The 57,671-nt window shown below is 70.5% G+C and carries 47 protein-coding genes (1 of these 47 running past the window's edge); 24 read left to right on the top strand and 23 right to left on the bottom strand.

Annotation, left to right across the window (positions count from 1 at the left end):
• The 8 genes from ABZ953_RS25865 to ABZ953_RS25830 form a co-directional block, all read right to left on the bottom strand.
• On the bottom strand, positions 1 to 146 hold the start of the coding sequence (locus tag ABZ953_RS25865; RefSeq protein ID WP_361727857.1) for a hypothetical protein. Its footprint begins 280 nt before the window's first position; the window shows 146 of its 426 coding nt (coding positions 1-146); the start codon lies at positions 144 to 146; the stop codon falls past the left edge of the window.
• Between the two features lie 79 nt (positions 147 to 225).
• Entirely contained in the window at positions 226 to 1,167 is a 942-nt protein-coding gene (locus tag ABZ953_RS25860) for a 2OG-Fe(II) oxygenase family protein (protein ID WP_361727854.1), read from the bottom strand.
• Positions 1,164 to 2,120 carry a 2OG-Fe(II) oxygenase family protein gene (locus ABZ953_RS25855; RefSeq protein ID WP_361727851.1) on the bottom strand — a complete coding sequence of 319 codons (957 nt, stop codon included), beginning with the start codon at positions 2,118 to 2,120 and terminating at the stop codon, positions 1,164 to 1,166. The genes ABZ953_RS25860 and ABZ953_RS25855 overlap by 4 nt, the downstream gene beginning before the upstream one ends.
• Before the next feature lie 52 nt (positions 2,121 to 2,172).
• Positions 2,173 to 3,141 carry a 2OG-Fe(II) oxygenase family protein gene (locus ABZ953_RS25850; RefSeq protein WP_361727848.1) on the bottom strand — a complete coding sequence of 323 codons (969 nt, stop codon included), beginning with the start codon at positions 3,139 to 3,141 and terminating at the stop codon, positions 2,173 to 2,175.
• Complete coding sequence (locus tag ABZ953_RS25845; RefSeq protein ID WP_361727845.1) at positions 3,138 to 4,739, bottom strand: cytochrome P450; 1,602 nt, start codon at positions 4,737 to 4,739, stop codon at positions 3,138 to 3,140. Before ABZ953_RS25845 ends, ABZ953_RS25850 begins: the two co-directional genes overlap by 4 nt.
• Complete coding sequence (locus tag ABZ953_RS25840; protein WP_361727842.1) at positions 4,736 to 5,665, bottom strand: 2OG-Fe(II) oxygenase family protein; 930 nt, start codon at positions 5,663 to 5,665, stop codon at positions 4,736 to 4,738. The genes ABZ953_RS25845 and ABZ953_RS25840 overlap by 4 nt, the downstream gene beginning before the upstream one ends.
• The gene (locus ABZ953_RS25835) at positions 5,662 to 6,681 is read right to left on the bottom strand and encodes a 2OG-Fe(II) oxygenase family protein (RefSeq protein WP_361727840.1); all 1,020 of its coding nucleotides are present in this window, start codon (positions 6,679 to 6,681) and stop codon (positions 5,662 to 5,664) included. The genes ABZ953_RS25840 and ABZ953_RS25835 overlap by 4 nt, the downstream gene beginning before the upstream one ends.
• Before the next feature lie 2 nt (positions 6,682 to 6,683).
• On the bottom strand, positions 6,684 to 7,448 hold the full coding sequence (locus ABZ953_RS25830) for a tRNA-dependent cyclodipeptide synthase (RefSeq protein WP_361727838.1): 765 nt from the start codon (positions 7,446 to 7,448) through the stop codon (positions 6,684 to 6,686).
• 805 nt (positions 7,449 to 8,253) lie between these two features.
• Here ABZ953_RS25830 and ABZ953_RS25825 point away from each other — a divergent pair.
• Positions 8,254 to 9,663, top strand: coding sequence for an MFS transporter (locus ABZ953_RS25825; RefSeq protein ID WP_361727836.1), 1,410 nt, complete (start codon positions 8,254 to 8,256; stop codon positions 9,661 to 9,663).
• An 11-nt stretch (positions 9,664 to 9,674) separates the two neighbouring features.
• Here ABZ953_RS25825 and ABZ953_RS25820 read toward each other — a convergent pair whose 3' ends face one another.
• Positions 9,675 to 10,547, bottom strand: a complete 873-nt coding sequence (locus tag ABZ953_RS25820) for a helix-turn-helix transcriptional regulator (RefSeq protein ID WP_361727834.1) — start codon at positions 10,545 to 10,547, stop codon at positions 9,675 to 9,677.
• A 4-nt stretch (positions 10,548 to 10,551) separates the two neighbouring features.
• Positions 10,552 to 10,743, bottom strand: a complete 192-nt coding sequence (locus tag ABZ953_RS25815; RefSeq protein ID WP_361727832.1) for a hypothetical protein — start codon at positions 10,741 to 10,743, stop codon at positions 10,552 to 10,554.
• Positions 10,744 to 10,788: 45 nt separating this feature from the next.
• Here ABZ953_RS25815 and ABZ953_RS25810 point away from each other — a divergent pair, with 45 nt between their 5' ends.
• From ABZ953_RS25810 to ABZ953_RS25775, 8 genes are all read left to right on the top strand, one after another.
• Positions 10,789 to 11,547 carry a glucose 1-dehydrogenase gene (locus ABZ953_RS25810; RefSeq protein ID WP_361727830.1) on the top strand — a complete coding sequence of 253 codons (759 nt, stop codon included), beginning with the start codon at positions 10,789 to 10,791 and terminating at the stop codon, positions 11,545 to 11,547.
• Between the two features lie 143 nt (positions 11,548 to 11,690).
• A complete protein-coding gene (locus ABZ953_RS25805) occupies positions 11,691 to 12,467 on the top strand; it encodes an SDR family oxidoreductase (RefSeq protein WP_361727828.1) in 777 nt (258 codons plus the stop codon).
• A 25-nt stretch (positions 12,468 to 12,492) separates the two neighbouring features.
• Positions 12,493 to 12,609 (top strand): winged helix-turn-helix transcriptional regulator, encoded by a 117-nt coding sequence (locus ABZ953_RS25800; RefSeq protein WP_361727826.1) that lies wholly within the window; start codon positions 12,493 to 12,495, stop codon positions 12,607 to 12,609.
• A gap of 553 nt (positions 12,610 to 13,162) precedes the next feature.
• Positions 13,163 to 13,702 carry a hypothetical protein gene (locus ABZ953_RS25795; protein WP_361727824.1) on the top strand — a complete coding sequence of 180 codons (540 nt, stop codon included), beginning with the start codon at positions 13,163 to 13,165 and terminating at the stop codon, positions 13,700 to 13,702.
• A 261-nt stretch (positions 13,703 to 13,963) separates the two neighbouring features.
• Positions 13,964 to 14,395, top strand: coding sequence for an aspartate 1-decarboxylase (gene panD, locus ABZ953_RS25790; protein WP_361727822.1), 432 nt, complete (start codon positions 13,964 to 13,966; stop codon positions 14,393 to 14,395).
• A 28-nt stretch (positions 14,396 to 14,423) separates the two neighbouring features.
• On the top strand, positions 14,424 to 15,098 hold the full coding sequence (locus ABZ953_RS25785) for an aspartate/glutamate racemase family protein (protein WP_361727820.1): 675 nt from the start codon (positions 14,424 to 14,426) through the stop codon (positions 15,096 to 15,098).
• Between the two features lie 517 nt (positions 15,099 to 15,615).
• The gene (locus ABZ953_RS25780; protein WP_361727818.1) at positions 15,616 to 16,614 is read left to right on the top strand and encodes an acetylxylan esterase; all 999 of its coding nucleotides are present in this window, start codon (positions 15,616 to 15,618) and stop codon (positions 16,612 to 16,614) included.
• Positions 16,615 to 16,735: 121 nt separating this feature from the next.
• Entirely contained in the window at positions 16,736 to 18,028 is a 1,293-nt protein-coding gene (locus tag ABZ953_RS25775; protein ID WP_361727816.1) for a transglycosylase family protein, read from the top strand.
• Positions 18,029 to 18,092: 64 nt separating this feature from the next.
• Here ABZ953_RS25775 and ABZ953_RS25770 read toward each other — a convergent pair whose 3' ends face one another.
• Positions 18,093 to 19,145, bottom strand: a complete 1,053-nt coding sequence (locus ABZ953_RS25770; protein ID WP_361727814.1) for a DMT family transporter — start codon at positions 19,143 to 19,145, stop codon at positions 18,093 to 18,095.
• Between the two features lie 247 nt (positions 19,146 to 19,392).
• On the opposite strand from ABZ953_RS25770, the gene ABZ953_RS25765 reads away from it, so the two are divergent.
• From ABZ953_RS25765 to glgC, 3 genes are read left to right on the top strand one after another with little or no spacing between them, the layout of a single operon-like run.
• The gene (locus ABZ953_RS25765) at positions 19,393 to 20,145 is read left to right on the top strand and encodes a (2Fe-2S)-binding protein (protein ID WP_361727812.1); all 753 of its coding nucleotides are present in this window, start codon (positions 19,393 to 19,395) and stop codon (positions 20,143 to 20,145) included.
• A 51-nt stretch (positions 20,146 to 20,196) separates the two neighbouring features.
• Complete coding sequence (gene glgA, locus ABZ953_RS25760) at positions 20,197 to 21,363, top strand: glycogen synthase (protein WP_361727810.1); 1,167 nt, start codon at positions 20,197 to 20,199, stop codon at positions 21,361 to 21,363.
• Positions 21,364 to 21,384: 21 nt separating this feature from the next.
• Complete coding sequence (gene glgC / locus ABZ953_RS25755) at positions 21,385 to 22,605, top strand: glucose-1-phosphate adenylyltransferase (protein ID WP_361727808.1); 1,221 nt, start codon at positions 21,385 to 21,387, stop codon at positions 22,603 to 22,605.
• 65 nt (positions 22,606 to 22,670) lie between these two features.
• Here glgC and ABZ953_RS25750 read toward each other — a convergent pair whose 3' ends face one another.
• The 5 genes from ABZ953_RS25750 to ABZ953_RS25730 form a co-directional block, all read right to left on the bottom strand.
• Entirely contained in the window at positions 22,671 to 23,666 is a 996-nt protein-coding gene (locus ABZ953_RS25750) for an ABC transporter permease (RefSeq protein WP_361728306.1), read from the bottom strand.
• Between the two features lie 29 nt (positions 23,667 to 23,695).
• Positions 23,696 to 24,574, bottom strand: a complete 879-nt coding sequence (locus tag ABZ953_RS25745) for an ABC transporter permease (protein ID WP_361728303.1) — start codon at positions 24,572 to 24,574, stop codon at positions 23,696 to 23,698.
• Between the two features lie 115 nt (positions 24,575 to 24,689).
• Positions 24,690 to 26,213, bottom strand: a complete 1,524-nt coding sequence (locus ABZ953_RS25740) for a sugar ABC transporter ATP-binding protein (RefSeq protein ID WP_361727806.1) — start codon at positions 26,211 to 26,213, stop codon at positions 24,690 to 24,692.
• Position 26,214: 1 nt separating this feature from the next.
• Positions 26,215 to 27,318, bottom strand: a complete 1,104-nt coding sequence (locus ABZ953_RS25735) for an ABC transporter substrate-binding protein (protein ID WP_361727805.1) — start codon at positions 27,316 to 27,318, stop codon at positions 26,215 to 26,217.
• Positions 27,319 to 27,486: 168 nt separating this feature from the next.
• The gene (locus tag ABZ953_RS25730) at positions 27,487 to 28,500 is read right to left on the bottom strand and encodes a LacI family DNA-binding transcriptional regulator (protein WP_361727803.1); all 1,014 of its coding nucleotides are present in this window, start codon (positions 28,498 to 28,500) and stop codon (positions 27,487 to 27,489) included.
• Positions 28,501 to 28,672: 172 nt separating this feature from the next.
• On the opposite strand from ABZ953_RS25730, the gene ABZ953_RS25725 reads away from it, so the two are divergent.
• On the top strand, positions 28,673 to 31,303 hold the full coding sequence (locus ABZ953_RS25725) for a PA14 domain-containing protein (RefSeq protein WP_361727801.1): 2,631 nt from the start codon (positions 28,673 to 28,675) through the stop codon (positions 31,301 to 31,303).
• 13 nt (positions 31,304 to 31,316) lie between these two features.
• On the opposite strand, the gene ABZ953_RS25720 is transcribed toward ABZ953_RS25725, so the two are convergent.
• The 4 genes from ABZ953_RS25720 to ABZ953_RS25705 form a co-directional block, all read right to left on the bottom strand.
• Complete coding sequence (locus ABZ953_RS25720; protein ID WP_361727799.1) at positions 31,317 to 34,175, bottom strand: NHLP bacteriocin export ABC transporter permease/ATPase subunit; 2,859 nt, start codon at positions 34,173 to 34,175, stop codon at positions 31,317 to 31,319.
• 1 nt (position 34,176) lies between these two features.
• On the bottom strand, positions 34,177 to 36,423 hold the full coding sequence (locus tag ABZ953_RS25715) for an NHLP family bacteriocin export ABC transporter peptidase/permease/ATPase subunit (protein WP_361728300.1): 2,247 nt from the start codon (positions 36,421 to 36,423) through the stop codon (positions 34,177 to 34,179).
• A 35-nt stretch (positions 36,424 to 36,458) separates the two neighbouring features.
• Positions 36,459 to 37,265, bottom strand: a complete 807-nt coding sequence (locus ABZ953_RS25710; protein WP_361727798.1) for an HlyD family efflux transporter periplasmic adaptor subunit — start codon at positions 37,263 to 37,265, stop codon at positions 36,459 to 36,461.
• A gap of 157 nt (positions 37,266 to 37,422) precedes the next feature.
• Complete coding sequence (locus ABZ953_RS25705) at positions 37,423 to 37,650, bottom strand: type A2 lantipeptide (protein ID WP_361728297.1); 228 nt, start codon at positions 37,648 to 37,650, stop codon at positions 37,423 to 37,425.
• Positions 37,651 to 38,177: 527 nt separating this feature from the next.
• Here ABZ953_RS25705 and ABZ953_RS25700 point away from each other — a divergent pair.
• Positions 38,178 to 39,548: a wax ester/triacylglycerol synthase family O-acyltransferase gene (locus ABZ953_RS25700; protein WP_361727796.1), complete on the top strand. Its 1,371-nt coding sequence runs from the start codon at positions 38,178 to 38,180 to the stop codon at positions 39,546 to 39,548.
• A 70-nt stretch (positions 39,549 to 39,618) separates the two neighbouring features.
• Positions 39,619 to 41,115: an SDR family NAD(P)-dependent oxidoreductase gene (locus ABZ953_RS25695; RefSeq protein WP_361727794.1), complete on the top strand. Its 1,497-nt coding sequence runs from the start codon at positions 39,619 to 39,621 to the stop codon at positions 41,113 to 41,115.
• Between the two features lie 55 nt (positions 41,116 to 41,170).
• On the opposite strand, the gene ABZ953_RS25690 is transcribed toward ABZ953_RS25695, so the two are convergent.
• Positions 41,171 to 41,968, bottom strand: coding sequence for an SDR family oxidoreductase (locus ABZ953_RS25690; protein WP_361727792.1), 798 nt, complete (start codon positions 41,966 to 41,968; stop codon positions 41,171 to 41,173).
• A 252-nt stretch (positions 41,969 to 42,220) separates the two neighbouring features.
• Between ABZ953_RS25690 and ABZ953_RS25685 the strand changes: the two genes are divergently transcribed.
• Positions 42,221 to 42,394: a hypothetical protein gene (locus ABZ953_RS25685; RefSeq protein WP_361727790.1), complete on the top strand. Its 174-nt coding sequence runs from the start codon at positions 42,221 to 42,223 to the stop codon at positions 42,392 to 42,394.
• Positions 42,395 to 42,521: 127 nt separating this feature from the next.
• Here ABZ953_RS25685 and ABZ953_RS25680 read toward each other — a convergent pair whose 3' ends face one another.
• On the bottom strand, positions 42,522 to 44,252 hold the full coding sequence (locus ABZ953_RS25680; RefSeq protein WP_361727788.1) for a pentapeptide repeat-containing protein: 1,731 nt from the start codon (positions 44,250 to 44,252) through the stop codon (positions 42,522 to 42,524).
• 179 nt (positions 44,253 to 44,431) lie between these two features.
• Here ABZ953_RS25680 and ABZ953_RS25675 point away from each other — a divergent pair, with 179 nt between their 5' ends.
• The 3 genes from ABZ953_RS25675 to ABZ953_RS25665 all read left to right on the top strand — a co-directional run bounded on the left by ABZ953_RS25675 (position 44,432) and on the right by ABZ953_RS25665 (position 48,271).
• Entirely contained in the window at positions 44,432 to 46,327 is a 1,896-nt protein-coding gene (locus ABZ953_RS25675; protein ID WP_361727786.1) for a family 20 glycosylhydrolase, read from the top strand.
• A gap of 53 nt (positions 46,328 to 46,380) precedes the next feature.
• Positions 46,381 to 47,943, top strand: a complete 1,563-nt coding sequence (locus tag ABZ953_RS25670) for an alpha-L-fucosidase (RefSeq protein WP_361727784.1) — start codon at positions 46,381 to 46,383, stop codon at positions 47,941 to 47,943.
• Between the two features lie 91 nt (positions 47,944 to 48,034).
• Positions 48,035 to 48,271, top strand: a complete 237-nt coding sequence (locus ABZ953_RS25665) for a hypothetical protein (RefSeq protein WP_361727782.1) — start codon at positions 48,035 to 48,037, stop codon at positions 48,269 to 48,271.
• Positions 48,272 to 48,369: 98 nt separating this feature from the next.
• Here the strand turns inward: ABZ953_RS25665 and ABZ953_RS25660 are convergent, their stop codons facing one another.
• Complete coding sequence (locus ABZ953_RS25660; protein ID WP_361727780.1) at positions 48,370 to 49,383, bottom strand: LacI family DNA-binding transcriptional regulator; 1,014 nt, start codon at positions 49,381 to 49,383, stop codon at positions 48,370 to 48,372.
• A gap of 303 nt (positions 49,384 to 49,686) precedes the next feature.
• On the opposite strand from ABZ953_RS25660, the gene ABZ953_RS25655 reads away from it, so the two are divergent.
• From ABZ953_RS25655 to ABZ953_RS25635, 5 genes are all read left to right on the top strand, one after another.
• Positions 49,687 to 50,985, top strand: a complete 1,299-nt coding sequence (locus tag ABZ953_RS25655; RefSeq protein ID WP_361727778.1) for a sugar ABC transporter substrate-binding protein — start codon at positions 49,687 to 49,689, stop codon at positions 50,983 to 50,985.
• Positions 50,986 to 51,194: 209 nt separating this feature from the next.
• Positions 51,195 to 52,172: a sugar ABC transporter permease gene (locus ABZ953_RS25650; RefSeq protein WP_361727776.1), complete on the top strand. Its 978-nt coding sequence runs from the start codon at positions 51,195 to 51,197 to the stop codon at positions 52,170 to 52,172.
• Positions 52,169 to 53,095: a carbohydrate ABC transporter permease gene (locus ABZ953_RS25645; protein ID WP_361727775.1), complete on the top strand. Its 927-nt coding sequence runs from the start codon at positions 52,169 to 52,171 to the stop codon at positions 53,093 to 53,095. Before ABZ953_RS25650 ends, ABZ953_RS25645 begins: the two co-directional genes overlap by 4 nt.
• A gap of 38 nt (positions 53,096 to 53,133) precedes the next feature.
• Positions 53,134 to 54,459 carry a glycosyl hydrolase gene (locus ABZ953_RS25640; protein WP_361727773.1) on the top strand — a complete coding sequence of 442 codons (1,326 nt, stop codon included), beginning with the start codon at positions 53,134 to 53,136 and terminating at the stop codon, positions 54,457 to 54,459.
• Between the two features lie 81 nt (positions 54,460 to 54,540).
• Positions 54,541 to 57,573 (top strand): glycoside hydrolase family 38 C-terminal domain-containing protein, encoded by a 3,033-nt coding sequence (locus ABZ953_RS25635; protein ID WP_361727771.1) that lies wholly within the window; start codon positions 54,541 to 54,543, stop codon positions 57,571 to 57,573.
• The last annotated feature ends 98 nt before the right edge of the window (positions 57,574 to 57,671 follow it).

Raw genomic sequence — 57,671 nt, 5'->3', positions numbered from 1 at the left:
GTCGTCCCCTGGACGCCGAACAGGGGTACGAGGAAGAGGAAGACGAGGGTGAGCAGCGTCGTTCGGGCCGTGCCGCCCCGGGGCCGCATCAGCCGTGTCTTCGTGCTCCGGCCGCTGCGGGGACGGTGCGGGCCGCTCTGGCTCATGCCGGGCACCCTACCCGTCTTGAACTTTCAAGTAAATCTCTGCGGTCCCGAGGGCGCTGAGGGTGTCCTGGCTCAGACCTCAGTACAGACCGCTCGTGTCCTCCCGGTAGGTGTGGTCGAGGATGTCGTCGAGGAAGGTCCCGAACCCCGACTGGAGGTGCAGACCGCTGCCCGGCTCGTAGGCGAACAGGCCGGGGGAGACGCTCTCGTCGAGACTGCTGTCGACGAAGAGCGCGTACGAGAAGCGGTCGGGCTTGGCCCCGTCGCTCGGCGGCTGGCGCACCACTCGGTGGGCCACCGCGGCCACCGGTGTGGCGGTCCGCCGGGTCAGGATTTCCATCGCGCAGCCGAAGTTCACGATGAAGGTGCCGGGGACCGGGTCGATGGGGTGCCATCCGCCGTCCCGGTCCACCTCAAGTCCGCGCTCGGTGGAGCGCAGAACCGTCACCCAGCCGGAGTCCTTGTGGATGTTCAGGCCGCGCGCGGCCACCTCCGGGCGGAAGTGGTTGAAGGTCAGGGTGTGTGTGCCGTGCGGAGTCAGGCTGTGTCCGGTGGCTCTGTCCCACAGTGCGCGCGGCAGGTCGAGGCGGGCGAGCACCGCGCGTTGGACGTCGAGCGCGAAGTCCCGCATGCGCTGGGCCTGCCGGGCGAGCGCGGCCGGATAGACATGGTCCCACCAGGCGCTCTCGAGGAAGAACTGTTCGGTCTGGTCGGCATCCCGGCAGAAGTAGCCCTGGTGGCGGCCGAGTTGCTCAGCCGTCCAGCGGTGAAAGCCCCGGTACGGGTCCTGAGGCTCCGCGGCGCTGCTTACCGGGTCCTCCGCCGGGAGGTAGAAGGAACGGGCGAAGCAGTCCCCCGCCGACAGGTCCGTGCCGGCGGGCTGCTGCACGTAGAAGAAGCCGTCCTTCAGAGCGCGCCGGAGCCCGTCCTCGGCGGTGAAGTGCAGCTCACCGGCGCGCAGTTCGGCCAACTGCCAGCCCTGCTGCGCGATGGTACGCGGGTGTCCGGCCGCCGTACTCATACGCGGGAGTGGAAGTCGTAGCCGAGCTTGCCTGCCTTCTCCACCGAGAAGTCGCGGAAGCTCTGGTATTCACGCAGTATCCCCTCGGTGTCGTACTGGTAGAGCGGCATGTCGTAGCGGGGCCCCATGTAGACCGTGAACGAGGAGCGGTCCCCGTCGCCCACGTCAGCCGGGCGCAGCTCCGGCACCCGGTGGTAGACAGCGGTCACGGGCCTGGGCAGCTTCCGGGTCAGGACCCGGAAGGCGTCACCGAGGTTGACGGTGAAGTGGCCGGGGCGCTCGCGCACCGGCAGCCAGCGGCCTTCGTGGAGGATCTCGTAGCCGGGCTGGTCGGTGCAGATCGTGGTGATGAAACCGCTGTCGGAGTGCTCGACGATCCCGGCGCGGTCGCTCAGGCCCGCACGGTAGTGGTTGACCGTCGTGTAGCACAGGCCCGTGTCCTGCGGGGCGCCGCCGGTGATGAGGTCGCGGTCGGCCTCGGGCACCCCTGCCGCGTCGAACACGCCGTAGAGGATGTCCAGGGTCAGCTGCCGCATGCGGCGCAGCACCGCGGTGACCTCGTCCGGCAGGTACTCCTGCCACAGGAAGCTCTCCAGCTGGAGCTGCTCGACCTGGTCGGGCCGGTCCTCGTAGCCGAGTCGGGAGGCTGGGTGGCCATGTTCGCGGTGGCCTCGGTGACGGTCGGCCGGATCACCGGTCCCCGCCTTGTAGAAGGTGCGGCAGAAGTCGAGTCCGGCGCGCACGTCGAGGTCCTCGGGGACAGCCACGTTGAACGCGCCGATGCGGAGAGCCCGTTCGGTGTCGTCCGCGGTGGCGAACCGCAGGGTGCCCGCGTCGGCCTCGGCCGCGGGGAGGGTGAGGTGGGCCTCTTCCCGCCCTTCCTGCTGTGACTGCTGTTTCTGCTGTGCCTGCTGTGTCTGCCGTGTCTGCTGTGCCTGTGCAGTGTCCGTCATGGTGCGACTCCCGTCCTGGTCGGTCTCCGCCGGTGCCGTGCCCGTGCCCCGGCTACAGCGCGGCGTCGTTGTCATAGGTCCGGCTCACTTCCTGGGCGGCGAAGTCCGCGACCGACTGCACGGGGTGCGCCGTGCCGTTGTCCATGCGGTAGACGGTGCCGTCCAGGGCGGAGTCCAGGAACGTCACGTACGAGATGCGATCGGCCCGGCCCGCCGAGCGCTCGGTGGAGACCACGCCGTGCACGTTCGCGCGCACGGGCCGCGGCAGTGCGGAGGTGAGCACTTCGAGTGAGCTGCCAAAGTTCACGATGAAGTGGCCGGGCTCGGGGTTGACGGCGCCCAGCTCTCCGTCGATGAGTGCGAGGAGCCCCGGCTCGAAGGAGCGGAGCACGGTCACCCACCCGGAGTCACGGTGAAACTTGCAGCCGCGGGTCTCCTTCCGCGATCGGAAGTGGTTGAAGGCGAGCATCTGGTGACCACCGTTGTCGCAGAGGCCACCGGACACCTCGCTCCACAGGTCCTTCGGTACGTCGACGTGCCGCAGCACCGCGCGCAGGACGGCGACACCGAGGCTGGTCATCCGATGGCCGAGGCCGGCGACCTCGGGCGGCAGCAGTGCCCAGTTCGCCCTCTCGATGTAGAAGTTCTCCCACTGGTCGTGCTCGCGGTCGAAGTAACCCTGGTAGGTGCCGGGGACGTCGGCATGGCGGTAGCCCCGGTAGGGATCCAGACCGTCAGCGGCCGGGGCCTCGTGGAAGTGCGCGGCGAACCGGTCCCCGGCGCCGGTGTCGAGCCCGTCGGGTATGCGCAGAAGGAAGAAGCCCTTGGTCAGGGCGCGGTCGAAGCCTCCTTCGCGCTCGAAGAGCAGTTCGTCCCCGTCGAACCAGGAGCGCTCGAGGTCCACCGGCGGGTAGTCGGCCCGAGCCTGCCGCTCGCTGGGCATCGGCGGCAGGCTGACCGGGTCCCGCACCGTGGTGGAGTGGAAACGGGCCCGCGCGGTGCGGGAGTTCGCGGTGGTCATGGGGTCGGCTCCCTCGGGGTTACGGCGTCGGGCGGTGTGCCGGGTTCGGGCCGGATCGTGATGCTTCCCGGCCGTGCCGGGCGCGGCATGGACGCATGGTGCTTCAGCTGGAGGTCGGTGCCCCGCGTGGCGACCGAGTAGCGGCCGTACATCTCGGCGAGGACCACGGACTGCATCCGTACCGAGAAGAGCCGGCCGGGGCACTTGCGGGGGTTCCGGCCGGCGTTGACCATGCTGAACGAGTTGATCTCGTAGCGGCCGCGGGAGAGCAGCGAGGAGACCGTCTCCCGGTCTGAGCGGACGATGGCCTCGATGTTGGCCGGGGTGAAGCGGCGCGGCTCGGGGAAGACGGCGGGATCGCGGTTGGCCTGCCGCCGGTCCAGCCACATCATGGTGCCCGGCGGAACGGTCACCGGAGCGCCCCGATGCCGCAGGGTGAAGGGCTCGGTCGTACGGCGCCACAGGGCACTGGGATTGCTGCCGCCGAGTCGTACGGCCTCCAGGACCGCGAGGTCGATCACGGACGGGGCGGCGCCCGCGTGAGCCGTCTGGCCCGTGTGCGCCGTCGGGCCCGTGTGCGCCGTCGGGTGTGCGGCCGGGCACCCCGTCCCGGCCGTCGCCGTCCCTACGGTGCGCCTCGCCTCCGCCACAACGGCGTCCTTGACCTGGGGCGTGGCCTCCACGTAGCCGATCGCCCACATCAGGCTGAGCGCCGTCGTGTCGTACGTGGCGACGATGACCGTGCCCAGTTCCTTGATCCGCGCCGTGTCGAGCGCGGCCACGGAGCGCAGGGTGAAGGGCAGCCCCCACAGGGCGAAGTGACGCCGGATCATGTTGGACCCGGGCGCGTCCGCCAAAGCGTCGAAGTTGTCCGTCAGGAGGTCGCGCACGAACGGCACGATGACGTCGAACTCGCGCATGGCCGCCGGGTTGTCGTTGCTGATGACGTCGGAGGCGAGGTCGAAGAAGCCGCGCACCACACGGCCGTACCCGGCGGAGTCCAGGTACTCGGGCAGCGGCCGCTGGGTGAAATCGAGGACACCGGGGATCATGCTGTCCACGTACGCCGTCAGGGACAGCGTGAAGTCGTCGAGCGGGGTGGGCCGGCCGGCCGCGCGGCCGAGGTGGTCGGCTGTGTACCGCCGGACGGCGGGCTCCAGGCGCTCGACGAACTTGGCGTTGCCGAGGGAGCGTTCGACCACGGCCCGCTTCCCCGGTCGGTCCGGGTGGTCGTGGGGCAAGGAGCCCATGAAGTCGCCGAACAGCTCGCGGTTGGCGTCGGTGGAGGGCGCGAGGACGTCCTCGCCCGCGAGCGGCTCGTTGGTGATCTGGTAGACCGCGAGTTTCCGGCCCATCCAGAACGTGCAGAGACCGCCGTTCTCCTCGGCGTGGGCGCTGATGCCGGAGGCGCGGAAGTAGTGCGAGGCGGGCTCCCCGCGCACCACGGTCGCCTCATGGAATGCCGGGGCGTGGCCGTGCAGCCGGCTGGGTCCGTCGTGGTGGGCGACGATGCCGGGGAATGGCGCGCCGGGGGCCTGCGGCAGGGCAACGGTCCTGCCCTGCCGCGGGGCGCCGAGGCGGTCGGCCGAGACGCTCATGACGTGCCGCCTCCCCGCGCGCCGACGACATCGGCGATGCCTGCGTCATCTTGGGCGATGCCGAAGTCTGCGTGCCGATCGGACCAGGTCTGCTCGTTGAACTCGCGCAGGAACTCCTCGGAGCTGCGCACGGGCGCGGCCGAGCCGTCCTCGTGCACCTGGTAGAGGTCGCCTGTGGCGGGCGGGTTGGCGAAGGCCGCGAAGGAGAAGCGGTCCGCGGCGCCCGGGGTCGGGGCGCACTGCCGCACCTGGTGCAAAATGGCCCGCACCGGGCGGTCGAGGGCCGCGGTGAGCAGTTCGAAGGCGCCGCCGAAGTTCACCACGAAGTGGCCGGGCACGGGGTCGACGGGCACCCAGGCGCCGTCGACGGACGCTTCGAGGCCGGGCTCCTCGTTGTAGAGCACGGTCACGAATCCGGTGTCCTTGTGCGGGGCGCAGCCCAGCTTGGCGCGCTCCGGCCGGTAGTGGTTCGCCGCGAACCAGTGGGTGCCGAGGCCGTCGACGGCGCCACCGGTGATCTCGCTCCACACCGCGGGCGCGATGCCAAGGTCGGTCATCGCGGCCCGCAGCACAAGGAGCGTTAGAGCACTCATCTGCTGAGCCATGGCACGGAGTTCACGCGGGAAGTGCCGGGCCCGCCCGGGGCCGTCGATGAGCACGTGCTCGGTCTGGAAGTGCTCCCGGTCGAAGTAGACGCCCGGCACGTCCCTGAAGCCGCGGTACGCCCGGGTGGCCGCAGGCCCTTCGTCGGGCGACCGGTGGAACTCGCGGCACAGAGTGATGCCCGGGCCCGGATCGAACCCGGCGGGCACGGCGAGCAGGAAGCAGCCGTCCCGAAGAGCCCGGGACAGGCCACCGGCGGCGTCGAAGCGCAGCCCGGGGCCTGTTACAGCGGCGCGCTGGAGGGGCATGGTGTCGAGGGTCATCGGCGTACGCCCTTCGTGGCGGGGCGGTCATCGCGGTCTCGGGTGACGGTGGCGTCCGGCCGGGTCGGCGCGTCCGTACCGGAGTAGATCTCGTAGTCGTTCTCGTCGATGAGTTCGCGCGAGCCGCAGACGCGCTCAAGGCCGCTGCCGTGTACGTAGCGGTAGATGCCCTCGTCCTCGCCGGGCAGGCAGCCGCTGGAGCTGAAGTGCCCGAAGCTGGACCGGTCGTCCCGTTGGCGGGCGACCCGGTGCATGATGGCGGCCACGGGCAGGCGGCTGCCCGCCGTCAGGATCTCCATTGACAGGCCGAAGTTGACGATGAAGCAACCGGGGTCGGCCGGGACGGTCTCCCAGTGGTCCTCGCGGCTGACTTCGAGGCCCGGGGCGGTCGTCCGCAGGATGGTGAGGAACCCGTCGTCCTTGTGGGAGCTCAGCCCGATGTCCTCGTGTGCGGGCCGGTAGTGATTGAACGTCAGGTGATATGAGCCCGCGTAGCATGTGCAGCCGCCGGTCGCCCGCCGCCAGTCCCGCTCCGGTATGCCCACCGCGGAGAGGACGGAACACAGGACGTGCCGGGAGAGCCGGGTGAGCGACTCGCCCAAGGCGGCGATCTCCGGCGGATAGGCGGTGGCCCAGAACCGGCGTTCGAGGAGGAACTGCTCGATCTGGTTGATCCGCTGGTGGAATCCGAGCAGTGGATCCCCGAAGCGGTCGCTGGTGATGTCGCGGAACCGGCCGTACGGCGCCGTGGCTGGGCCCTCGTGGAACTGGCGCGCGAACGCGTCACCCGCCGAGACGTCGAGATCGCCCGGAATCTCCAGGAGGAAAACGCCGTCCCGGAATGCCCGGTGGCGCGCCGCGGAACCACCGAAGTCCAGCGTCCCGCCTACTGCGCGGGCCTTTTCGAGGTGTGCTTCGCCGAATGCGGGGCGGTCGGGCGCACGCTTCTCGTAAACGTCTTGGTATATCTTTCCCCGCCGTATTTCGGGGACCAGGTCACGAGCCTCGGCTGCCATGCTCACCGGCCTTTCAGATGGAGGGAGACCACGATCAGGTCGCGTAGCTCTTCCGGGGCTCCTGGATGGTCACCCTTGGCTATCTCGGACAGGGTGCTGAACGATCCGGGATACACCATGACAGGCAGCCCCTGCTCTTTGAGGCAGGCGAAGATGGCGAACTCTTCGAGAAAGTAGTCGTTGGACATCTGAATGCGTTTTTCCCACTCGGTCTTGCTGATGCCGTAAGACCGCTTCCGGTGGTAGGCATGACCGAACGCTTCGACCGAGGAGCGGAACGCCTCGTCCTCGTCGAAAAATGCCCGCAACTTGCTGTGGAACTCGGCGTACCTCTCACCGGACTGCACTTCGCTGCAGTTCAGGACGGTGAAGTCGGTGCGGTCGTGGTACTCGTCGAACACCTTCTCCTCGGCCTCGACAAAGTGCCGGCCGAGCTCCAGCGCCCGTTCCCGGGCACGGGCGGGGGGAAGCGCCTGAGTCGACTCCAGAGTGAGCCGGTGAATGCTGTCGCCGATGAGTACAGTGCATCGCCCGAACCTTCGGGAGACCCACTTCACCATGCTCGCGAGTTTGGGGGTGGTGAAGTTGCTGTTCTCCAGGCTGACACCGAGAAAACATGTTTCGTACTGCTCGAAGGTGTTCCTGCTCGTATCCGGAGAAACGGAGGCAATCTCTGCCTTGTAGCGCGTCCTGCGGGTGGGTGCTGTCCGGCGTATCGGAGCAGCGGTCCCCTGCGTATCTAACGACATCACATCCGCCTGATCCATGGGGGGAGAGGTGCAGGAATGGCATTCGTCGGCCGCCCAAAATTACTAACAGGAGGTTGAACCGAAAGCCAAGGCCCCGGGGTGGAGATCAGGCCGCCGCGCCGAGTGGCCGCGTTTTCGGAGCGTTTTACGGCAACTGACCAGGCCCTTGGTCGGTGTAGGCGGCATGAACCTGGCCGGGTGGTACGGATGGTGACTGTGTGGTCGCAGCACGTGTGGCAGACAGGCTCCTGGCGCGGGACCTCGCCCTTCGCGAAATGGTCAACGCGCAGGGCTCGGCGGGGAATTCGCGGCACAGACGGGGAGCGTGAGGTGGCGCCACCGGAGACGGGGAGTGCCCCAGCATGACCAGAGGGTCACAGCCCGCAGTGCCGCCCGAGATGGCTGGATGTTTTCTTCACGCCTGACGGAACGCCAGATACTGGCAGTTCAGCGCGGATTACGCCCATACGCCGACTCATCCTGTTCTCCGGGGCAACGTCCGGGTCCGCACGGGGACGGGTTGGCAAGCGCCCCGGGGTCGGTTACCTTGATCTGGTCCCGACCGCCCGCCAAGGCACGGACCTGCGTCATCCACGCAGCGGACCCGTCGGCGTGGCACATCGGACTTCCCGTGGGCAGCCCCACCATCCCGGCCCCCACTTCTTCAGCCCTCCTCCTCTTCCGCAGCGGCGCACTGCGTCCAGGAGCGCTCTTCGGCTGCGACATCCCCCCTCGCCACCAGTGTCTCGTCGCGCCGCCCGGCCGTGCGGCGTCAGCAGGAACCACCCCCAGAGGGGCCGACCGTGAGGAGAAGTGGGCAATCGTGAGCAAGGGCGCGACCTTGAAAGACGGTGTGGGCGGCGCGACGACGCCGCCCTTCACCACCCGGCGATGGGCACTCCTCGCCATGTCCGTGGGTGTGTTCTGCATCCAGCTCGACTCGTTCGGCCTGAACCTCGCACTGCCGCAGATCGGCCGCGACCTGCACGCGGGCGGAGACGGTCTCCAGTGGGTGATCAGTGCGTACCTGCTGTCCACCGGCACGCTGATGCTGGGGGCGGGACGGCTCGGCGACCTGTTCGGCCGACGGCGGCTCCTGGTCGCGGGGCTTGCCGTGTTCGGCGCGTCTTCGCTGGTCTGCGCGCTCGCCCCGACCCTGCCCGTCCTTGTGGGCGCCCGGGTGGCCCAGGGCGCCGGGGCCGCGATGATCATGCCGGTGGGGCTGTCCCTGCTGACCAACGTCTACCCGGCCGAACTCCGGGGCCGTGCCACCGGCTGGGCCCTTGGCATCGGTGGGATCGCCACCGCTTGCGGTCCGTTCATCGGTGGCGCCCTGACCGAGTCGGTGTCCTGGCGTGCCGTGTTCTGGCTCAACGTCCCGCTCGCCGTACTCGGCGCGGTCTGCGCGTCACGTACCGCCGAGAGCTACGACACCAGTGCGCCCCGCAGCGTCGACTGGAGCGGCCTGGCCGGTGCCACGGCCGCGCTGGCCGCGCTCTGCGTCGTCATCGACCGCGGACCGCGCTGGCCATGGCCCGCAGTGCTGGTGGGCGTGGCCGTCGCCGTAACCCTGGCGATCCTGTTCGTACGGCGGGAACGGTCCGCGGCCCATCCGCTGGTGGAGCTCAGCCTGTTCCGCAATGGGCCGTACATGGCGCTCACGCTGGCCGGTGCCGCGGCCAACACCACCACCGTGATGTTCCTGTTCGTCGTACCGCTGACGCTCCAGGGCCAGTGGGACCTCTCGGTCGTCCTTGCGGGCACCGCGTTCCTGGCCCCCGCGCTGGCCATGGCGCTCGCCGGGCCGCTCGCCGGGCGGGTGCCGCCACGGGCCGCGGTACGACTGATGGCGGGCTGCCTGTGCGGGGGAGCGCTGGTTCTGGCGTGCCTCGCCCGGACCTCCTCCCTCACCTTGTACGTAGCCGTGGCCACCGTGGGCGGCGCGGTGCTCGGAGTGGCCAACTCACTGACACTCATCGCCACTCAGGCGGTGATCCGGCCGGAGCGGGCCGGGGAGGCATCGGGAGTCACCAAGACGGTCATCACCGTGGCCGCCGGCCTCGGCGTCGGACTGGCCGGGGCCGTGACCGACCAGGACCGGGGCGTGGGTTCGGAAGCAGCAGCCGACACGGCACTGCTGAGCACCGCGGCGGGCTGTCTGGCGGCGTGTGCGGTCCTCGCCGTGTGGATCAAGCTGCGGGAGGGCGTGGTGCGACGCGGGTCGGGGGGATGACGCAGTCCGACCTATCCCCATGTTCCGTCGGCTGATCGGAGGTGGGGCCGGAGGTCGGGGCGGCGCCGGGTGGCGTTGATGGAACCGAGCAGGTTGAGGGACTGGGCGCTGGGACTGCCTGGTTCGGCGTGGTAGATGACGAGCTGCTGGCCGGGGGCGTCGCGTACGTCGAAAGCCTGGTAGGTGAGGGTGAGGGGGCCGACGTCCGGATGGAGGAAGTGTTTGGCGTCCTGGGTCTTGCCGCGCACGGTGTGGGTGTTCCAGAGGCGGGTGAAGTCCGCGCTGTGCTCGGTGAGGGTGCGGACGAGTTCGCGTAGCCGTGGGTTGTCCGGGTCGAATCCGGTTGCCTCGCGAAGGTTGGCGACGGTGGCCTGTGCTGCCCGGTCCCAGTCCGTGTAGAAGTTCCGGCCCGCGGGGTCGAGGAAGGTCATGCGGGCCAAGTTGTCCGCCGGCTCGAACGGGGCGTAGAGGGCATCGGCCAGGGCGTTTCGGGCGAGGAAGTCCAGGGTCCGGCTCATGACGAACGCTGGAGTGTTCGGGTAGCCGTCCATGAGCTGTCGCAGCGAAGGGCTGACCTGCTCGGCGGCACGTACGCAGGGCTGGTCGTTCGGCCTGGCTCCGGCCAGGCGGTACAGGTGCGCGCGTGCGTCCGCGTCGAGGCGCAGTGCGCGGCTGAGCGCGTCGACCACCTGGGGTGAGGGGTTGCGCTCGCGGCCTTGTTCCAGGCGGGTGTAGTAGTCGGCGTTCACTCCGGCCAGGACGGCGACCTCCTCGCGGCGCAGTCCGGCGACTCGGCGGGCCCCATGGCTCGCCATGCCGACGTCCTGCGGCCGCAGTCCGTCGCGGCGTGTGCGCAGGAAGTCTCCCAGGTGGTTGTCGTCCATGTGTTCAGGCTAGGCGGCGGCCCGGTGCGCTGCCTGGGTGTGCCACACCCAGGCAGTACGCGTCCTGGTTGATGGCCGCTGACCTGCCCAGACTCGGTGGTGCGGGAAGGACCACACCATTCGAGGAGAGGAGTCCGCCATGGCCGGGACCGTTGAGGGCGACCACGTCGAGGTGGTCGGGATGCCAGTCAGTCACCAGCAACGAGAATCTCACCAGCAACGAGAATCAAGGACCATATCCATGACAGGACAACGACTTGACGGCAAGATCGCGCTGATCACAGGCGCGACCGGCGGCCTCGGCACAGCGACCGCCGAACTCTTCGCCCGTGAAGGCGCCAGGCTAGTGATCACCGATATCGCCGAAGGCCCCCTGCGGGACCTGTCCCACCGGATCGGGGCACGCGGCGCGGAGGTCGTCACTGCTCGCCTCGATGTCTCCTCCGCGCGGGAGTGGGACGAAGTGATCTCCGTCGTACGCGACCGGTTCGGAACGCTGGACGTGCTCGTGAACCTCGCCGGCATCGTGGACTGGCCAGGTATCGAGGACACGCGGGAAGAGGCGTGGGACCGCGTCATCGACGTGAACCAGAAAGGCACATGGCTCGGCATGAAGGCGGCGATGCCGCTCCTGCGTGCGAGCGGCAACGCGTCGGTGATCAATACGTCGTCAGTACTCGGCTTGGTGGGAAGCGGTGCGGCGGCGGCCTACCAGGCGTCCAAGGGGGCCGTGCGCTTGTTGAGCAAGACCGCCGCGGTCGAGTACGCCCGGCAGGGAGTACGGATCAACTCGGTGCATCCCGGGGTGATCGCCACGCCGATGATCCAGGAACTCCTGGACGACCAGGGCGACCAGCAGCCGGACATCCGACGCACCCCCATGCGCCGAGCCGGCCGCGCCGACGAGATCGCACCAGCGATCCTCTTCCTGGCCTGCGACGACTCCTCGTTCGTCACCGGCACGGAGCTGGTGGTCGACGGCGGGCTCACCGCGCACTGAACAACCCAGCCGGACGACGTCCACGTGGGCCTGACGTAAATGCGTCGATGGCGCGGCCCACCCGGTCCGCGCACCGCACCACCGCACAGCACTGCAGGTGCCCCGCACCGGCGCCCGCACCCACCTCCTCCAGGGACCGCCCCATGACACCTGCAACCACATCCGCCGCACCATCCGAATCCACGGAGTTCGCCGGGAGGACCGCCCTCGTCACTGGAGCCGCACGAGGGGTGGGCCGTGAGGCCGTGGCCCTCCTCCACGCCCGCGGCGCCCGGATCGTCGCCCTCGACCTCCGCCCCGACGTCACGAACCTGGCGGAGGAGTTTCCCGGCGTCGTCGCGACAAACGGTGACATCACCCAGGAGGAGACCGCCCACCGCGCGGTGGCAACGGCCCTGGACGTCTTCGGCGGACTGGACATCCTCGTGAACCACGCCGGGCGCACCCAGAACAAACCCGTCACCGAAACCACGGCCGAGGACTGGGACACCGTGATGACGGTCAACGCCCGCGGCTCCTTCTTCATGGCCCGCGAGGCATTCCGGGCCATGAAGAGCCGCGGCGGCGGCGCCATCGTCAGCACCGGCTCGTACGCCTCCACCGTCGCCCTGCCCGAAGGCGCCGCCTACAGCGCGTCGAAGGGCGCTCTGGCCCAGCTGACCAAGGTGCTCGCCGTCGAGGGCGGCCCGCTGGGCATCCGCGCCAACCTCGTGGCCGCGGGCGTCATCGAGACGGACTTCCTCGACACGATCCGCCCCGACAGCCGCGCCTATCTGGCGTCCTTCGCCACCGCGCAGCCACTGGGACGTGTGGCGCAGCCCGAGGAGATCGCCGAGGTTCTGTGCTTCCTCGTCTCGCCCCGCTCCAGTTTCGTCACGGGAGCCGTGGTCGCCGCTGACGGCGGTTTCACCGCGATCTAGCGACGCATCAGACAGCACGTATCTGGTGACCACGGCCCGCGGGCCCTGGTCGTCGGCACTTCCGCCGGTCGGGGACAAGTGGTCGCTCCTGGTCGTGTGCCGCCTCGACCAGGGCCCGCGCCGTTTCACCGAACTCACCTGACCTCGGCCGCCCCCAGCTGGGAACAGCCTGCGGCGTGCGGTGCCTTGCAGCTGCGGCAGCTCCCACCGCGTACAGGGGGTTTGCGCGGCGCGCGCGTTGCCGGGCGATTGTCGTTCCCGCCCGGCTTGGTTCGCGCATGCCGAGGACACCGGGTGTACACGCGATCCCGGCGCGTCGTTGTATGACGCAGCGCCCATCACCCTGGGCCGTCCGCTGTGGCGGGCAGTGGAGTCCGTGGACAGCGCACCCGGCAGCCTGGACCGGGGCTGGCCGAGGCAGCAGCCCTGTTGGAGGAGGCCGGGGTGGGGGCCGATGAGGTGGGCCCGTACGGGCAGTGCGGACAGCCGAACTCCTCACCCACCACAGCAGTGCGGACTGGACTCCGAGATGGGCGCAGGCCGGGGCCGGACACGCAGAATGAGCCGGATTGTGGCGGATTACAGGTGTATCCGACTAGATCGACACGAGGTTGCCAATCATGAAATAGACCTGCCCGTTCCACATGATCGGATGCTTGATGTCTCGTATGCGCTTAGCGTCGGTGCTCGCGGCCGTGACCGCTACCGCTTTCCTCGCCCCCGCCGCGCACGCCGCCCCGGCCGCCGCGCCCTCGTCGTACAACGTCTGCGACAAGGCCGACAACAGCACCACCCAGTACCTGTCGAAGAACGGCTACTCCAAGATCAACGCCGCGTTCTGCGCGAAGGTCGTCACGGACGGGTCGTCCGTCACCATCCAGCCCTACGCCAACGCTGACGCCTTCTACTGGTGGGGAGCCTGGCCCGCCGCCACCTGGTTCACCGACACCGGTGTGCGCTTCGGCTACCCGGACTACAGCCCCCACTTGAACGCCAAGAACGTCTCGGTGAGCGACTCCTCGGGCACCGTGGTCTCGGACCAGGGCCGCAAGACCGGTTCCAGCAGCAGCGGGCATCCCTCCATCGCGGGGCACCCGGTCACGGTGAAGCACGGCGAGACGTACACGGTCACCTTCACCGACGTGTACAAGACCGGTGGCTACTACACGGTCACGGACTCCGACAGCGAGGTCGTGGAGACCGGGAACCACACGGTGACCGTCACCGCGCCCTAGCGCGATGCGGTGAGATCGGCGGGCCCGGCGCCATATGCGCCGGGCCCGCGGGCTGTTGATCGCTCTCATGGATCTTTGGCGGCGATCCGGGCGACACCTTCCCCCACACCTGGCAAGGCATCAGAAAAGTCAGCAAGTGGTCAGCATGAGCCCTGAAAAACCTGAGGAAAGCCGCCTGGACACGCCACTCGATGTAGGGTGTCGAAACAGCCCTTGACCTGCAATAACGCAGGCAGGGAGCCTAGGACCAGGAGTAGCTTCATGCTGCGAACCATGTTCAAGTCCAAGATTCATCGCGCCACGGTGACCCAGGCCGACCTGCACTACGTGGGGTCCGTCACCATCGACGCGGACCTTCTCGACGCCGCCGATCTGTTGCCCGGCGAGCTCGTCCACATCGTCGACGTCACCAATGGCGCCCGCCTGGAGACGTACACCATCGAGGGGGAGCGGGGCAGCGGGGTCATCGGGATCAATGGCGCTGCCGCACACCTCGTCCACCCCGGCGACAAGGTGATCATCATCAGCTACGCCCAGGTCGAGGACGCCGAGGCGCGGGCGCTGCGGCCGCGGGTCGTCCATGTCGACGAGGGCAATCGCGTCGTGGCCCTCGGGGACGATCCCGCGGAGGCCGTGCCGGGCGACCCGGACATGGTGCGCAACCCGTCGAGCCGTCGCCGGGTCACCGCCTGATCCGTATCCGAGGAGAGTGAGAAGAGCGATGAGCGGTAGCGGCACGGTGACGCTCGGGCTTCTGCATACGTCCCCCGTCCACGCGCCCGTCTTCGACGGCTTGCGGGACGCGGCACACCCAGGGGTCGAACTCCGGCACCACGTGGCGGAGGAGCTGCTGGCGCGAGCCCGTCGGGAGGGGCCGGACGCGGTCGCCCCGGAGGTCCGGGACGCCCTGGTGGGAGTCGTGGGCGACGGGGTCGGGGCCGTGCTGTGTACCTGTTCCACCATCGGTGGTGTCGCCGAGGCGGTCGGGGTGGACCTCGGCGTTCCCGTGGTCCGGGTCGACCGGCCGATGGCGGCCGCGGCCGTGGCCTCCGGGCCGCGCATCGTCGTGCTCGCGGCGGTCGCGTCCACGTTGGGGCCCACCTCGGCGCTGGTCGAGGAGGAGGCCCGGCGGGCCGGGCGGGCGGTGTCGGTGCGGGCCGAGCTCGTCGACGGGGTGTGGGAGAGGTTCGAGGCGGGGGACTCCGCGGGGTACGTCGAAGGGGTGGCCCGGGCGGTGCGTGCGGTGCGGGACGCCGACGCCATCGTGCTCGCGCAGGCCTCCATGGCGGGTGCGGAAGCGCTCGTTCCGGAGGTTCGGGTGCCGGTCCTTTCCAGTCCTCGGGCGGGCCTCGCGGCGACGGTCGCACTGGTCGCGAGGCCGGGCGAGGACTGCTGAACCGTGGAAGGCTTGGGCGCGGGGCTGTCGGGTACGCGGGGAGGAGCCGCTGGCGTACCACTTGCTGGAGGAGTGCAATGACCCACCCGTACCCTGATCCCGCACCGGCCCCGGGGCCGGTCAGGCCGTTCCCGGACCCCGAGCCCGCGCCGCCGGGGCCGGGGAGGCCGTTCCCCGGCCCCGACCCCGTGCCGAACCCGGAGCCCCGGCCGAGCCCGGACCCGCCGCCCTCCCCGATCCCTCAGCCGCCGGACCCGACCCCCGAGCCCCAGCCGGACCCGATGCGATAGGTCGGTAGGTCGGCAGGCCGGTAAGTCGGCTGTGTGGTGAGTCGGTCGGTGCGGTGACGCGGCCGGTGATCTGAGATGGCCTACGTGCTGGTGGCGGGCGTGGACCTGCGGGTCCACGCCCGCCGTCGGCTGTCCGGGTTCCCTCCAGGCCGGTAAGACTTCCTGTCGGGCGTCCATCCGCTGGCATAGCGTGACCTCCCCACGCCTTTGCCAAGGAGGAGCCGCCTGTGCCCCAGTTCGACCTGCCCCTCGATGACCTGCGCCGCTACCGTCCCGACCTGCCGGAGCCGAAGGACTTCGACGCGTTCTGGGAAAAGACGCTGCGGGAGGCGCGGCAGTACGGTCTGGACGCACGGTTCGATGCGGTGGAGCTGCCCCTGACGGGCGTACGGGTCTTCGACGTCACGTACGCCGGATTCGGCGGGCATCCCGTCAAGGGGTGGCTGATTCTGCCCGCCGGGTCCGGGTCCGGGACCGCGGCCGGGACCGAGGAGCCGCTGCCCGCCGTCGTCGAATTCATCGGCTACGGCGGCGGACGCGGGCTGCCCCACATGCATCTGCTGTGGGCCGCGGCCGGATACGCGCACTTCGTGATGGACACCCGGGGGCAGGGCAGTGGCGGATGGGCCCAGGGCGACACCCCGGACCCCGTGGGGAGCGGCCCCGCGTACCCGGGGTTCATGACCCGCGGTATCGAGGACCCGCACGACTACTACTACCGGCGCCTGTACGTCGACGCGGTACGGGCCGTCGAGGCCGTCCGCGCCCATCCGCTCGTGGACGCCACACGGGTGGCCGCGCTCGGGATCAGCCAGGGCGGCGGCGTCGCCCTCGCGGTCGGCGGACTCGTGCCGGACCTGGCCGCCGTCGCGGTCGACGTGCCGTTCCTCTGTGACTTCCCGCGGGCGACGACGCTCACGGACCGGCCGCCGTACAGCGAGGTCGCGCTCTATCTGAAGGCGCGCAGAGACGGCCAGGAGCGTGTCTTCGCGACCCTCTCGTACGTCGACGGCGTGCACTTCGCCGCCCGGGGGCGGGCGCCCGCGCTCTTCTCCGCGGCCCTGCGGGATCAGACCTGCCCGCCGTCGACGGTGTTCGCCGCGTTCAACGCCTATGCGGGCAGCGAGCGTTCGATGGAGGTATACGAATTCAACGATCACGAGGGTGGCGGACCCTACCAGCAAGGCGTCCAACTGCGGTGGCTGAAGGGGTACTTGAGACGCTGAGTCGATCAACGCGGCCTATGCGTCCGGCTCTTGCCCGGATCGGTGGGAGCGACTAGCTTGCGGGCTTGTCGTGTGTCCGCTGCGTGCAATCCGTGATGACGTGTGTCCGAGGGGGCTCCCAATGGCCGTACGGGGCCGGCACCGCCGGTATCAGCCGAACCGCATCAACCGCGCGTCGCTGACCGTCACGGCGGGCGGCGCCGGCATGGCGCTCCCGCTGACCGTCGCGGGCACCGCGGGCGCGGCCGACGTCGACACCTGGAACAAGGTCGCGGCCTGCGAGTCCGGCAACAACTGGAGCATCAACACCGGCAACGGCTACTACGGCGGCCTCCAGTTCAAGCAGTCCACCTGGGAGGCGTACGGCGGCACGGCCCACGCGCCGCGCGCCGACCGCGCCACCAAGGACCAGCAGATCACCGTCGCGGAGAAGGTCCTCGACGCCCAGGGCCCCGGCGCCTGGCCGGTGTGCTCCTCGAAGGCCGGACTCGCCCGGGGCGGCGGCACACCCGACGTCACCCCGGCCCGCGCCCCCGCCAAGCCGGAACGGCCTGGACGCCACGTCAAGGACGTCAAGCCCGAGGTGACCCCGCAGTCCACCGCGGGCACCGCCGAGATGTACACGGTGGTCCGTGGCGACACCCTCTCGGGCATCGCGGGCGAGCGCCGGGTCCGGGGCGGCTGGCAGCAGTTGTACGACACCAACCGGCGCGTAGTCGGCGAGGACCCCGACCTGATCACGCCGGGGCAGCGGCTCTCGGTGCACGGCCAGGGAGCCATCAAGCAGCGCACGGGGGACCGTCCCGAGGTGCGGCCCCGGCAGAAAACGGCGGAGAAGCAGGCAGCGGAGAAGCGAGCGGCGGAGAAGCAGGCGGCGGAGAAAAGGGCGGCGGAGAAACAGGCCGCCGAGAAGCGGGCCGCCGAGAAGAAGGCCGCCGAGCGGCGAGCCGCCGAAAAGGCCGCTGCCGAGAAGAAGCGCGAGAAGCCGCGCTCCTCGCAGGCTTCCGCGCCGGGCGCCGTCGCACCCGTCGCCGCCTCGCCCAGCACCCCGTACCGCGCGGCGGGCGGCTCCTGGTCGAAGGGCTATCACACGGGCGTCGACTTCCCCGTGTCCACCGGGACCTCCGTCAAGGCCGTCGCCGCCGGGCGGGTCGTCTCCGCGGGCTGGGGCGGCAGCTACGGCTATCAGGTGGTCATCCGTCACGCCGACGGGAAGTACAGCCAGTACGGCCACCTGTCGGCGCTCTCCGTGAAGGCCGGACAGCAGGTCGGCGCCGGGCAGCGCATCGCCAGGTCCGGATCGACCGGCAACAGTACGGGCCCGCATCTGCACTTCGAGGTGCGGACGGGGTCCGGTTTCGGTTCCGATGTCGATCCGCTCGCCTATCTGCGGGCGCGCGGCGTGCGGATCTGAGAGGTCCGGCTGAGGAGCCGTACACAGTGCCGTTACACGGTCCTGCTGCGGTCTTCCCTCCGGATCAGGACACCATCCGCTCGCGCCGCCCCGGATGCCGCTGCCGGCTCCTGCGGTGCGCCGACGCGGACTGCTGGGACGGCACCCCGGGGAGCACGTCCGCGGTGGGACGCGGCCCCGGGTCGTCCGCTGTATCGGAAGCGGAGCCGTGGTCCGCCGACTGCCGCGTTGCCGGGCCGCCCTGTGCCACCGGACGACCCTCGGCCACGGTCACCGTCGACGTCTCGCGCGCGATCCGCTCGGTCGTCAGCAGGACCAGGCCAGTCGCGGCGACGACACCGCAGCCCAGCGCCAGGACGGCGCCTGCGGCACCGTGCCGGAAGGATTCTCCGAAGAGGGTCAGGCCGACCGCGGCCGCCACCACCGGGTTCACGACGGTGACCGTGGCCAGCGGCGCCGCAAGGCCCGCACCCCGGTACGAGGCCTGCGAGAGCAGCACGCCGGCCGCCGCGAGCACCGCGATCGCCCCGAGGGTCGGAAGCTGCTCAAGGAGCGCGACGTTCCGGTCCCAGTCGACCGCCACCGTCTTCGTGAACACCGACGCGATGCCGAAAGCTCCGCCCGCCGCACAGGCAAGGAGCACACTGCGCATCACGGGGTGCCGGTGCACCGCGTGCGCCGCCACCATCAGGGCCAGCACACCGCCGCCCGTGGCCAGGGCGAGCATGAGGCGCTCGGCGTCGGCCAGGGTCTGCGAGTCGGACGACGAGGTGAGCGAGAGGAGCCCGGCGAGCCCCACCGTCGCCATGAGCGCGCCCCGCCAGGCGGTGGCCCCGGCCCGGCGCCGTACGAACACAGCGGCCATCGGCAGGGCGAACACGATGGTCAGCGCGCCGAGCGGCTGGACCAGGCTGAGCGGGCCGTAGGCGAGCGCCACCACGTGCAGCAGGGCGCCCAGGCCGTTCAGGGCGATCGCGGTCCACCAGGCACCCCGGCGCAGCGGCGCGTACCCCTGCCCCGCCGTCGTCGCCGCCACGCGCTCCTGCAGGATCGCCCCGCCGGCGTACGCCACGGCTGAGACGAGGGAGAGCAGCACCGACAGCGCCAAAGCACTCATGAGGTGCTCCGCGGGGTGCGGTGCGTCCGGTGATCCCGGTCTGGCGATCGGTCTGCTTCCATACTGACAACTGTGACTCCGGAATCCCTTTAAGTCGTCGTACCTGAGCAGGCAATTGGTCCTACTGCCGATGGAGTACGACCTTTCCCATGTCCTCCCCCAGAGGGGTTACCTCCTGGGCGCGGAGAGTGACCCTCATGGCGACCCCGGGGCCGCCCGGCGACGTGGGACTTGCTGTACTGCTGTCGTGACCACCCTCATCGACCTGGCAGAACTCGGTACCGTCGGCGGATTCTTCGCCCTGCGCCGTACACCGGCGCACGACAGCGGCGCGCGGCCGCTCGCGGAGGCGTACGCGGCACCCGCGACCGGCACCGACCCGCTCACCTTCCGTGTCCGCAAGGTAGCGGGGCGGCTCGGCGCCCCCGAGGACCGCATCGCGGTGTCCGTGGCCCAGCTGGGGCTCGCGGCCCGGCTCTGGTCCGTGGCGCTCGGCTCCGCCGCGCTGTACGGGCGGGTGCCCGACCTCGACCCCGCGGTGCTGCGCTGGGACGCCGACGGCACCTCGCCCGACGACCTGTGGCTGAGCGACCTACGCCCGCTGCCCGGCGATGCCGAGACCCTTCGGAGCGTCGTGCAGCACGGCCATCTGGCGCCGCTCTCCGCCGCGTTGCGCGACCGGTACCGGATCTCCGCGGGGCTGCTGTGGGGCAACGCGGGCTCCGCGCTCGTGGGCGCCGCGCGCGAACTGCACGGCTGGGCGGCGCGTTCGGGGCGCGCGGACGTCGGGGAACGGGCCCTGGAACTGGCCGCAGAGCTCTTCGACCACCCCGTCCTGCGCGACACCGGCACACTGCGCGACACCGGCACGCTGCGGGGCACCGCCTTCCGGCGGCGCAGCTGCTGCCTCTACTACCGGTGCCCCGACGGCGGGCTGTGCGGCGACTGCTGCTTCGAACGCCCGCCGCAGCGGTCTTCCCCCGAGGCCCCGTCTGGGTGACCATGAGGTGGCGCGCACGGCCGGTATCGGGCGGACGACGGAGGGTTCTACGTGAAGGTGGGACTGCTCACCCGGGAGTATCCGCCGGACGTCTACGGCGGAGCCGGTGTCCATGTCGAGTTCCTCGCACGGGAGTTACGCGCACTCACCGACCTCGACGTGCACTGCTGGGGCGACGGCACGGCCGACGGTCTCGTGCGCCACGGGCCATGGCCCGCGCTCGACGGCGCCAACGACGCGCTGCGCACCTTCTCCGTCGACCTCTCCATGGCGGCGGCCCTCGCCGGGCGCGACCTGATCCACTCCCACACCTGGTACGCCAGTCTCGCGGGCCACGTCGGCAAGCTCCTTCACGGCATCCCGCACGTGATGACCTCGCACTCCCTGGAGCCGCTGCGCCCCTGGAAGGCCGAGCAACTGGGCGGTGGATACGCCCTGTCGAGCTGGGCCGAGCGCACCGCGGCCGAGTCCGCCGACGCGGTCATCGCGGTGTCAGAGGCGATGCGCGAGGACATCCTCGCCTGCTATCCGGCCGTCGACCCGGCCAAGGTCCACGTGGTGCACAACGGCATCGACACCGCCCTGTACCGGCCCGACCCCGGCACCGACGTCCTGGAACGGCTCGGCATCGACCTGGAGCGCCCGTACGTCCTCTTCGTCGGACGCATCACCCGGCAGAAGGGCGTGCCCCATCTGCTGCGTGCCGCACGCAAGTTGGACCGGGAAATGCAGATCGTCCTGTGCGCCGGGGCGCCGGACACCCCCGGCATCGACGTCGAGTTCCGCACCCTCTTCGAGGAATTGAGCCGGGCGCGCGCGGGCGTCCGGTGGATCCCCGAGATGCTGCCGCGCCCGGAAATCGTCCAACTCCTCTCCCACGCCGCCGTGTTCGTCTGCCCTTCCGTGTACGAGCCGCTGGGCATCGTCAACCTGGAGGCGATGGCGTGCGGCACGGCCGTCGTCGCCTCACGGGTCGGGGGCATCCCGGAGGTCGTGAGCGACGGGACGACGGGACTCCTCGTCCCGTACAAGGAGAGCGACCCGGAAGGCTTTGAACACGACCTCGGGCTGCTCCTGAACAGACTGGCCACCGACCCGCAGCGGGCCGCCGCGATGGGCACGGCCGGGCGCCACCGGGTGCTCAGGGAGTTCGGCTGGGACGCGGTCGCCCGGCGCACGGTCGAGGTGTACGAGGAGATCCTGCACGCCGACAGATAGCCGACAAGTAGGGGGCCTGGGATGCGCGGTGGACCTTCGGTGCTCGGAATCGTGCTCGCCGGCGGGGAGGGGAAGCGGCTGCTGCCGCTCACCGCCGACCGGGCCAAACCAGCGGTCACGTTCGGCGGCACCTACCGCCTCGTCGACTTCGTGCTCTCCAACCTCGTGAACGCCGACATCCTGCGCATCTGTGTCCTGACGCAGTACAAGTCCCACTCCCTGGACCGGCACGTGTCGACGACCTGGCGCATGTCGAGCCTCCTCGGCAACTACGTCACCCCGGTCCCCGCCCAGCAGCGCCTGGGCCCGCGCTGGTACCTGGGCAGCGCCGACGCCATCCTGCAGTCCCTCAATCTCGTCCACGACGAACAGCCCGACTACATCGCGGTGTTCGGCGCCGACCACGTATACCGCATGGACCCGCGGCAGATGCTCAAGCAGCACATCGAGAACGGCGCCGCGGTGACCGTCGCGGGGATCCGGGTGCCGCGCTCCGAGGCGTCGTCGTTCGGCATCATCACGCCCGCGCGCGACGGCACGAAGGTCGAGCGCTTCCTGGAGAAGCCGACCGATCCGCCCGGGTTACCCGGCGCCCCGAACCAGGTCTACGCCTCGATGGGCAACTACCTCTTCACCACCAAGACCCTCGTCGACGCCCTCCAGCAGGACGCCGAGGACGCGACCTCGGCGCACGACATGGGCGGCTCCATCCTGCCCCTGCTCACCGAGCGCGGGCTGGCCCAGGTGTACGACTTCGACGGCAACCACGTCCCCGGCGAGACCCCGCGCGACCACGGCTACTGGCGCGACGTCGGCACCCTCGACACGTACTACGAAGCCCACATGGACCTGATCTCCGACCACCCCGTCTTCAACCTGGACAACCGGCGCTGGCCCATCTACACCCACTCCGACGGTCTGCCACCCGCCAAGTTCTGCGCGGGCGGCATCGCGGGCGAGTCGATCGTCAGCCCCGGCTGCGTCATCCGCGGCCAGGTCACCCGGTCCGTCCTCTCACCCGGCGTGACCATCGAAGAGGGGGCGGTCGTCCAGGGCTCCGTGCTGCACGACAACGTACGGATCGGGCGGGGCGCGGTGGTGCGCGGCGCCGTCCTCGACAAGAACGTCGACGTCCCGCCGGGCGCCACGATCGGCGTCAACCCGGAGCGGGACGAGGAGCTGTACACGGTGTCGAGGGGTGGCGTGATCGCGCTGGGCAAGGGCCAGACCGTACCGCTGTGAGCGCCTCGCCACGGCACCTTGCTCACAGCGCCTCGCCCACACCGCGCCCGCCCGCACCGCCCCGCTCACAGCACCCGCCGTCTGCGCCCCAGCCAGGTCTGCGCGATCACCACGACCGCCAGGAAGGCGCCGCTGACCACCTGCTGGTAGGCCGAGTCGAGCGAGCCGATCTGGTTGATGACGTTCTGGATGACCTTCAGGAGCAGTACGCCCACGAGCGACCCGCTGATGAAGCCGAAGCCGCCGGTGAGCAGCGTGCCGCCGATGACGACCGCGGAGATCGCCTCCAGCTCCATGCCGGAGCCGAGGATCGTCACCCCGGAGACCAGCCAGGCCGCGTTGAGGGCCCCGGCGAGCCCCGCGCAGAGCCCCGACACCGTGTAGACGGCGATCTTCGTACGGGCCACGGGGGCGCCCATCAGTGCCACCGCGTCCTCGTTGCCGCCGACCGCGTACACGTACTGGCCGAACCGGGTGCGGCGCAGCACGACCGCGCCCGCGACGAACAGGGCGACCGTGATCCAGACGGGCGCGCCGACGCCGAGCAGCTTGCCCTGGCCGAGCGTCGCGAAGAACGAGTCCTTGTCGACGAGGTAGGTCTTGGAGCCCTCGTCCGTGACCGACAGGAGGATGCCGCGCGCGCCCAGCATCGCCGCGAGCGTCACGATGAACGGCGCGAGCCGGGAGCGGGCGATCAGCAGGCCGTTGACCAGGCCGATCAGCCCGCACACGGCGAGCGGCAGGAGCAGCGCCACCGCGGTGCCGTACCGGGACCCCCAGGCGGCGAGCACCCCGCCGAGGGCGAACAGCGAGCCGACCGACAGGTCGATTCCGCCGGTGACGATGACGAAGGTCATGCCGAGCGCGACCACCGCGAGGAACGCGGAGGACACGGCCATGTTCTGCAGGTTGTCGCCCGTCAGGAACGTGTCGAAGCCGACCGACGCGGCGGCCACCGCCACGATCAGTGTGACCAGGGCGCCGTGCTGCTGCGCGAGGGCGCTCAGCCGCTCGGCGCGGGAGGGGCCGGCGGCCTGTTCTTCCTGGACGGTCTGGCTCATGGGGTCCGCCGGAGTCTGCGTGTCGGTGGTCATCGTTTGCCCCTCTCGCGTGCCGCGTAGACGGCGAGGATGATCACCACGGCCTGGGCGATCTGGGTCCACGACGGCGGCAGGTCGTGCTTGATGAGCGTGGCCGTGAGCAGCTGGATGAGGACGGCGCCCGCCACGGTGCCGCCGATCCGGACGCGTCCGCCGCTCAGCGGTGTGCCGCCGACCACCACGGCGGTGATCGCGGAGAGCTCCATCAGATTGCCGAGCGACGTCGGGTCGCTCGCGCTCAGGCGGGCGGTCGCGAGGACGCCGGCGAGTGCGGCGAGGGCGCCGGAGACGACGTAGACGACGATCAGCACGCGGCGCACGGGGAGGCCCGCGAGCAGGGCGGCCGGGCGGCTGTCGCCGATGGCGAGGAGCTGGCGGCCGAACGTGGTGCGCCGTACGACGAAGGCGATGACCAGCGCGAGGGCCGCCGCGATCAGCACCAGGTAGGGGATGCCCGCCACGTCGCCCGAGCCGAGCGACGCCATGGTCGGGTCGCGTACGTCCTTGAGCTGGGGGAGCAGCACCAGGGCGAGGCCCCGGCCCGCGACCATCAGGGCGAGTGTCGCCACGATGGGCTGGACGCCGATGAAAGCGACGAGCGAGCCGTTCGCGGCGCCGACCGCCATCCCGCCGAGTACCGCCACGACCAGCGCGAGCCACATCCCGTATCCGAGGTAGAGCGAGATCAGGGAGGTGGAGAGCGCCATCACCGAGCCGACGGACAGGTCGACGCCCTCGGTGCCGATGGCCAGGGCCATGCCGAGCGCCACGACGAGGACCGGCGCGACCTGGACGGCCTGGGTGCGGAAGTTCTCGCTGGACATGAAGTGCGGGGTGAAGAGGACGTTGACGAGGACGAGGACGGCCACGCCGAGGTAGACGCCGTAGTCCTGGAGGAGGCGGAGCGCGCGCTCGCGATCGTGGGGGACGGGGGTGCTGTCGGGGTCCGGTCCCGCCGGAACGGCGAGCGCGGTGGGGGAGGGGTCACTCACCGTGGCCTCCGGTGGCGGTCGAAGGGGTGGCTATGGCGCGGAGCAGGCGGTCCTCGGTGACGTCGGCGCCGGTGAGTTCCTCGACCACGGCGCCGTCCTTGAGGACGACGACCCGGTCCGAGCCCTCGATCAGCTCCTCCATGTCCGAGGAGATGAGCAGCACGCCGAGCCCGTCCGCCGCCAACTCGTCGATCAGGCCCTGCACTTCGGCCTTGGCGCCGACGTCGATGCCGCGCGTGGGCTCGTCGAGCAGGAGGACCTTCGGGTGCATCGCGAGCCAGCGGGCGAGGAGCACCTTCTGCTGGTTGCCGCCGGAGAGTTCGCCGACCTTCTGGTGCGGTCCCGACGCCTTGATGCGCAGCCGCTTCATGAAGGTGTCCACGACGGCGTCGACGCGGTCCTCGTGCACCAGGCCGAAGCGGGACAGGCGCGGGAGTGCGGCCAGGGCGATGTTCTCGCGGACCGAGAGGCCGGGCACGATGCCTTCCGCCTTGCGGTCCTCCGGGAGCAGGCTGATGCCGGCCCGGATGGCGGCGGGGGTGGAGCCGGTGCGGATGCGGGCACCTGCGAGGACGACGCGCCCGGAGTCGGGAGGCAGCGCGCCCGCGATGGCCTTCGCGGTCTCGCTGCGGCCCGAACCGAGCAGCCCGCCGAGGCCCACCACCTCGCCGGGCCGGATGGTGACGGAGACCCCCCGAAGTCGGTGTCGGACCGTCAGATCTGTTGCCTGTAACACTGGTTCGGCTGCTGCCTGGTGCTCGCCCGTGAACCGGGTGAGCCCCTCGTCCTGCACGGTCTCGATCTCCCGCCCCAGCATCAGCGCCACGAGGCGGAGCCGGTCGAGGTCGGCAAGCGGCCCGGTGTGCACGACCTTGCCGTCGCGCAGCACGGTGACGGCGTCGCAGACCTCGTACAGCTCGTCGAGGCGGTGGCTGACGTAGATCACCGCGATGCCGCGCTCCCGCAGCATGCGGATCACACCGAACAGGGTGCGCACTTCACGGGGTTCCAGAGAGGACGTCGGCTCGTCCATCACCACCACACGCGCGTCGACCGAGACGGCGCGCGCCAGGGCCACCATCTGCTGGGCTCCTACGCCGAGTTCGCGCAGTGGGCGGCGCACATCGACGCGGACTCCGAGGCCCCGCAGCGCCTCATCGGCCTCGCGGTGCATGCGCCGGAAGTCGATCAGGCCCAGGCGTCCGCGCGGCTCCCGGCCCAGGAACAGGTTGCGGGCCACGCTCATCAGGGGGACGAGGTTGACCTCCTGGTAGATGGTGGAGATGCCCGCGTGCTGCGCTTCGAGCGGGGTGGCGAACCGGGCCGGGCGGCCGTCGTACGTGAGGTCGCCCGCGTCCGGCCGGTACACCCCCGTCAGGACCTTGATGAGTGTGGACTTGCCCGCGCCGTTCTCGCCGATCAGCGCGTGCACCGCGCCCGCGCGGGCGGTGAAGTCGACCGCGTCCAGGGCGCGGACGCCGGGGAACGTCTTGGTCAGGCCGGTCACCGACAGCATGTCAGTAGGCCTTGCCGAGATCGGACTCGGCGTTCTTCTCGGTGTACGCGTTGTCCTTGATGACGATGTCCTGCGCCACCTTCTCGCCCTTGGCGAAGGTGTCCAGGGTCTGGAAGGCGAGCGGGCCGAACCGCGGGTTGGACTCGACGACGCCATCGATCCAGCCGTCGACGATGCCCCGTACAGCGCCCTTCGTGCCGTCGATCGTCACGATCTTCACGGCGCCGGCCTTCTTGCCCGCGCCCTTGAGGGCGTTGACGGCGCCGAGCCCCATCTCGTCGTTCTCGGCGTAGATCCCGGTGATGTCGGGCTTGGACTGGATGAGCTGCTCGGTGACCTGCTGGCCCTTCTCGCGCGCGAACTCGCCGGTCTGCTTGAAGACGACCTTCAGGTCCGGGGCCTTCTCCTCGATGCGGTCCTCGAAGCCCTTGGTGCGCTCGGTGGTGACGTTGTTGCCCGCGGCGCCGAGCAGGATCGCGATCTTGCCCTTGCCGCCCGTCGACTCGATCATCCGGTCCGCGGCCCGCCTGCCCTGTTCGACGAAGTCGGAGCCGATGAAGCTCACGTAGTCCTTGCACGCGGCCGCGTTGATCTTGCGGTCGATGGTGACGATCGGGATGTGCTTGGCGCCGGCGGCGCGCAGCACCGGCTCCCAGCCGTCGGAGTTGAGCGGGGCGATGACGAGGAGGTCGGCGCCCTTGGCGATGAGGTCCTGGACGTCGCTGATCTGCTTGGAGAACTGCGACTGGGCGTTGGCGGTGAGGAGCTTGACGCCACGCTTCTTGGCCTCGGCCCGGATGGACGCCGTCTCCGCGATACGGAAGGGGTTGGCCTCCTTCTCGGACTGGGAGAAGCCGACGGTCGCCTTGCCCAGGTCCAGCTTCTTGCCGCCGTACGCACCGATCGCGCAGGTCTTGCCGCTGCCCTTGCCCGAGGACGCCACCTCCTGCCCGGCGTCGCCCTGGTCCTGCGACGAGGTGCTGGAGCCGTCGGACGCGTCGTCCTCGGACTTCGCGCACCCGGCGGTGAGGACGAGGCCCGCGGCGACGCCGACGGCGACGAGGGTCCTGGCTGAGGTACGGCTGAGGAGTGTGGTCGGCTTCATGGAAGTCCCCAAACGGCACGGCCCCGGCACTGAGAGCGCTCACGGGAAAGACGGCACTTGCGGTCAACTCGGCGGTACGGGGAGCTTTTTACATCGTTGAAAGGGGGCTGTAAACCCTCCGCGCACTCTTCGCCGACCCGCGGGGGCCCGGCGAGGAGTCGCTACGGCTCATCGTCGGCCCAGCGTGCTCTCCCGCTCCACCAGCCGGAAATCCGCTACGAGTTCGCGCCCGCCGAGCTCCTCGGAGTGCGCCAGGCTGCGCAGCAGCGACTCCACCGCGAGACGTGCGATGGCCTGCTTGTCCGGCGCCACCGTGGTGAGCGTGACGGCCCCGAACTGGCCCTCCGCGATGTCGTCGAAGCCGACCACCGCCACGTCCCACGGCACGCGCAGGCCGCGCTCGTGCAGCACCCGCATCGCACCGATCGCCACCAGGTCGTTGTACGCGAACACCGCGTCGGGCCGCACGCCCGCGTCCAGCATCCGCGCCATGGCCTTCGCCCCGTCCCACCTGTCCCAGCCGCCGACCGGCCCCACCAGGCTCTCCGGCGCGGCGATCCCGGCCGCCGCGAGCTCCTCGCGCCAGCCCGCGAGGCGCAGGTGGGCGGGCCGGTTGGCGGAGTCCGTACGGGCGCCGAGGAAGGCGATCCTGGTGCGTCCACGCCCGATGAGGTGGCGCACCGCGGTGCGGCTCGCCGCGACGTTGTCGATCGCGATGTGGTCGTAGGGCAGGGCGTACTCGCGCTCGCCGAGCAGCACCATCGGCACGTCGTCCTCGCGCCCCCGCAGGTCCTCCGACTCCAGCTCGATCGGGCTGAGGATCAGACCGTCGATCACCCGCGCCCGGAAACCCTGGCTGACCAGGACCTCCTGCTCGCGCTCGCCGCGCGTGTGGTCGAGGAGCACGGTGAAGTCGTGCTCGGCCGCCGCGTCGATGACGGCGCCGGCCAGCTCGGCGAAGTAGGGGTTGCCGAGCTCGGGGACGGCGAGCGCGATGATGCCGGTGCGGCCCTTCCTGAGGTGGCGGGCCGTCAGGTTGGGCCGGTAGCCGAGCTCGTCGATGGCCTCCTGCACGCGGGCCCGCATCGCCGGGGTGACGTGCTGGTATTTGTTCACCACGTTCGAGACGGTCTTGATGGAGACGCCCGCGCGCTCCGCGACATCCTTGAGGCTTACCCGCACTGCATCTCCCTGCGTCGGTGGCCGCCCCGGTCTTTCGGGGCGTGTGTCATGACCCTGGACAGCGCGCCGGAGCGCGTGCTGTCATGCCAACTGCCGTTCCTTCCAACGTTGTACAGATTCGTTGTACAGACTGCAGCGACGAGCCGCCACCCTTCCTCACCAAGGAGGATCCGTGCGCATCAGACGACATCCCGGACGCCCCGGACGACTCGGCAGACACCTCGCCCTGCTGCTCGCAGGGGCCCTCGGCATCGCGGGGCTGACCTCGGTCCCCGCCGCGACCGCCGACGACGACCCGGCCGAGATCCATGGGCTCAAGGGCGAGTACTACACCCAATCCGCCCCGGGAGCCTTCGACTTCGACCAGCTCAAGGCGACCGGCCTCGACCCCGACATCGACTTCGGCAACCTGGAGTCCCGCCTCAAGGCCACCACCGGACGCGCCGACGACGTCAGCGTCCGCTGGACCGGCCGGATCGTGCCCGAGAAGAGCGGCCCCACCACCTTCTCGATGATCGGCGACAACGGCTTCCGCCTCTGGGTCGACGGCAAGCTCGCCATCGACCACTGGCAGGACGACTGGGACAAGGAACAGACGTCCCGCGCCGTCGAGTTGGAGGCAGGCAAGGCCTACGACATCAAGGTCGAGTACTTCGAGCACTACGGCGGCTCCAACCTGCGCCTGAAGTGGACACAGCCCGGCGGCGAGAAGAAGGCCGTGCCGCGCTCCGCCCTGCGCATCCCCGCCGACTTCGACTACGACGGCGCCATCGACGCCACCGTCCTCAAGGACGGCCGCATCCTGAAACTGGACTTCGCCCGGCCGCTCGGCGCACCGCCCGCCGGTCTCACCGGCCACCTCGACGCCGTCATCGGCGGCGCCAAGTGGCCGCTCGGCACGGTCAAGACCGACCCCTCCGACGACCGCAGCCTTCTCGTCGGCCTGAAGGAGCCCGTCGTCGGCAAGAAGGGCGGCGATGCCCCCGGCCTCGCCGACATCCGCTACGACGGCAAGGGCGGCCTCGCCGGTACGGACGGCAAGGCCGTCGGCCAGTTCTGGACCAGCGGGCCCAACCACTCCGAGTACGAGCTGCGCACCAAGTGGGCCGACGACGTCACGCCCGGCAACGCGCACCGCGAGTACCCGCGCCCGCAGCTGAAGCGGACCGACTGGCAGAACCTCAACGGCAACTGGCAGTTCGCCGCGGCCCAGGCGGGCGAGAGGCCCCCGGTCGGAAAGCAGCTCAAGGAGAAGATCCTCGTCCCCTACCCCGTGGAGTCCCAGCTCTCCGGCATCGAGCGGCACGAGGACCGCATGTGGTACCGCCGCACCTTCACCGTCCCCAAGGACTGGAAGATCGGCGACGGCAAGCGGCTCAGCCTGAACTTCGGCGCCGTCGACTGGCAGTCCGAGATCTACGTGAACGGCAAGAAAGTCACCGAACACAAGGGCGGCTACGACAAGTTCAGCGCCGACATCACCGACGCGCTGAAGCCGGGCCGCACCCAGGAACTGATCGTCGGCGTGTACGACCCGACCGACGCGGACGACGGCGCCAACCCGCCCGTCGGCAAGCAGCGCCTTGACCCCAGCGGCATCTGGTACACCCCGTCCTCCGGCATCTGGCAGACGGTGTGGATGGAGCCGGTGGCCGCCGACCACGCCGACTCCCTCAAGATCACGCCGGATGTGAAGGGCGAGCAGGTCACCGTCGAGGCGCGCGGCGTGCGCGACGGGGTGCGGTTCACGGCCGCCGCCTACGAAGGCCACAAGAAGGTCGCCGAAGTCAGCGGGCGCACCGGACAGCCACTCAAGCTCAAGGTCGCCGACCCGCGGCTGTGGTCACCGGACGACCCGTTCCTCTACGACCTCCGGGTGCGGGTCGGCAGCGACCGCCTCACCAGCTACTTCGGGATGCGCTCCATCGCCGTGGAGAAGGTGAACGGCACCCCGCGCACCATGCTCAACGGCAAGCCCGCCTTCCTGATGGCCACGCTCGACCAGGGGTTCTGGCCGGACGGCCTGCACACCGCGCCGAGCGACGAGGCCCTCGCGTACGACCTGAAGATGCACAAGGCGATGGGCTTCAACTCGGTCCGCAAGCACATCAAGGTCGAGCCCGACCGCTGGTTCTACTGGGCCGACAAGCTCGGGCTGCTCGTCTGGCAGGACATGCCCGCCATGGAGGCGGGGCGCACCCCGGACGCCGCGGCCCGCGCCCAGTACGAGCGCGAGATGAAGCAGATGATCGACGAGCACGCGAGCAGCCCCTCGATCGTCATGTGGGTCACCTTCAACGAAGGATGGGGCCAGTACGACGTGGGCCGCATCGCCGAACAGGCGAAGGCCTGGGACCCCACGCGCCTGGTCAACAACATGTCGGGGCTCAACCTCGGGGCCGACGGAGGAACCGGCGACATCATGGACGAGCACGGCTACCCGAGCCCGGCGCTGCCACCGCGCCCGGACGGCAAGCGGGCCCTGATGAGTGGTGAGTACGGCGGCCTCGGACTCGCGGTGCCCGGACATGCCTGGGCCGTGCAGCAGAGCTACGTCGACGTGGACCCGGCGACGTACACCGACGACTACATCGCCAAGCTCGGCGAGGTGCGTGCCCTCGCCTGCAAGGGCAACAACGGCGCCGTCTACACCCAGATCACCGATGTGGAAGGCGAGTTGAACGGTCTGCTCACCTACGACCGCAAGGTCGTCAAACCGGATGTGCAGCGCCTGAAGGCGGCGCACGAAGCGCTGATCCGTGACGCGTCGCAGGCCACGGTGCCGGGCTGCCCCGGCTCCTGAGCCCGACAGGCTCTCACCGCATCTGACGCCGCACCAGTTCGTGCAGGCGCCCGCCCGTGTCGGCCAACAGCTGCGCGGGCGGGCCCTGTTGCACGATGCGGCCCTCCGCCATGACGACGACCCGGTCGGCGTCCATGACCGTGGAGAGGCGGTGGGCGATCACGACGCGGGTGGCGTTCAGGGCCCGGGTGCTGTCGATGACCGTGCGCTGCGTCTCGTTGTCCAGAGCGCTCGTCGCCTCGTCGAAGAAGAGGACGCGGGGGCGGCGGATCAGGGCCTGGGCGATCATCAGGCGCTGGCGCTGACCGCCGGAGACCGCGCCGCCGCCGGAGATCATCGTGTGCAGACCCATCGGCATGCGCTTGATGTCCTCGGCGAGGCCCGCCATCGCCGCCGCCTCCCACGCCTCCTCCTGCGTGAACGACTCGGCGCCGCAGATGCAGTCGAGGATCGAGCCGGTGAGCGGCTGGGCGTTCTGCAGGACCACGCCGCACTGGCGGCGCACCGCCGACTGGTCGAGGGCCGACAGGTCCTGGCCGTCGTAGAGCACGCTGCCCGAGACCGGCTCGTCGAAGCCGATCAGGAGGCGAAGGAGCGTCGACTTGCCGCAGCCGCTCGGGCCGACGACGGCCACGAACTCGCCCGCCCGTATCGCGAGCGTCACGTCGTCGAGGACCAGCGGCCCGTCGTCCGCGTAACGGAAGGACAGGCCGCGCGCCTCGATCCCGCCCCGCAGCTCGCCCGGCTGCGTGCTCCCCGCGCGCACCTCCGGCGCCTCGTCGAGCACCGGCTTGATCTGCTCGAACATCGGGAGCACCGCGGCCGCCGAGATCAGCGCGCCGGTGAGCTGCGTGACGGATGTCAGGAGCATCGTCACGGCGGTGCTGAAGGTGAGGAACTCGCCCGCGGTCAGGCTGCCCCGGGCCGGGCCCGCAAGCAGCACGAACATGATCAGGGTGCAGAGCGGCAGATAGACCGAGTTCAGGACCGTCGTGACGTTCTTGATGCGGCCCGCCCGCTGTTGCAGCTCACGGCTGCGCGCGAACTCTCCCGCCCAGGCCGCGTACGCGAAGCTCTCCGCACCGGCGACGCGGAGCTTCGGCAGCCCGCGCAGGGTCTGGAACGCCTGGTTGTTGAGTTTGTTGCCGAGCTCCACCAGACGCCGCTGCCAGCGCAGTTCCCACAGCCCGAGGGTGAGGAAGACGGCCGCGATGACGGCCAGCATCGCGAGGGCGGCCAGCGCCAGGGGGACGCTGTAGAGCAGCAGCAGGACCACGTTCATCGCGCCGACGGATCCGGCCTGGAGGGTGACGGGGCCGATCCCCGAGAGGACCCGGCGGATCGCGCTGACGCCCATCGCCGCGCTCGCCAGTTCGCCGGTGGAGCGGGAGGCGAAGAAGCGGGTGGGCAGCCGCAGCAGCCGGTCCCAGACGGCAGGCTGGAGCGCGCTCTCCATGCGGCCCTCCATGCGCAGGACGGTGAGGTTCTGCAGGAGCATGAAGGCCGCCGAGACGATGCTGGTGATCATGACGGCCAGGGAGACCTGGACGATGAGGCTCGTCTCGGCGTTCGGCACGAACACGCCGAGCACCTGGCCCGTCGCGATCGGCACGAGCGCGCCGATGGCGACCGTCACCAGACCGGCGAGCACGAGGTTGCGCACGTCGGCGCCGGTGCCGCGCAGACTGAAGCGGAACAGCCGCCACGGCGTCAGGGGCCGGTCCGGAAGCGGCCGGTAGAACATGACGCCCTGCGGCTCGAACTCGTCGGCGTTGGACGTGTCGACCCGGGTGCGCCGTCCGGAGGTGGGGTGCACCGACTCGTAGCCGCCGCGCCGCCACAGCAGGGCGACCGGTGTGCCGCTCGCCGTACGGTGTCCGACCAGCGGGCCCGCGTTCTCGCGCCACCAGCGGCCGTCGAGGCGGACGGCGCGGGTACGGATTCCCGACGCCACCGCGACCTGCTCCACCGGGTCGATCCGGTCGCTCACCGCCCCGCCCTCCGCGGCCCCGGTCAGCGTGATGCCCGCCGCCTCGGCGACCAGTCGGCAGGCGGCGTACGTCGCGTCGTGACCGTCGCCGGACCCGGCGCGGCGCGAACCGCCCCTGCCCGCACGGCCGATGGAGGCGATCAGCGTCCGGTCGGCCTGTTCGCGGACGCTCTCGCCCGCCTTGATACCGGCCGCCGTACGGTCCTCGTGGGCCCGCTCCAGGCGTTCGATCCAGCGATCGAGGGTGGCGAGAAGCCGGTACTGCTGGTTGACCATCCGCTGCCACATCGCGGCGTCGACGAGCAGATCCCCGGTGGCCTCCGCGCTGTAGGCGGAGCCGTACTGCACGCTGCCCGGCGCCACCGGCATCCAGAGGATGTCGTCGTCGGTCACCATGTCGTCGCCCATGGTGCGGCCGTCGAGCGGCGCCTCGAACAGGACCCGGTGACCGCGTCCGATGCCGAGCGCGAAGGCGTGCTCCAGGAGGCTGAGCGCCGCGTCCTCGGTGTCGTACTGAGTGGGGTACTGCTGCTCGTAGGTCCAGGTGTCGCCGTAGTCGGGGCGGTACAGCTCGCGCAGCGGGATCCGGCGCAGCTCGCAGCCCTGGAGGGGGCGGCCGACGAGGGTGTGCTGGGGGCCTTCGACGGGGCCGAGAAGCAGGGCGCCCGGTTCGAGGCGGCCGAGGTAGTGCCAGTGGCCCTGCTGCACGGCGTCCACGGCGAAGAGGTCGAGGGCGCCTGCCACGACGAGCCACAGGACCTGCGGGCCCTCCAAGTGCACGCTGCGCAGGCCCGTGCAGTCGACGGGTGTGCCGAGCGCGCCGAAGGCGGCGCCGACCGCGTCCTGCGCGTACGGGGTGTGCTGGTCCGGTACCGACGTCACCTCAGTGCTCCTTGACCAGGTCGGCGTAGGGGCCACCGGCCGCGACGAGGTGTTCGTGGCGCCCGCGCTCCACGATCCTGCCGTGGTCGAGCACGACGATTTCGTCGCTGTCGCGCACGGTGCTCAGGCGGTGCGCGATGACGACGCACGCGCAGCCCCGGCGTCGCAGATTGTCGATGATGACCTGCTCGGTCTCCGCGTCCAGGGCGCTGGTCACCTCGTCGAGCACGAGGATGCTCGGCCTGCGGACCAGGGCCCGCGCGATCTCCAGGCGCTGGCGCTGCCCGCCGGAGAAGTTCCGCCCGTCCTGCTCGACACGGCCGTGGATACCGCCGGGCCTGCGGGCCACGAGGTCGTACAGGCAGGCGTCCTTGAGGGCGGTGACGATCGCGTCGTCGGGGATGGAGGGGTCCCACAGGGCGACGTTGTCGCGAATCGTGCCCTCGAAGAGGAAGACGTCCTGGTCCACGAAGGAGACCGAGGCGGAGAGCGCGCCGCGCGGAATGTCCTCAAGGCGCTGACCGTCGATGCGAATCGTGCCCTCCCACGGGCTGTAGAGCCCCGAGATCAGCCGCGAGACGGTCGACTTGCCGCTGCCGGAGCCGCCGACGAGCGCCACCTGCTGCCCCGGCCCGACCGAGAGCGAGAAACCGGTCAGGAGCGGCTTGTCGAGGGGGCTGTAGCCGAAGGTGATGCCGTCGAGGGTGACGTGGCCGGTGAGGCGGCGCGTGCTGGCCGCCGGTTCGGGGCGGGAGTAGAGCGCGTCGACGGGGAAGTTCTCGACGTCTTTCAGACGGGCGACGTCGGCGGCGAAGTCCTGGATGCGGCCCGCGACGCCGTTGAGGCGCGTGATCGGCGCGGTGAAGCGGGTGACGAGGGCCTGGAAGGCGACGAGGAGCCCGATCGACAGATGCCCCTCCACCGCGCGCAGACCGCCGATCCACAGGATCAGCGCGCTGTTGAGGGTCGCGAGCGTCGGCGCGACGATCCCGAGCCAGGCGCTCGGGACGCCGAGACGCTGCTGCTCCTCCAGGGTGGTGGCGTGCTGGCCCGCCCACCGCCGGAAGTAGCCGTTCTCACCGCCGGTGGCCTTCATGGTCTCGATCAACTGCAGGCCGGTGTACGACGTGTTGGTGAGCTTGGCGCTGTCGGCGCGCAGCTTCTGGGTGCCGGTGGCGCGCAGCCGGATGACGACGCGCATCGCCACGATGTTCAGCAGCGCGATGCCGACGCCGACGAGGGTGAGCTGCGGGTCGTAGGTCCACAGCAGGGCCGCGTAGAGGAGGACGACGACGCCGTCGACCCCGGCGGCGGTGAGGTCCCGGGCCAGGGTCTCGGCGATGGCGTCGTTGGAGGCGAGGCGCTGCACGAGGTCGGCGGGGGAGCGCTGGGCGTAGAACGTGACGGGCAGGCGCAGCAGATGGCGCAGGAACCGGGCGCTGCCGAGGGTGGAGGCGATGATGCGGCCGCGCAGCAGGTTCGCCTGTTGGAGCCAGGTCAGCACCACGGTGAGCGCGACCATGGCACCCATCGAGGCGAACAGCGCGCCCAGGAGCGAGGTCTGGTGGCCGACCAGGAAGAGATCGATGTACGTGCGGCTGAGCGCGGGCAGCGCGGCGCCGACCGCGACGAGCAGCAGGCTGGCGAGGAGCGCCGCGAACATCGTGCCCGAGGTGCCGCGCAGCCGCGCGGGCAGCGCCTTCATGACGCCGGGCCTGCGGCCGCCCGGACGGAAGTCCGGACCCGGTTCGAGGACCAGGACGACCCCGGTGAAGCTGGTGTCGAAGTCCTCCGAGGGCACGAAGCGGCGGCCCTTGTCCGGGTCGTTGATGTACGCGCCCCGGCGGCCGAGGCGGCGCCCCATGCCGTCGTACACGACGTAGTGGTTGAACTCCCAGAAGAGAATCGCGGGCGCCTTCACCTCGGCGAGCGCGGCCGGTTCCATCTGCATGCCCTTGGCCGTGAGGCCGTAACCGCGGGCTGCCTTCAGGACGTTGCTGGCCCGTGAGCCGTCGCGGGAGACGCCGCACGCGATGCGCAGCTCCTCCAGGGGGACGTGCCGTCCGTGGTGCGCGAGGACCATGGCGAGGGCGGCGGCGCCGCACTCCACGGCCTCCATCTGCAGGACGGTGGGCGTGCGGACGGTGCCGGGCCGTCTGCCCTTGGACGCGGGGCGCGGCGCCGCCCTGCGGCGGCCGCGCCGCGGCGGCTCGGGACGGTGCCTGCGGCGGCCGCCGGGCGGCGGCAGTTGCTGCTGGTGCGCCGGGGAGGGATGCGGTGCGGTCACGGAAGCAGCCAATCGATCGGGTGCTGCTCGGCGAGGTGGAAGGTGCCGGCGGCCGGCGTCATGGAGTCGAGCGCGAAGGGCGGGCCGCCGGCGGTCGACCACGCGTAGCCGGACGTGGTGCCGGGGGACTTCTCCAGCCGGACGAGGACGGCCACGGGCGGGCCGTCCTTCGTGAACTGTCCTGCCAGCTCCTTGTCGCCGAGGAAGCCGGTGATCTTCTGCCGGGTCTGCGCGGCCCGGCCGATCGCCTTCACGCGGCCGCGCAGCGTCCCGTACTGCTCGGAGGCGACGGACTGGACGGTGAGATCGACTGAGGCCCCGACGGGGACGGTGGCCGCGCTGTCGGCGGGTACGTAGAGCATCGCGAGGAGCGGGTCGCCGGTGCCCGCCACCCGTTCGACGGTCGCGACGTCGGCGCCGGTGGTGACCACCGTGCCGATCCTGGCGACGAGTGAGCTCACGCGGCCCGCGGCGATCGCGCGCACGTACGTGTCGCCCTGCTCGGTACGGACCTTGAGCACGGGCACGCCCGCGGCGACCGGCTTGCCCTCCTCGGCCAGGACGCGGGTCACCTGTCCGGTGACGGGGCTCTGCAGGACGTAACTGCCCTGGCCGTGCGTGAGGATGCCGGGTGCCCGGAGTGTGGAGGCGACGGAGCCGGTCACGGCCCAGATGCCCGCGGCGGCCATCACGACCAGGGTGACGGCGAGGACGAGCAGGCCCTGGGGGCGGGCGTAGCGCACCGGCAGGTCGAGTTCCTCGGGCGACTGCAGCTTGGACAGGGCCTGTTGGCGGAACTGCACGGAACGCTTTCCTTACTGTGCCTGTGGCGTCACTGTGCCTGTGGCGTCACTGTGCCTGAGGCGTCACTGTGTCTGTGCCTGTGCCTGTGGCGTCCGTGAGCCCCGGAACCAAAGGTTCCGGGGCTCACGAATCATGGCGTCTCGATGAGCGGGAGGCTCAGAGACCGGCGGTCAGGCCGGAGGCCAGGCCGGTGACGGCGCCGGTGTTGAGACCGGTGGCACCCTCGACCGTGCCGACGACGCCGCCGACGACGCCCGAGACGGGGGCGATGGAGTCGACGGTGCTGGTGACGTTGCTCGCGACACCGGCGACGAGGCCGCCGGAGACGTTGTCGAGGTCAGCGTCGGAAATCTCGAGGGTCTCGACCTGGGGGACGTTGTTCATGGTGTGAGCTGCCCTTCTCATGAATGGTGCATAGGTGTTTCCAACTCCGCGGAACCTGGGGATTCGAATTCCGCGGCGAGCCAGGATCAAAGCACGTTCGCAGCTCGGACATCCAATCGGTGAAGTGGCCGTCGGCCGATGTTGCGGCGGTGCATCACCGCTGCGTGCAGGCAGGTTCACCGCGTGATGGCAGCTCCTTCACAAGATTCACAGAAGGAAATCGGGGGCGTGATGCGATTCCCTTCAACAAATCGGACACTCTGCCGCCGAAGAGCACGCCGGATGCCCCCTGCACGGAAATTCACGGGGCGTGCGGAACGAATAGCGTGACCGGACTGCGCATTCGATGTGCAGGTTTATTGAAGGCGCGCCCATTTGCGACCGAAGGGGACGCGAGGGGTCAGACCCGCCCTCGGCGGGTCCACTGTTAACGCTGCGTAACTTGATCGTACTTGACCGTAGTTGCCCAGAGCGATTGACTTCACGTTCGTCATCCCCCGCATCGACCTCGACGCGAGAGCGAGTCCGTGACTTCATCGTCTGTTCAGAGCTCTGACCTGCTCGTACCTCTCGATCTGGCCTTCTGGAACATCGAGACCGCCGCGCACCCCATGCACCTGGGCGCACTCGGCGTCTTCGAGTCCGACGGACCCGGCGCGGCGGACCGGGCCGCCGAGCTCCTCGCGGCCCGCGCGGCCGCCGTGCCCGGCCTCCGCACACGGATACGTCCCGTCTGGCTGCCCGTCGGCGGCGCGATACGCGTCCCGATGCCCGCCTTCGACCCGCTGGAGCACATACGGCTCGCGGCGCCCGTGGCCGACTACCAGGCCGCGGCGGGCGAGCTCATGCAACGACCGGTGGAGCGCGGCAGGCCGCCCTGGGAGGCCCACGTGCTGCCGGGCGCCGACGGCACGTCCTTCGCGGTCTTCTTCAAGTTCCACCACGCCCTCGCCGACGGCCTTCGCGCGCTGACGCTCGGCGCCGCCCTCCTCGACCCCGTCGACCTGCCCGCCTCCCGCGAGCGGCCCCCGGCCCCCACGCCCTCCCCGTGGTCCGCCCTTGACCCCCGCACCCTGCCGGGACGCCTGCGGGGCACCGCCGCCGCGGCAGGGCAGGCCCTCGGCATCGGCACCTCCCTCGCCCGCGCCACCCTGGGCGTACGCTCCTGCGCCGCGCTCACCTCGGCCGCCACCGGCACCCGCCGCGCCGCGGGCGTCGTCCTCGACCTGGACGACGTGCACCAGGTCCGCAAGGCCGTGGGCGGCACCGTCAACGACGTACTGATCGCCGTGGTCGCCGGTGCCCTGCGGCGCTGGCTCGACGAGCGCGGCGACTGCAGTGAGGGCGTCGAGCCGCGCGCCCTGATCCCCGTCTCGCGCCGCCGCCCGCGCACCGCACAACCCCCGGGGAACCGGCTCTCCGGCTATCTGGTGCGCCTCCCCGTCGGCCACGAGGACCCCCTGGTCAGGCTGCGCGGCGTGCGCGCCGCCATGGACCGCAACAAGGAGGCGGGCCCCGAGCGGGGCGCGGGCGCCGTGGCGCTGCTCGCCGAACACGTCCCGGCGCTCGGGCACCGCATCGGCGGCCCCGTCGTCGCCCAGGCCGCCCGGCTGCTCTTCGACATCCTCGTCACCAGCGTTCCGCTGCCCGGCATCGGACTGCGGCTCGGCGGCTGCGGGCTCACCGAGGTCTACCCCTTCGCGCCGCTCGCCCAGGGGCAGTCGCTCGCCGTCGCCGTCTCCACGTACAAGGGACGCGTGCACTACGGCCTGACCGCGGACGCCGCGGCCGTGCCCGACCTGGACCTCCTCGCGCAGAGCCTGCGGGACGAGCTCGACGGCCTCGTGGCGGTGTGCGCGCGGGAGGCGGGTTTGGTGACCCGGCCCGGCGCTACGTAAACTCTCCCTTTTGGAGCTTCCGCGGACGACCAGATGCGCCGTGGCACGGAATGACACGAGGACAGCGGCGATGACGGTGACAGACGAAAGCCAGGAGGGCCCCGTCGAGCACGCGGCGTACGGCCCCGGCATCGACCCGGACCGTCTCGCCGTCTGCCTCGGCGTGCTCGACGAGCTCGACGAGCTGGACGTCGACCACCCCGACGCGATCGCCGTGCGCCGGGCCACGGCCGGGATCTACCGGACGGTGAAGCAGCGCCGCCGCCAGGAGCGCCGCGCCGCCAAGACCGCCCACGACAAGGCCGTCACCGAGGCCACCGCCACCGGCTCCGCCCAGCGCATCGACGACGAGACCGAGGGCCTGCTGCCCTCGTCGCGGACCGGTGAGGGCAGGCTCGCGGGGATACTCCAGCGCCCGCGCTCCTGCTACACCTGCAAGACCCGGTACGTGGAAGTCGACTACTTCTACCACCAGCTCTGTCCGGACTGCGCCCTCCTGAACCGGACCAAGCGCGACGCCCGTGCCGACCTCAGCGGCAAGCGCGCCCTGCTCACCGGCGGCCGCGCCAAGATCGGCATGTACATCGCGCTGCGGCTCCTCCGTGACGGCGCCCACACCACCATCACGACCCGGTTCCCCAAGGACGCGATCCGCCGCTTCAAGGCGATGGACGACTCGGCGGAGTGGCTGCACCGCCTTGAGGTCGTCGGCATCGACCTGCGCGACCCGGCCCAGTCCGTCGCGCTCGCCGAGCGCATGACCGAGGCGGGGCCGCTTGACATCCTGATCAACAACGCGACGCAGACCGTGCGCCGCCTGCCGTCCGCGTACGCCGCCCTGGTCGACGGCGAGAGCGCGCCGCTGCCCGCCGGGGAGCTGCCCGCCCACTCCGTCATCGGCGCCTTCAACTCCGGCGCGGTCGACGGCCTGGCCGCGCTGCCCCTCGGCACCAGCGGACTGGACGCCCAGCAGGTCGCCGACCTCGCCCTCGTCGCGGGCAACGCCAGCGTCGCCCGGCACCTCGACGGCACCGCCATCGACGCGGGCGGTCTGGTGCCGGACGTCGTCGACAGCAACACCTGGGTGCAGACCATCGAGCAGATCTCCCCGGTGGAGCTCCTCGAGACCCAACTGTGCAACTACACCTCGCCGTTCATTCTGATCAGCGCGCTGCGCGGGGCGATGGCCGACGCCGCGAAGAAGGCGTCGAGCGGTCGCGCCTACGTCGTCAACGTCTCGGCGATGGAGGGTGTCTTCGGCCGCGGCTACAAGGGCGCGGGCCACCCGAACACGAACGCCGCCAAGGCCGCGATGAACATGGTGACGCGGACCAGCGCCCAGGAGATGTTCCAGACCGACGGCATCCTCATGACCTCCGTCGACACCGGCTGGATCACCGACGAGCGCCCGCACTACGACAAGCTGCGCCTCGCCGAGGAGGGCTTCCACGCCCCCCTCGATCTGATCGACGGCGCCGCCCGCGTCTACGACCCGGTCGTGCGCGGCGAGTCGGGCGACGACGTGTACGGCGTCTTCCTGAAGGACTACGAATTCGGCAAGTGGTAGCCGAGGCAAGTAGTAGCCGAGGCAAGTAGGAGCCGAACCCGGCCGCACCCGGTGATCACCGGATGTCGGGGCCCGACGTACGCAGGCGCTCGTGCACCGCGTACGGCGGGCCCGTCGCCGTGGACGCCGCGCGCACCCGCGTACCGCCGTCGACCAGCAGGTCGGCGCCGGTGATCCAGCCCGCGGCGTCCGAGACCAGCCAGACCACCGCCCGCGCCACGTCGACCGGCTCCCCGATGCGACCGAGCGGGAGCCCCGCCGCCACTTGCTCCTCCGCCCTCGCCCACACGAAACGCGCCATGTCGGTGCGGACGAGGCCGGGGGAGACGGAGTTGACCCGCACGGCCGGGGCGAGTTCGCCCGCCAGCTGACGGGTGAGGTGCAGCAGCGCGGCCTTGCTCGTGCCGTACGCGCCCACGTTCGGGCCCACGTGCTCGGCACCTTCCGTGCAGATGTTGACGATCGCGCCGCCGTGCTCCGCCAGCCAGGCCCGCCAGGCGAGTTGGGCCAGCCGCAGGGCCGCGTCGACGTTCACGGCGAAGGCGGTGCGCCACACGTCCGGATCGGCCTCCATCAGCGGACCGTAGGGCGCGTTCGTCGCGGCGTTGTTCACGAGGACGTCCAGGCGGCCGAACTCCCGTATCGCGAGGTCGACGCAGGCCTCGAGGTGCGCGGGGTCGGCGACGTCGCCCGCGAGGCCGACCGTTTTCGCGCCAGTCGCGCGCAGTGCGTCCACCGCGGCCCGCACCCCGTCGGCGTCACGCGCGGTGACGACGAGCCGATGGCCGGTCGCCCCGAGTGCCTCGGCGACGGCGAACCCGATCCCACGGGAGCCGCCGGTCACCAACGCCACTGCCGACTGCTCACTTTCTTGCCCCGCCTGGTCCGTCATTGTCCGGAATCAACCCCTATCTTTGGGCCCCATCGAGCGAGGGGCTGCTCATTTGGTTAACCTAGGGCGAACGGGTATCCATCAGGGAGCCACAAGCCTCCCTCGGCCGCCCGGGGACAGGCCGGCAATCACGGCCGCGGTCCCGCCAGAGAACGGCGCCACCGCGACCGAACTGCCCCTGACCTTCCGTTACGCGACACAGAGGAGTGCGCGGTGACACCCGATCTGACGAAGCACGAAAAGCGACCGGCCGACGGCGGCGGTGAACGGGCGGGCAAGCCCGCGAAGCTCCGCAACCTGGAGGCGTGGGCCAAGGCGGCCCCCATCCGGCTGGCCGGTTACGAGGACGACCTCGCCGAGCCGCACATCCTCCCGGGCATCGACTGACCCGGTACCGAACCGAGGTTCTCCCGCTCAGCTTCGCCACGCGCCCCCGGCCTCATCCCGAGGCAGGGGGCGCAGGTGTGTCCGCGCGGGTGTCTCCGCGCGGGTGTGTCCGCGCGGGTGTGTTCTCTCACCTCTTCAACCGTCCCCGGATCGCCAGGGCGCCGAGTCCGAGGAGGACCGGCTCGGCGAAGCGGGACGCCATCTCGACGTACTCGCCGGTCGTGGTCATGTCCTGGCCGCTGGACCGGAAGACGACGGAGTTGAGTGTGACCCTGAGTGCCTTGTCGAAGCGTTTCGCCGTGAACCGGTGTCCGGTCGGGTTCTCGGGGTCGCCCTTGTCGATTTCGAAGGTCACGGCGCCGCCGCCGGACGGCACGGTGCCGGAAGCCTCCTGCTTGGGCGCGGAGTCGGGCAAGCCGAAAGCCATCAGGAGCAGGACCGTGGTCATCATCGCGAGGGCGAGCCAGCCCAGCGCACGTGAGGCGCGCAGTCCGTAGCCGGACAGCAGCCAGTACGCCTGGAGCAGCCAGCGTTCCGCTTCCCGCAGGCTGTGACTGTGGCGGCGCATTTCCATCTCGCCGTAGTAGAAGTCCGCCGCGCCGGGTTCGTCCTTCGCGTCCTCGAGCGACTTGCGCAGGTCGCGGTAAGTGGCGGCCAGAACCGCGAAATTGCGGCGCCGCTGTTCGTGCGGCGGGACCGGTGACCTCGCCGATGTTCCGTCGCCCGGCCGGGCGGAGCGTATGCGCCACTCATCGACCAAGGTCCGGCGTCGCGTCCAATGAAAGGGAATGAAGCCATAGGGTCCGGTCAAGCCCGTCGGTGTCGAGGCGAAACGGCAAGCGCCCTCGATGCGTGTCTGGTCCAGATTGATCGCCCCGGCGAATCCGCACCGGGACAGATCGACATTGACGAGACGGAGCAGCGAGGCGTCGGTGGCGGCAATCGACACGACACGTACATCGTCGTCGGTGACTCCCCGAATGGGATCTTCCGTCAGCACGTTTCCTTCCGGGCCGAACGGCCTTCGCTGCTTCATCACCGCCAGCGGTGCGGCGAAGGACGCCATGGAGAAGGTGAGAGAGGCATAGCGGACCCGCAGGGTCGCGGGGGCCTCCCAGGACGAGGCGCTGCAGTCGATGCGCGGGGCGGCGATGAAAAGCGCCGTCTGTCCGTTGAACGTCGCCTGGTCGAAACGCACCGTCTCGGCGCATACGAGGGGGCCGATGATCTGCTTGCCCGTGAACTCGGCCCTGCGCATCACCAGATCGCCGTAGAGCCAGGCGTACGTCAGGTTGAGTCGCCCGCCGAACCTCGCGTTCAGAAACCCCGCGGTCCTGTGGAACGTGGCGTCGGCGAAGCTCGTCCATTCACCGCCGAACTCGGCGCCCCTGAACCCCGCGTACGTGCGGAACGCGGACGCCGTGAAGTCACAGGTGTCGATGAACTTCGCGCCTCCGAAGAATACGGACGCCTCGAAATCCGCGTCGCTGAAATTTGCTTCCTTGTGGAAGGTGGCTTCGTTGAAGTAGGCGGGATCGGTGAAGACGGTCCCCGCGAAATCGGCGGCGTCCACAAATCCGGCACCCTCGAACCGGGCGGTGCCGAACCTCGGCTTTCCGGTGGCGGGGTCGCGCACGGACCTGAGCAGTCGGGTCAGGAGGTCGGCATTCATGGCGGTGCCGCGGTGGTCGATGTCGTCGCCGGGGCGCAGGCTCTCGAAGTGGTCCCGTGCGTGGTCCGGCGCGAGATGAGCCAGGCACCTCCGGTGCGGGGCGACGGGCCGCCCCGGACATGCCGAACCGGCCCCGCCCTCGCAGTGCGGCCCCTGTGCGGTGCCGGGGAGCGGTGAAGATGTCATGCGGACAGGCATAGCGGATGCGGAGCGGGACCGAGCCCCGTTCGAGATTCATCCGATGGCTCGGTGGGACGGGGAACGGATGGACGCGGGAGGAAGGGGCTGGGTGGCGCGAATGTCCAAGTCCCCGTGGTGCGCGATGCATTGACACCTCCGTGGGGGCGCCTGAATCATCGGACCTCATGACCGCACTGCGCTCGCTTGTCGCTGCTGCTCTGCTCCTCGTCGCTGCGCCGGTCCCGGCCGCCCTGGGCGCGTCGAATGTGTCGAAGGCATCGAACGCGCCGGACGTGCCGGACGTGCCGGACGTGCCGGACGTGCCGCGCACTGTTCCCGCCCTCGCCGACTGGACGCCCGTCGAGGGGAGTTACCGCTATGGGCCGGGCACCCGTCTCGTCGCGCGCGGCCCGGCCTCCCGTCGCGTGGCCGACACCCTCGCGGACGATCTGAAGGCCTCGGGGCGGGCCAGACCGGCCATGGCCCACGGTGTCGCCCGCCCCGGCGACATCGTGATCGACATCGATCGGGCCCGGAAACCGCTGGGCGCCGAAGGCTACGAACTCCGGGCAGGTAAGCGCCTGGAGATCACCGGTGCGGGTGAGACCGGCGCCTTCTACGGCACCCGGACCCTGCTCCAGCTCCTGGCTCGCGGCGACCGCGTCCCGGCCGGGCGCACGGTCGACGTGCCGCGCTACAAAGAGCGTGGCGTCGGCGTCTGCGCCTGCTACATCCACATCTCCACGCCGTGGCTGGAGAACCTCGTGCGCGACATGGCCTACCACAAGCAGAACCAGCTGCTCCTGGAGCTCAAGGTCAAGAGTGACCGTCACCCCGAAGCCAACTCCTGGGGCTACTACGCCAAGAGCGAGCTGCGTCACCTGGTCGCGCTCGGCGAGAAGTACCACGTCACGATCGTGCCCGAGATCAACTCGCCGGGACACCTGGATCCGTGGCTGGAGAACCGCCCCGACCTGCAGCTCACCGACTCCGACGGCAAGCCCCAGCCGGCACGTCTCGACATCACGAAGGACGAGTCCTTCACCTACTACAAGAGCCTCATCGACGAGTACGCGGACGTCTTCCCCGCGACGTCCTGGCACATGGGCGCCGACGAGTACATGCTCGGCTCCGACTTCGCCAAGTACCCACAGATCCTGGAGTACGCGAGGAAGAAGTACGGCGACGACGCCACCCCGCAGGACGCCTTCATCGACTTCGTGAACCGCGTGCACGCCTACGTGACCGGCAAGGGCAAGCGCCTGCGCATCTGGAACGACGGCCTCACCGGCGCGAACACCGTCCCCGTCGCGCCCGGCACGACCGTCGAGCACTGGCTCGACGTGCGGGAGAAGCCCAGCCGCCTCATCGAACGGGGTCATCCGTTGATGAACGCCGCCTACTCCCTCTACCTCGTACGGGGCGGCTTCCACACCGACACCGGCAAGCTCTACGACCAGCGGTGGGACCCGCGCAGCTTCGAGGGCGAGAAGCTCGCGACGAGCGACGGCGTCACCGGCGCGAAGATCAGCCTGTGGCCCGACAACGGCCGCGGCGAGACCGAGAACGAGGTCGCGGCCGCCATGGCGTTGCCGCTCGCCCACATCGCTCAGGTCACGTGGGGGGACGCCCACCCCGACCCGACGTACGACGCGTTCGTCGAACGGGCCGGGTCCGTGGGGCACGCCCCCGGGCGGCGCGATCTGACGCGGGTGCCGGTGGCCGAAGGGACGTACACCCTGCGCGACTCGGAGGGACGAGCCGAGCCGCGTGCCGTCGCGGTCGAGCGCACCGCCGACGGCTACGTGACGCTGAGGTCCACGGCCGCCGGGAAGTGCCTGGAGACCCGCAGCGGGAAGCTCACGCTCAACGTGCCGCTGCAGCCAGGCACGGCCGTCACCGAGGAGACCTGCGATGCGGCGAACACGTTGCAGCGGTGGCAGATCGTGAAGACGCCGGGCGGATACCGGCTCACCAACGCGATCACACGTATGGCCGCGCACGTCACCCAGGACGGCCGGATGCTCCAGTACCCGGCCGACCAACAACCCCCGGCTGTCTGGACGTTGACCGCCCCCTGACCACTCCCTGACCAGTCCCGCCCTCTTGTCTCCCCGAAGGAGATCGGCACCCCATGACCGTCAGCAGACGCCTCTTCATGGCCGCCGCCGTCGCCACGGCCCTCGCCGCGTCGAGCACCTCGCTCGCCACGGCCGTCGCCCGCCGACCCGACGGCGCCAAGCCGCCCCATCGCATTCGCATCAACCCCGCGGACACCCCCGACACGCTCGTGGCCAAAGCCTCCCGAGTCCGCCCCACCGCACGCCAGATCGCCTGGCAGAAGCTGGAACAGACCGCGTTCCTGCACTTCGGCGTCAACACCTTCACCGGCCTCGAATGGGGCACGGGCGACGAGGACCCGGACGTGTTCCAGCCGACGCAACTCGACACCGACCAGTGGGCGCGAGCCCTGCGGGACGGCGGCTTCAAGCTCGCCATCCTCACCGTGAAACACCACGACGGTTTTGTGCTCTACCCCTCCCGGTACACCACGCACACCGTGGCGAGCAGCAGTTGGCGGGCCGGGAAGGGCGATGTACTGCGGTCCTTCACCGATTCGCTGCGGCGGTACGGCATCAGGGTCGGCGTCTACATGTCGCCCGCCGACGAGAACCAGTACCTCGACGGCGTCTACGCCAACGGCAGCACACGCTCCCCCCGCACCATTCCCGCCCTCGTCCCGGGCGACGACCGGTCGGGCACCGCCCCGCGCACCTTCACCCTCGACGCCACCGACTACGGCGCCCACATGCTCAACCAGCTCTACGAGGTGCTCACCGAGTACGGCCCGGTCGACGAGGTGTGGTTCGACGGGGCGCAGGGCCGCATCCCGCCGGAGAAGGTGGAGACGTACGACTGGGACAGCTGGTACACGCTGATCCGCGCGCTCGCCCCGGACGCCACCATGGCCGTGCGCGGCCCCGACGTTCGCTGGGTCGGCAACGAGGGCGGCCTGGCGCGTGAGAACGAGTGGAGCGTCGTCCCCGTCAAGGACTCCGGCAACGGCAGCATCGACTACGCCCTCAAGTACGACGCGCCCGACCAGGGCAGCCGCGAGGCGCTCGCCGAGGCGCGCTCCGTCGCCCAGTACCTGCAGTGGTGGCCCGCCGAGTGCGACGTGTCCATCAGGCCGGGATGGTTCTACCACGAGGACGAACAGCCCAAGGGCGTCGAGCAGTTGACGGACATCTGGTTCCGCTCGGTCGGGCGCAACTCCGTACTCCTGCTGAACATTCCGCCGGACCGGCGCGGGCTGCTCCCGGACGCGGACGTGGCGCGGCTGCGCGAGTTCCGCGAGCGGATCCGCCGGGAACTGCCCCGGGACCTCACCCGCGGCGCCAGGACCCGGCACGACCGCGGCGCCGGCACGGTCACCGTGGAGTTCGGCAGGGCCCGCGAGATCGACCGGATCCGTCTCGCCGAGGACATCCGGTACGGGCAGCAGCTGGAGCACGCGGTCATCGAGGCCCACACCGGCGACGGCTGGCGGACCGTGACCGAGGTGGACACGGCGGGCGCGAGCCGCGTGCTGACCCTGGCCGCTCCGGTGACGGCGCGGCGGTGGCGGCTGCGGGTGACGCGGTCACGGGACACGGTGCGGATCGCGGAGTTCGGGCTCTACCGCTCGGAGGTGTGAGGCGACCAGCCGGATCCTGCCCGTCGTCGTCCTGGAGCGGCCCCCGTACGAAATAAGCGTTGCGGAGGACGCCGCCGACTTCGCGGAGAAGATGGTCCAGGTCCACCGCGGGCTGCGGGGCCAGCCGCGGCACGTGCGGGACGAGACCGACGCGTACTTCGCCGCCCATCAGACCCCCGGCACTCCCGTGAAGCCGGGCCTGGGCCCGCGGATCCGCCGGCACTGCCTGGCGCTCGCTGAACCCGCCCGCTTCCGCGCCGATCCTCGCGGCGCTCCCGTGGCCGCCGGTGGCGCCGGTGCCACCGGCCGGGTGGCAGCGGGCGGGTGACGGCGGCGGGCAGGTTCTCGGGCCACGCCGGCGGGCAGGTTCTCGGGCCACGCCGGCGGGCAGGTTCTCGGGCCACGCCGGCGTGCTCAGCAGCGTGCTCAGCTTCTGACCGGCCCGGTGCTCTCCCGTTCGATCAGCCGCGGTAACGGGACCTGGACCGTGGCGGCCGGGCCGTTGTCGAGGAGGGCGAGGAGTTCGCGGGCCGCCGTGCGGCCGAACGACACCGTGTCCCGGGACAGGGCTGTCAGCCAAGGATGCACCATCCGGCAGAGCGCCGAGTCCTCCCAGGCGACGACCGAGACGTCGCCCGGGATCGCGAAGCCCAGGGAGTTCGCGGCGGCGACGCCGGCCACGGCCATCACGTCGTTGTCGTACACGAGAGCCGTCGGCGGCTCGGCGGACTCCAGGACCCGCCGGGTCGCGGCGGCGCCCTCCGTATCCGAGTAGTCCGTCGTCACCGAGCGCACCCCCGAAAGGCCCCGGCTCGCCGCCTCGGCGCGCAGGGTGCGGATGCGGCGTTCGGTGTGCGCGAGCCCCTCCATGCCCGCGACGTGCACGATGCGGCGGTGCCCCAGCGCGTGCAGATGGCCGACCACCGACGCCATCGCGCCCGCGTCGTCCGCCCACACCGTGGAAAGGCCGGGGTGCCCGGCGTCCGGGTCGGGCACGCCGCCGGTCACCACCGCGGGCAGCCCGAGCTCGTCCAGGAGGCCGGGCCGCGGGTCGTCCGTGCGCGGGTCCACGACGAGGACGCCGTCCACCCGGTGCTCGGCCCACCAGCGGCGGTAGACCGCGCACTCGGCGGCCACGTCCTCCACCACCTGGAACAGCAGACTCAAGTGCCGTTCCGCGAGCACCTCCTGGATGCCCGAGATCAGCTGCAGGAAGAACGAGTCGATGCCCAGCGTCGCCGCCGGGCGCGCCACCACCAGGCCCACCGTCGCCGAGCCCTCGCCGGACAGGGCCCGCGCCGCCGTGCTGGGCCGCCAGCCGAGCTGTTCCGCCACCCTGCGGACCCGGTCACGGGTGATGTCGGAGACGCCGGGCCGGTCGTTGAGCGCGAAGGAGACGGCGCTCTCGGAGACCCCGGCGCGGCGCGCGATGTCCTTCATGGTCGGCCGACGTGCCGGTGTCCGCTTGCCTTGCACCCGTTGCCTCTTTCCTGGCGCCCGGAGACTAATGCGCTTGAGCGGCTTGACCCTAAAGCGCATTAGTCATCCACCGCAAGACCCGCAACCCGCCTTTCTGACCTGCGTGTTGTTCGGATGATCGGCCGATCTTGGAATTCTTTTCCACGAATCCATTGACTTTGCTCCACAACTCCATGCAGGGTCTGCCTCGGCGTGGATTGCCCGGCTCGGACGGTTGCAGTCACCGCCGTCTCACGCTGGGCCGAGCAAAGGAGCCGTTTCACCGTGCGTATCTCCCGTATCCCCCGCAGAGCGGTCGCCGCAGGCGCCGTCCTCGCCGTCCTGCTGCCGCTGAGCGCCTGTGGCGACGGCGATGACGGCGGCGGTTCCCAGGACGCGTCCGGGAAGGTCGAAGGCAAGATCACCTTCCAGACCTGGAATCTGAAGGCGAACTTCAAGCCGTACTTCGAGGGCCTGGTCGACGAGTTCGAGAAGAAGTACCCCGGCACCGAGGTGCACTGGGTCGACCAGCCCGGTGAGGGCTATGCCGACAAGATCAGCGCGGACGCCGCCGCGGGCACCCTGCCCGACGTCGTCAACGTCTCGCCCGACCTGGTCGCCCCGCTCGCCAAGGCGGGCATCGCCCTCGACCTCGGCAAGGTCGCGGGGAAGTACGAGAAGGAGTACCTCCCCGGAGCCTGGAAGAGCCACCAGATACCGGGCATGGACGGCACGTACGCCTTCCCCTGGTACCTCAACACCGGGCCGCTCTTCTACAACAAGCGCCTCTTCAAGGACGCGGGCCTCGACGAGAACAAGCCCCCGAAGACGTACGACCAGCTCTTCGACCAGGCGCTGCAGCTGTCGGAGAAGAGCGACGGCAAGGTCGCCACGCTCGCCAACGTTCCCGCCGTCGAGGACTTCGGGCGCTACGGCGTGCCGCTGATGAACAAGGAAGGCACCGGCTTCACCTTCAACGATGCCAAGGGTGTCGAACTCCTCACCAAGTACAAGAAGTTGTACGACGCCAAGGCGCTCGACGGGCAGGCGCTGACCGCGACCCCGGAGTCGACGGGCAAGAAGTTCCTCACCGAGTCCGTGGCCATGAACCCCGGCAGCGCCCTGGACCTGGAGAAGTTCAAGAAGGACGCGCCGAACCTCTACAAGAACATCGGCATCACCCCGCAGATCAGCAGCACCGGCAAGGACAACATGTACGTGATGGGTGTGATGGTGAACGCCCGCACCAAGCAGACTCCGGCCGCCGTCGCCTTCGCGCACTTCGTCACCGACGCCCAGCACCAGATGTCCTTCGCCAAGAAGGTCGCGATCTTCCCCAGCACCAAGGGCTCCCTCGCCGACCCGTACTTCACGAAGCAGGACGGCAAGGAGGAGACGCGGGTCCGCATCGCCGCCGCGAAATCCATCGAGACCGCGGTGAACTACACGCCGGTGATGTTCAGCGAGCAGATGAAGATCGAGCTGCGCAACTCCGTCGCCAAGGCACTCCAGGGCAAGGAGAGTCCGAAGGAAGCGCTTGACAACGCTGTCAAGAGCTGCGACCGACTGCTGCAGCAGAACTGAGCCGCACTCAGGGCTCGGCGCGGAGCTGAGCCGACCGCAGAACTCGGCGCGGAGCCGAATCCAGCGCCCAGCGCCCGGCGCGGAGCCGAATCCAGCGCCCAGCGCCCGGCGCGGAGCCGAACCCAGCGCCCGGCGCGGAGCCGAACGCAGAGCTGAGCGGCACAGCGTCGAGCTGAGCCGTGCCGAGCCACGACCCGGGAACACCAGCCATGAAGAGTCCCACCGCCGACAAGGCGACCTCGTCCGACATAAGCACCGCGGGCCCGGCACTCAAGGGCCTGCCCGCCGGTTCCCGCCGCGGCGCGGGCGGCACCCGCATCCGGCGCCAACTCCCCACCAGCCCCTGGCTGTTCGCCGCTCCCGGGCTCGTGATCATCACCGTCTTCATCCTCTATCCGTTCATCAGCACGCTCAACAACTCCTTCACGGACAAACGGACGTTGATGCCCGGCGAGTACGTCGGCTTCGCCAACTTCTCGGAGCTGCTGCACGACGACATGTTCTGGATCGGCCTGCGCAACAGCACGATCTACGTCCTCGGGGTCGTCCCCGCGCTCGTCCTGCTGCCCCTGCTGCTCGCGATGCTCGTCCAGAAGCACATCCCCGGCATCACCTTCTTCCGGTCCGCCTTCTACACCCCGGTGGTCGCCTCGATCGTCGTCGTCGGCCTCATCTGGGTGTGGATGCTCGACGAACGCGGCCTGGTCAACGCCGTCCTCGAAGCGGTGGGCGTCGGCAAGGTCGGCTTCCTCAGCGACCAGTGGCTGCTGCTGTTCAGCGCCATGGCCGTCACCGTCTGGAAGGGCCTCGGCTACTACATGATCATCTATCTCGCGGCGCTCGCCAACGTGCCGCGCGAGCTCCACGAGGCGGCGGCGGTCGACGGCGCGGGAGCGGTGCGCCGCTTCTTCACCGTCACCGTGCCCGCCGTGCGCTCCACCATGGTCCTGGTGGGCGCGCTCTCCTCGGTCGCCGCCTTCAAGGTGTTCTCCGAGGTCTATCTGATGGCGGGCCCCACCGGCGGCCCGGCAGGCGAGGACACCACCCTCGTGATGCTGGTGCAGCGCGTCGGCACCGGCCTGACCGGACGGGTCGGCTACGCCTCGGCGATCTCGGTCGTCGTCTTCGTCGTCACCGTCGCGCTGATGCTGCTCGTGCTGCGGGCCGACCGCAAGGAGGACGCGTGAGCGTCACCGAGAAGACCCCTCCGGCGGCCACGGCCACGGCCACGGAGCGCGCCGCGCGCCGTAAGCCCCGCCGGCGCATCACCGACGAGAACGGCCGCCGGATGCCCGTGTGGGAGATCGTCCTGCGCTACGGACTCCTGCTCGCCGTACTGGCGTTGATGATCGGGCCGTTCCTCTGGCAGCTGTCCACGTCCCTGAAGGGACCGCACGAGGACATCTTCAGCTCCCCGCCGAAGTTCCTGCCGTCCGACCCGACCCTCCACAACTACGAGCGGGTCTCCGAGACCATCCCCGTCTGGGACTACGCGCTCAACTCCCTGAAGGTGGCCGCCGCCAACGTCGTCACCAACTGCGTGGGCGCCACGCTCGCGGGCTACGCCCTGGCCCGCCTGCGCTACCGCGGCCGCAAGGCAGCCACGGTCGTCTTCATCCTGGCCATGCTGGTGCCCGTCGAGGGCATCATCATCGCCCAGTTCACGACCATGCGTGAGCTCGGTCTGAACAACACCCTCATCGGTGTGCTGCTGCCCGGCTGCGTCTCCGCACTCAACGTGCTCCTGATGCGCAACGCCTTCCTCAACGTGCCCTACGAGATCGAGGAAGCCGCCTTTGTCGACGGCGCGAACGTCTGGCAGCGTTTCCTGCGCATCGCGCTGCCCGCCGTCAAGGGCACCCTCGCGGTCGTCGCGATCTTCGCCTTCATGGGCGCCTGGGACGACTTCCTGTGGCCCCTGATCGTGCTCAGCGACCCGGACCGGTTCACGCTCACCATCGGCCTCAACTACCTGCACGGCACCTTCGCCAACGACGAGCGCCTCGTCGCCGCGGGCACGGTCATCGCCGTGCTGCCGCTGATCGTCCTCTTCGCCTGTCTCCAGCGGTACTTCTTCCGCGGCGTCGGCGAGGGCGCGGTCAAGGGCTGAACGACGGCTCCCGAACTCACCAGAACCAGGATCCGCATTTGCCTTCCGCATCGCCTTCCGCACGGTCCTCCGCTTCGCCTTCCGCATCGCCGTCCGCACGGTCTTTCGCACGGTCCTCCGCAGCGCCTTCGGGAGCGCCGCGCTTCGGCGTCAACTACACGCCGGGTCAAGGGTGGTTCCACCACTGGCTCGACTTCGACCTCGACGCCGTACGCGCCGACCTCGACGCCATTGCCGCGCTTGGCCTCGACCACGTCCGCGTCTTCCCGATCTGGCCGTACTTCCAGCCCAACCGGACCCTGATCCGCCCGCGCGCCGTCGACCAGCTGGTCCAGCTCGCCGACGCGGCCGCCGAACGCGGCCTCGACGTCAACGTGGACGGCCTCCAGGGGCATCTGTCCAGCTTCGACTTCCTGCCCGCCTGGACCCAGACCTGGCACCGGCGCAACATCTTCACCGACCCCGATGTGGTGGCCGGGCAGGCCGCCTACCTGCGCACGCTCGCCGCCGCCCTCGCCGACCGGCCCAACTTCATCGGCATGACCATCGGCAACGAGATCAATCAGTTCTCGGCGGGCCCGCACCCCGACCCCGACCGCATCACCGAGGACCAGGCGGCGGCCTGGCTGCGCACCGTCCTCGCCGCCTGCGAGGAGGGCGCCCCCGGCAAGCTGCACCTGCACGCCGAGTACGACGCCGCCTGGTACCAGCACGACCAGCCCTTCACCCCGGCGCAGGCGGCCCAGCTCGGCGCGGTGACCGCCGTGCACTCCTGGGTCTTCAACGGCACGGCGCAGCGCCACGGGCGCACCGGTACGGCCACCCGCCACCACGCGGCGTACATGATCGAGCTGTCGAAGGCGTGGGCGCTCGATCCGGGTAGGCCCGTCTGGCTTCAGGAGGTCGGCGCGCCCGCGCCGCTCATCCCCGCCGAGCACGCCGCCGCCTTCACCGAGGAGACGATCGCCGCCGCGCTCGACTGCCAGGACGTGTGGGGCGTGACGTGGTGGTGTTCCCACGACGTCTCGCGGGACCTCGCGGACTTTCCCGAGCTGGAGTACAGCCTCGGCCTGCTGACCAACGACGGGCAGGTCAAGCCCGCGGGCGCCGCGATCGCCCGCATCGCGAAGGAGTGGCGCGGCCGCACGTACGCACCGGCGGCCCGGACGACGGCACTTGTCGTGGACGACGCCCCGTCGCGGCGGTCCGAGTGTGCCCCCGGCGGGGCGGTCTTCGAGGCGTTCGCCCGTCTTGCCGAGGACGGTGTACGGCCCGCGGTCGTGCTTGCGGGGCGGGCGGCCGATCCGGGGCATCTCGCTGCGCGGGGCATCACGGAGGTCGTATCGCCGGAGGTGGTGGGCTGAGCCGCGACATCGCCCCGCAGATCGCGCTTCGCGCTCGTCCTCAAACGCCGGACGGGCTGACTATTTCCTGGGAGACCCCTCATGCATGACGACCGCACCCTGGTCGAAGCCCGCCTCAAGCGCGTTCTGGACGAGCGCATCAGGCCCGCCGTGTATCCCGCGTCCGTACCGCTCGACGTGGCGGTGTGGAACGCGCCGGGTGAGCCCGTGCCCGTCGCCGAAGGGCTCGCCGCCGAGCCGTCGCCGACCGCTGTCGGGGAGCGATGGGGCGCGCCCTGGGGGACCAGCTGGTTCCGGGTGACCGGGACCGTGCCGAAGGAGTGGGCGGGCAAGAGCGTCGAGGCGATCCTCGACCTCGGCTTCGACGAGAACATGCCCGGCTTCCAGTGCGAGGGCCTCGTCTACCGCCCCGACGGCACCCCGGTGAAGGGCCTCAACCCGCGCAACCAGTGGGTGCGGATCGCCGCGCCCGCCGAGGGCGGCGAAGAGGTGCGGCTGCACGTCGAGGCCGCCTCCAACCCCGTCATCCTCGACTACCACCCCTTCCTGCCCACGCAGCTGGGCGACAAGGAGACCGCGGGCAGCGAGCCCCAGTACAAGCTGGAGCGCATGGACCTCGCCGTCTTCGACGAGACGGTGTGGCAGCTCGTCATCGACCTGGAGGTCCTCGGCGAGCTGATGGAGGAGCTGCCCACGGACTCCGGACGCCGCTACGACATCGTGCGCGCGGTCGGCCGTGCCCTCGACGCCGTCGACCTCCAGGACGTGAACGGCTCGGCCGCCGCCGCCCGCGCACAGCTGGCAGGCGTGCTCACCACCCCGGCCGAGCCCTCCGCCCACCGCATCAGCGCCGTCGGCCACGCCCACATCGACTCCGCTTGGCTGTGGCCGCTGCGCGAGACGGTGCGCAAGGTGGCGCGCACGACGTCCAACATGACCGCGCTCATCGAGGACGAGCCGGACTTCGTCTTCGCCATGTCGCAGGCCCAGCAGTGGGCGTGGATCAAGGAGCACCGCCCCGAGGTGTGGGCGAAGGTGAAGAAGGCGGTCGCCGACGGGCGGTTCGTGCCCGCGGGCGGCATGTGGGTCGAGTCGGACACGAACATGCCGGGCTCGGAGGCGATGGCCCGCCAGTTCGTGCACGGCAAGCGCTTCTTCCTCGACGAGTTCGGCGTGGAGAACGACGAGGCGTGGCTGCCCGACACCTTCGGCTTCGCGGCGGGGCTCCCGCAGATCATCAAGGCGGCCGGTTCCAAGTGGCTGCTCACGCAGAAGATCTCCTGGTCGCAGACCAACCGCTTCCCGCACCACACCTTCAACTGGGAAGGCATCGACGGCACCCGTATCTTCACGCACTTCCCGCCCGTCGACACCTACAACTGCTCGATGAAGGGCAGCGAGATCGCCCACGCGGCGAAGAACTTCAAGGACAAGGGCGTCGCCCGGCACTCCCTCGCGCCCACCGGCTGGGGCGACGGAGGCGGCGGCACCACCCGCGAGATGATCGCCAAGGCCGCGCGCCTGCGGGACCTGGAGGGCTCGGCGACCGTCCAGTGGGAGACGCCGGAGCAGTTCTTCGAGAAGGCGGAGGCCGAGTACCCGAACCCGCCCGTCTGGGTCGGTGAGCTCTACCTGGAGCTGCACCGCGCCACCCTCACCAGCCAGGCAGGCACCAAGCAGGGCAATCGCCGCAGCGAGCACCTGCTGCGCGAGGCGGAGCTGTGGGCAGCCACGGCCGCCGTCCGCTCCGCCGGATTCGCCTACCCTTACGAGCAGTTGGACCGCATCTGGAAGACGGTGCTGCTCCACCAGTTCCACGACATCCTGCCCGGCTCGTCGATCGCGTGGGTGCACCGCGAGGCCCGCGCGACCTACGCGGCGCTCGCCCAGGAGCTGACCGGCATCATCGACGAGGCGCAGCGCGCGCTCGCGGGAGAGGGTGCCGACCCGCTGGTCTTCAACTCCACGCCGCACCCCCGGCACGGAGTCCCCGCGGGCGGCGCCGGGCCTGCCGCCGTCGAGGGCCGGTCGACGGTCGCATCGCGCGAGGGGGGCGGCTTCGTCCTCGACAACGGCCTGCTGCGGGTGGAGGTCGACGGCCGCGGCCTCGTCGTCTCCGCGTACGATTTGCTCGCCGACCGCGAGACCGTCGCGCCGGGCCGGGCGGCGAACCTGCCCCAGGTCCACGCCGACTTCCCGAACATGTGGGACGCCTGGGACGTCGACGAGTTCTACCGCAACACCGTGACCGATCTCGTGGAGGCGGACGAGGTCGAGGCGGCGGATGCCGTGGCGGGTGGCGGCGCCTCGGTCCGCGTCGTGCGGTCCTTCGGCGACTCGCGCCTCACCCAGCTCCTTACGCTGACTCCCGGGACCCAGCGCCTCGACATCGACACCGAGGTCGACTGGCACGAGACGGAGAAGTTCCTCAAGCTGGCCTTCCCGCTGGACATCCACGCGGAGCGGTACGCGTCGGAGACCCAGTTCGGCCACTTCTACCGCGCCACCCACACCAATACGAGCTGGGAGGCCGCCAAGTTCGAGGCGTGCAACCACCGCTTCGTGCACATCGAGGAGCCGGGCTGGGGCGTCGCGCTGGTCAACGACTCGACGTACGGGCACGACGTGACCCGCACGGTGCGCGACGAGGACTCCGGCACGACCACCACGGTCCGCGTCTCCCTGCTGCGCGCGCCGCGCTTCCCCGACCCCGAGACCGACCAGGGAGTGCACCGCTTCCGGCACGCGCTGGTGGCGGGCGCGGCGATCGGCGACGCGGTGCGCGAGGGTTACCGCATCAACCTGCCCGAGCGCCGGGTCACCGGCGGTTCGGAGGTGGCCCCGCTGGTGACGGTCGACGACGACGCCGTCGTCGTCACGGCGGTCAAGCTGGCCGACGACGGCAGCGGTGACGTGGTCGTCCGCTTCCACGAGTCGCGCGGCGGCCGGGCGAAGCCCACGCTGACGGCCGGGTTCACGGCGGGCTCGGTCGCGGTGACCGACCTGCTGGAGCGGCCGCTCGACGGGGTGAACGCACCGGAGCTCGCGGGCGACGCGGTGACGGTGCCGCTGCGGCCGTTCGAGCTGGTGACGCTGAGGTTCACGCGGGCCTGAGGCCCCTCAGAGCCTGTCTTTGAACCCCCGTCTGCGCCCCGACGCCCGGCACGCACGCTCGGCGCACGGTGTCCCAGGACAGGTGGCTCCGCCACATG

It is taken from the genome of Streptomyces sp. NPDC046465, from assembly GCF_040646035.1.
Taxonomy (GTDB): domain Bacteria; phylum Actinomycetota; class Actinomycetes; order Streptomycetales; family Streptomycetaceae; genus Streptomyces.
This window is presented reverse-complemented; position numbering and strand designations above follow the sequence as displayed.

Excerpts from the sequence above, each read along its gene's own strand:
- ABZ953_RS25860 (WP_361727854.1), bottom strand. The coding sequence starts at position 1,167 with ATGAGTACGGCGGCCGGACACCCGCGTACCATCGCGCAGCAGGGCTGG.
- ABZ953_RS25855 (WP_361727851.1), bottom strand. The coding sequence starts at position 2,120 with ATGACGGACACTGCACAGGCACAGCAGACACGGCAGACACAGCAGGCA.
- ABZ953_RS25850 (WP_361727848.1), bottom strand. The coding sequence starts at position 3,141 with ATGACCACCGCGAACTCCCGCACCGCGCGGGCCCGTTTCCACTCCACC.
- ABZ953_RS25845 (WP_361727845.1), bottom strand. The coding sequence starts at position 4,739 with ATGAGCGTCTCGGCCGACCGCCTCGGCGCCCCGCGGCAGGGCAGGACC.
- ABZ953_RS25840 (WP_361727842.1), bottom strand. The coding sequence starts at position 5,665 with ATGACCCTCGACACCATGCCCCTCCAGCGCGCCGCTGTAACAGGCCCC.
- ABZ953_RS25835 (WP_361727840.1), bottom strand. The coding sequence starts at position 6,681 with ATGGCAGCCGAGGCTCGTGACCTGGTCCCCGAAATACGGCGGGGAAAG.
- ABZ953_RS25830 (WP_361727838.1), bottom strand. The coding sequence starts at position 7,448 with ATGGATCAGGCGGATGTGATGTCGTTAGATACGCAGGGGACCGCTGCT.
- ABZ953_RS25820 (WP_361727834.1), bottom strand. The coding sequence starts at position 10,547 with ATGGACGACAACCACCTGGGAGACTTCCTGCGCACACGCCGCGACGGA.
- ABZ953_RS25810 (WP_361727830.1), top strand. The coding sequence starts at position 10,789 with ATGACAGGACAACGACTTGACGGCAAGATCGCGCTGATCACAGGCGCG.
- ABZ953_RS25805 (WP_361727828.1), top strand. The coding sequence starts at position 11,691 with ATGACACCTGCAACCACATCCGCCGCACCATCCGAATCCACGGAGTTC.
- panD (WP_361727822.1), top strand. The coding sequence starts at position 13,964 with ATGCTGCGAACCATGTTCAAGTCCAAGATTCATCGCGCCACGGTGACC.
- ABZ953_RS25785 (WP_361727820.1), top strand. The coding sequence starts at position 14,424 with ATGAGCGGTAGCGGCACGGTGACGCTCGGGCTTCTGCATACGTCCCCC.
- ABZ953_RS25775 (WP_361727816.1), top strand. The coding sequence starts at position 16,736 with ATGGCCGTACGGGGCCGGCACCGCCGGTATCAGCCGAACCGCATCAAC.
- ABZ953_RS25770 (WP_361727814.1), bottom strand. The coding sequence starts at position 19,145 with ATGAGTGCTTTGGCGCTGTCGGTGCTGCTCTCCCTCGTCTCAGCCGTG.
- glgC (WP_361727808.1), top strand. The coding sequence starts at position 21,385 with ATGCGCGGTGGACCTTCGGTGCTCGGAATCGTGCTCGCCGGCGGGGAG.
- ABZ953_RS25750 (WP_361728306.1), bottom strand. The coding sequence starts at position 23,666 with ATGAGCCAGACCGTCCAGGAAGAACAGGCCGCCGGCCCCTCCCGCGCC.
- ABZ953_RS25740 (WP_361727806.1), bottom strand. The coding sequence starts at position 26,213 with ATGCTGTCGGTGACCGGCCTGACCAAGACGTTCCCCGGCGTCCGCGCC.
- ABZ953_RS25735 (WP_361727805.1), bottom strand. The coding sequence starts at position 27,318 with ATGAAGCCGACCACACTCCTCAGCCGTACCTCAGCCAGGACCCTCGTC.
- ABZ953_RS25705 (WP_361728297.1), bottom strand. The coding sequence starts at position 37,650 with ATGAACAACGTCCCCCAGGTCGAGACCCTCGAGATTTCCGACGCTGAC.
- ABZ953_RS25695 (WP_361727794.1), top strand. The coding sequence starts at position 39,619 with ATGACGGTGACAGACGAAAGCCAGGAGGGCCCCGTCGAGCACGCGGCG.
- ABZ953_RS25680 (WP_361727788.1), bottom strand. The coding sequence starts at position 44,252 with ATGACATCTTCACCGCTCCCCGGCACCGCACAGGGGCCGCACTGCGAG.
- ABZ953_RS25675 (WP_361727786.1), top strand. The coding sequence starts at position 44,432 with ATGACCGCACTGCGCTCGCTTGTCGCTGCTGCTCTGCTCCTCGTCGCT.
- ABZ953_RS25670 (WP_361727784.1), top strand. The coding sequence starts at position 46,381 with ATGACCGTCAGCAGACGCCTCTTCATGGCCGCCGCCGTCGCCACGGCC.
- ABZ953_RS25665 (WP_361727782.1), top strand. The coding sequence starts at position 48,035 with ATGGTCCAGGTCCACCGCGGGCTGCGGGGCCAGCCGCGGCACGTGCGG.
- ABZ953_RS25660 (WP_361727780.1), bottom strand. The coding sequence starts at position 49,383 with ATGAAGGACATCGCGCGCCGCGCCGGGGTCTCCGAGAGCGCCGTCTCC.
- ABZ953_RS25650 (WP_361727776.1), top strand. The coding sequence starts at position 51,195 with ATGAAGAGTCCCACCGCCGACAAGGCGACCTCGTCCGACATAAGCACC.
- ABZ953_RS25635 (WP_361727771.1), top strand. The coding sequence starts at position 54,541 with ATGCATGACGACCGCACCCTGGTCGAAGCCCGCCTCAAGCGCGTTCTG.